The organism is Bradyrhizobium cedriense, assembly GCF_054602315.1.
Map to the genome: position 1 here is coordinate 626,548 of NZ_JBTSWB010000002.1, position 57,671 is coordinate 684,218.

Sequence of the window (57,671 nt, forward strand, 5' to 3'; positions counted from 1 at the left end):
GCCTTCATCGGCGGCTATGGTCTGGATCGCTACGATGGCGGCGACGGCGTCGACACCATCGACTACAGCAACATCTCGTTCAAGCTGACGATCGATCTCGACTCCGGGCTGGCCTACTATCCCGGCTACATCCCGGGCGCCGACCATCTCGCCGGGATCGAGAACGCGGTAGGCACGGCGTATGACGACACGCTGATCGGCTCGGCCGGAGCCAACACCCTGAATGGCGGCCTTGGCAATGACCTGCTGATCGGCGGCGCCGGTGACGACGTGCTGCTCGGCGGCTTCGGCGACGACGTGCTCCGTGGCGGTGCTGGTGACGACACCATCGACGGCGGCTTCGGTCAGGATCTGTTGGATCTGTCCGACGCCACCGGTGCGGTCACCATCAACCTGGTGTCCGGCACCGCGACCGGCGCAGGCATTGGCACCGACCACTTCAGCGGCATCGAGGGCTTCGTGCTCGGTGCCGGTGCGGACCATGTCACAGGCGGCAACGGCGCCGATATGTTCGATGGCGGAGCCGGTAACGATGTCATCGCCGGTGGTGCCGGCAATGACACGCTGCGTGGCGGCGAAGGCGACGATAGCGTCGACGGTGGCTCCGGCAACGACGTGATCGAGGGTGGCGTCGGCAAGGACACGTTGAAGGGCGGTTCGGGGGTCGACGTCGTCTCCGGCGGCGACGGCGACGACAACATCGATGGCGGCTCCGAGAACGACATGCTGAATGGCGGTGCCGGCAACGACACCATCAAGGGTGGCTCGGGTGCCGACATCCTCGCGGGCGATGCCGGCAACGACATCCTGTCCGGTGGCTCAGGCGCCGACGTGTTCACGTTCGCCGCCGGCTTCGGCAAGGACACCGTCACCGACTTCGCCACAACCGGTGGCTCGGCCGACGTGCTGCAATTCTCGAGCAGCCTGTTCGCCGACTTCGCCGAAGTGATGTCGCACACCACGCAGGTCGGAAAGGACGTCGTCGTGACGTTCGATGCCGACAACACTGTGACGCTGGCTAATCTGCAGATCGCCTCGCTGTCAGCAGACGACTTCCGCTTCGTCTGATCGATAGCGGACCGAACCCGACCACGGAACGCAAGAGCGTTCCGTGGTTCTTCGCAAAATGCGCCGGCATCGATACTGGCGAGACGATTGTCCGACAATGGGATGGAACGGCTGCTTCTACTTCCCCTGCGGGGACAGTCTGTAAAGACCACCCCCTGGCATCCGGATCAGTAGCCCATGGACACCGCCGCGGCTCTGGCCTCGGTCGAACCGTGGCGCTTAGTTTGAACATAAGGTTCACCAGGGGCGTGAACTCATGCTTCCTGACCGGCATGGCTGGTCCGAACAGTCTCGCCACCTCGGCAGACTTCTCGGCGGCAAATAGAAGAACCGCCGCTACCGATTGCTCGGCGTTGCGGCGGTTGATGATCGAGCGCCGTTGGCTGGCGGTTGCCCAAGCGCTCTTGCGCTTACCGCACGTACCAGTACCCCCACCAGCGCTGGGACACCGGCCGTGCCTGCGCCTTCATGGCTGCGACTTCCTCGACGGGGCGAAGCTGGGGACCATAGATCGCGGGCGGATAGACGTCATCCCACAGCACGACTCCGCCTTGGACCGCGGCCGCCCGATGGGACGGAGCAGGCGCGAACTCGGCGGCTGGCGCGATGGATGCCGTCAAGGTGAGGCCGAGAGCAGACAGGGCAATGGATGGAATAATGGCGCGGAAGTTCATTGGACTGAATCCCTCATGCAATGCGATGCGAATAATGCGATGTCCGCCGGACGGTTGCAAGGGCATCGGCCCGCTGATCGGACCGAAATAGCCGTACGGCCGGAGAGACCCGCTCCAAACGCTGCGGACGAGAAAGGCTCGAACCCGCATGATCGCAAATGCGTCTCTTAGACTCTGATACGCAGTTGCCGCCCAAGATGAGAAAAGGTGAGGGGACATCAGACGCGGCATTGACTCGCATGCACATGAGAAGGTCGAGGCGTGAACAATCTTTCGGCGCCGGAAGTCACCGGAGAATCATGATGTCGACACACTGCTCGGTCTTGATGTGTCCCCGGATTATCCGGGACGACTCTCCATGACTTCTGCACTTGTCTCTGCTTCCATCTTTGGCGCTGGCCTCATCCTGGGATACGTATTGCGCGCGTGGCGCGTGCAACGAAGGGTTGCAACCTCATCCGGCCGGACCTCGACTCCCACATCAACGTTCGGTCATGCCCGACGCGCCTTTTAGGTGCGATTCGGTTTGGCGGCGGGGCGCGGGGTTCTCACTAAATCGAATGGGGGCGCGATCGCATGAATGAGCCCAAGAAGGATGCGCCTCGGCGCTACATCGTGGATGGCGCGGGACAGCGCGTGCTTGTGGGTCTGTCCATCTCGGAGACCATCGAGTTCGAAGCGCTGGACAAGCCGGATACGCATCCGGGCGCCGACTTGCTCGGCGAGGCGGCTCGGGTCCGGCAGGCCAAGCACGGCGAACGCTGGGTGGAGCTCTACGTCAAGCACGAACGAGCCTGGAGCGACTGGATGGCCCGGACGCGGTTGGAGCAGCCGCCTCTGCTCAACTAGCGCGCCATCGGGGCGCAGCCGTCTCTCCCATCGGTGGCAAGTGGGTGCCCCCACGTCACACCGCGAGCATGCGGCTTCCCTGGATGCTCATCAGAGTGAGGTTGCCGGTCGCATAGGCGCCGGTATCGATGTTGACGCGGTTCGCCAGGAATTCGGCGCTTCGGACCGGCGTATGGCCGTGCACGACGTATTTGCCGAACTGTTCTTCGCTCCGCAGGAACTCTTCGCGAATCCACAGCAGATCGCGCTCCGTCTGCTCGGCCAACGGGACGCCCGGGCGAACACCGGCGTGGACGAAGAAGAAGTCCCCGCAACTGAAGCTCAGCCGCAGATTGTCGAGGAATTCCAGATGCTCGGTCGGCATCGCCCGAATCAAATCGCGCATGATCGATGCCGGCTCGTCGCGCTTGAGATCCGGCGGAGCAAGCCCGTAGGACGTCAATGTCTGGGTCCCGCCGAAGGCAATCCAGTCCTCGAAGAGAGAGGGGTCTTCGAATACCCTCACCAGAAAGGCCTCGTGGTTGCCCTTGAGGAAAACCGCATTTCCCCGCCGACTTCTCTCGACCAGGATGTCGAGGGTTGAGCGCGTATCCGGGCCGCGATCGATGTAATCGCCCATGAACACTTCGACGGCATAGCGCGGCCGGCTGTGGGCAACGTCGGCGTCGATCACCCGCAGCATGGGCTCGAGCAGATGCGCGCAGCCGTGAATATCCGAGATCGCATAGATGCGAACTCCATCGGGCAATTGCGGTTTGGGAATGGACGGACGTGGTCGTGCGAGAGGTTTCATGGCGCTCAATCGATCGGTGGTTGAGAAAATCCCCAAGTCGCCGGCACCGGAGAGCTTCCATCCAACGCGAACAACGCGAATTCGGTGGGGCCGCGCCTGGTTCTCCGACCGGATCACGCCAAAAGAAGGGCGCGGCATTTTTTGCCGACCTCGCTTCGCGGCGGATTGCAGGAACAAGATCGGCGCGCAGGAATTGCATCGCTGGCCCGAAGCAGGCGGCAAAGCTGCATGGCTCGGCACAGAATTTCGTATGCATCCGTAGATGGAGAATCCGATGAGATTCCCGCGGACGACCCGAGTGCCTTCGACGAAGCATCACAGCGCCTCATACTTGAGCGAACAGACGCTCCTGCAACGACCGGGCCTCGCATCGGATACGGAATCTGATTCAAAATGCGGCAGTCCGCCCGCTCGTATGTCAGCACTGTGACGACATTTTCGGCGCGCTGAATTTCACCGCGTATTTCAATATGCGCATCGTCCGTGCGCTGCAAAAGTTTTTGCGTGCAGCGCCACAATGTCGCTGCGATCAAACAACACTTTCAGTGCGGGGAAGTGACGAGTCTTCAGCATCACGATGAGCGTCAAGCACTCTCTCGATAAGCAGAGGTTCGAATGGCTGTTGCAACTTATGGTTCTGAGAACGCTCATGCGCTGTCATCTGCGCGTGGCGGCGCTCTTCAGAGGCCCTTTCAGATCGTCGTCATCGCCGCCGACTTCCTGTTGATCCTGTTGAGTTATGCAGCAGGAGGGGCGCTATATGGTGCGGCCGTCGCTTCGCCTGCCGACGGCGCATCGGTCGGGGCCGGGTTGTTCGTCGGTGTGGTGTTCGTCGGGATCGCCTATTTCCGGGACGTCTATTCGACGCACCGCCTGCTCAATCTCGTATGGCAGCTTCGAATGGCGGTGTTTATCTGGCTGACGTCGCTCACGATCCTTGCCGTTGCGGCCTTCCTGCTGAAATCGACGGACAACCTCTCGCGCGGCACCGTCATCGTCTTCGCCGTGATCGGCGGGCTTGGCTTGATCAGCCTCCGCTTCGCCTGGCAGGCCGTGTTCGGCACGAGCTTTGCGAGAAGCCGGTTGGTCGACCGCAAGGTGATCCTGCTCAGCCTGAAGCCGCTCGACTTCACCTCGAGCCGCTTCAAGGATCTGCGGAGGAACGGCTTCGACGTCATGCGCCATTTCGTGCTCGGAACCGACCGGGAGGATGGCCAATGGGAGCGACAGATTCGCGACGTCATCCGTCAGTCGCGCTCGGCTGATGTCGACGAATATCTGCTTGCCATCGACTGGAACGAATTGCCGATGTTGCGCAAGCTGGGGCCGTATTTGCGTGCCGTCCCGCAGCCCATTCGCCTGCTGCCGGACGACCCGGTTGCCGACTTGGTGACCCGTCCCTTTCTGCCGGTCAGCGGAACCGTGGCGGTCGAGATCCAGCGACCGCCGCTCACGATTCTCGAGCGGCTCCAGAAGCGCTGTCTCGACGTCGGCGTCGCGCTGTTTGCGCTCGTGCTGCTGACGCCGCTGCTGCTGACCGTTGCCGTGCTGATCAAGCTGGATTCCCCGGGAGCCGTCATATTCCGGCAGTCCCGCCGCGGCTTCAACGGCAAGCCGTTTGAGATCTGGAAGTTCCGAACCATGACCGTTTGCGAGAACGGAGAAACGATTGCCCAGGCGACCAAGAGGGATGCTCGCGTCACCAAGATCGGGCGCTTCCTGCGCATGACCAGCATCGACGAGTTGCCGCAGCTCTGGAACGTGCTGCGTGGGAACATGTCGCTGGTCGGACCGCGTCCGCACGCGCTCGCCCATGACAATTACTACGACGAGCTCATCAGCAAGTACGTCTACCGCCATCACATGAAGCCGGGCCTGACGGGCTGGGCCCAGGTCAATGGATTCAGGGGAGAGACGCCGACGATCGATCTGATGGAGAAGCGGGTCGAATACGACGTCTGGTACGTCAGCAATTGGAGCATCTGGCTCGACCTGAAGATCATGGCCCGCACGGCGTCCGCGGTGATGTTCCAGGAAGCCTATTAGCCGCTTTCCAAACTAATGGAGCCTCCGCAACCCGGGGGCCTCAGGTTCCATTGCGCGGCGACTTGCCGATCAGTCGCATGATCGCATCGCGCAGGGCGAGCAACGGCGGCACGAGGACGAAGAAGGCCCCCATTGCAACCGAGACGATGATGTGGCGAATCGAGACAGGTTCGTCCTGCTCGATCTCGCGCCGGTTTGGCTCGATAGGCGCCGGTGAGAGCGTCGTCGCCACAGGCCGCCGAAGCGGTTTGCGGGGGGGAACTACGATCAACACGAACAGAATGTTGAGCAGAACCCAAATGGTCAGAATCGTGAGGACGATCAGCATCCGAGCCTACCGGAAAGAACCGCGAGTATGATCCGAGACTGGGTCTCAGGGAACCGGGAAAGAAAGATGCCTAATGTTTCGGCATTTTGGGCCATCAAGCACTGGATTGTCACGTCTTGTCGGTAGATGGCTGTCAATAGGGCACTCTCCCAGCCGCCACCGTAGTCGTCAATCCTTGCTTTTGGCTAGAGCAATTACTGCAAGTTGTGGATTCCGGACGATTACGGAGATCGGGTGCCGAACGGAACCAAGCTCCACCGGGTTTCCGAGGCAGGGTTTTCCTGACAGGATTGGCTCGACCAACGGGCTGATAAGCAAGCGCGTGGCCTGTTCCGAGTCGATGCCAATCTGGCCGGAGCGTGATAAGGACTGATTGGGCCGAAGGGTTCTGCCCTCACCGAATGCCGGGCGTCCTCGCCGGGTTTGTGCCGGAGGAATGCTCCGCATAAGTGCAATTCGAGCTCTCCCGTCGAGGAGGTGACCACGATACCCGGCCACATCCTGCCGCCCGCACCAGCGTGAGGCGCGGCGCCGCGCCTCCGCCTAGACTAAAGCGTCATCCGGAAAGTGCGCGCAGGGGTTTTCGAAGATCATGCTTGAACAGCAACCTAAGGCGCGATGACGATTCATCCTGATCGCATCGCGCTTCTTCAGGCGTGCTCGACGTAGTAGCTGTTGTGGTGCTTGCCCTTGTAGGCCTCGATGCGCTTGAGCATTTTCGGGTTGGCGCGGTTGAGCACGGCGCCCAGCAGTTTCTTCTGCAGGACTTCCGACCCGGAAACCGACTCCTGAAGAGCACTTCGCGTCGTCTGGCCCCATTCGATGACGTAGACCATGGCGTCGATCAGGAAGCTGACGGCCTTCGAGTCCGCCACCGGCATCACCGGGGCGAGATCGATCACGATATATTCGTAATGCTCTCTCAGCGCCTTGAGCAACTCGGCCATCGCTTTCGAACCAATGACGTCGGCCGAATTCACCATGCGGGAAGCGACGACGGACGGGAGGAAATCCAGTCCGGTCTCCTTGCTCCGCTGCACGTGATAGCCGAGGCTCGTGGGGTCGTTGAGCGCTTCCACAAGTCCGCTCTTGGCGTTGGGCGCGAGCTCTCGCGTCAGTGAGCGCGTGTGCAGATCGCCGTCGATCAGAACCGTGCGGTGACCCGTGAGAGCGATCAACTGGGCGAAGTTCGCAGCCACGGTCGTCTTCCCTTCCTTGGGAAGGGAAGAGACGATGCCGATCACCTTGATCTCGCGGGTCAGGCGCGCAACGTCGATCGAAACCTTGATGTTGCGCAACGTCTCGGCAAACCGCGAGAATGGATGATCGACGACGTAGCGAGACAGATCGGACGGGCCGGTCTTGTTGGCGTGACGAATATCGGGCAGGACGCCGAGGCACTTCACGCCGAGTTCGTCCTCGACCTCGCTGGGCGTCCGCAGCACGTCGCTCAGCAGTTCACGCGCGAATGCGACGCCGAAGCCGAGACAGAGACCGCCCACCAGGCCCCCCACCAGCGCCAGCATCGTCCGCGGCGAACTCTTGCGATCCGGCTTGGTGGCGGTGCTGATGAGACGCGCCTCGCTGAGCGGGAAGCTCTGATTTTGCGTCGCGCTTTGCAGTTTCTCGAGGAAGTTGTTGTAGAGGTTGCGATAGGTGTCGGCCGCGCTTTCGAGATCGCGCAGCTTGACTTCGGCCTGGCCGGTGTGGCCGGCCTGCGCTACGAGTTCCTTGACGTTCTTCTCGAGCGAGGCCTCCCGGCTCTTTGCGATCTCGTAGTCGCTGCGATAGGCGTCTGCAATCCGACGCAGCTCATCGGCGATATTCTTGCGCAGTTCCTCCATCTTGTTGGCCAAATTGACTGCCGCAAGATGTTGCTTGCCATAGCGCCTGGACCAGTCCGCATATTGGGCCTGGAGGTCGAGATATTGAGCGCGCAGACGGGTAATCACGGAATTGTTGAGGGCGTCCGTCACTGTTGATTGCGCAACATCCTGATCGGAAATCGTATCGATCCGGTCAAGCCGGGCCTTGGCCTCGGCGGTCGCGGCCCGTGCTTGAACCAGCTGCGTGTTCAGGTCCGACAATTGCTGCTCGGACATCAGACCGCGGCTGGTTCCGACGATGTTGTTCTCGGCCTTGAAGGTCTGGACGGCGCGGTCGCTGGCCGATGCCTGCTCGCTCAGCTCGATGCTGCGCTGCTGAAGCCATTCGGTTGCCCGCTTGGTGGACTGATATTTGGCCTCCAGGGCGCCAACCAGGTAGGCGTTGGCGATCGCGTTGGCGATCTTGGCGGCCGTGTCGGGGCTTCGTGCGCGATAGCTCAGCGACAAGACATACGTCGTCAGTACGCGCTCGGTCCTCAGGTTCTTCTGAACCTGTTCGACCACGGCATGTTCGATGCGCTCCTGGCTCGGCGGTTCGCCGGAGCCGAACGGCGAGGTGATCTTGCCGAGGACGAGGGAGAGGAGGCCCGGCTTGGAGCCATTGAACTCCGGATCCTCCGTCAGCTTCAGGCGACGGACGACGGACAAAATCAGGTCGTCCGAGTTGATGATTTCGACCTGGCTGTCGACGTAGCCGGTGTCGATCAGCGCGCTGCCGGTGTTGCTGTCCTTGTCCAACACCTGTGCCTGACGCGTATCCATCATGATACGGGCATTTGCCGTATACATGGGGCTCGCCATGAGCAGGTAGACGATGACCAGCGCCATAGAGGCTCCGACGCAGGCAGCGATGATCGGCCACTGGCGGCGCAACACGTCGGCCACGCGCTCGAAGCTGAGGACCGCTCCGCCGAATTCGAGGCCGAAACGGTGGCCCGACGGGAAATGTTCTCGAGGCTGGTACATCTGCTAATTCGCTGCCTTTGACGGTCGTCGATCAATAAGGAATCGGGACGGGCTTGAATGGATTGGCCAGCTTGGTCTTCCATTCGCCGTCGAGAAGGGCGCCGCCGCGGCCCGGCTGCGGCGAGGTCTTGATTTGCGATTGGAGCTGGACGCCGGAGCTGTCCTCTCCTGCGGCGGAATAACCGGCCTGCACGTTGAGATCGCCGGTTCGCTGCACGAAATCCCTGATCTTGCGGGAGGCGTCCGGCCTGGTCGACGTGCAACGTGCTTCGGCAATGCGCAGCGCAGCGCCGATGGACGAGCGATCGGTTGAAGCCGACGCGGAGATGAGCGTCTGTACGGACGGCAGCACCGCCGGATTCGTCGCGACATAGCGTGCGAGCCAATACCGCAGCTTCTCCTTGTCATTGCGCAACCGCTCCAGAAGCGAGGAGGGCGACTTCACGAAGGTGTCGAGTTCGAGTTGCGAGGCGCGGTCCGAGGATTCGACGCACTGCGCGCGGCAAGCATCAATGCCCGACACCATCAGCGCAGAACCCATCAAGACGACCGATAACCAGCGAGGCCTTGCATGACGACGACGTGTTAGTCCGCAGCCCATCCGTGTCCCTTCGTCGCTGTTGCAATGGGAGAATACGCGAAACTTGGCAGACAACTATGTCAATTTTTGTGCGACGCAAAAGCCGTCGCATGTCGACCGGTGATTGCGCGTCACCTGTGCGTTCTTCGATCGGTTGTGGATGGAATCTACTATGCACGTGTGAGCGGCAGATCGTGCCTAGTAATTCTCCAAGTTGAAAACATATGAGGCATCTGCGCATTCACGCGTCGTAAAACCGACACAAGTCGTCAGCGCCATTCTTGTTCCGTGGCGCCTGTCATTAAGTTCGCGATGTCTGCACGTTGACGTGCCGATGTGATCTATCGCAGCTCGAATCGCAACAGCGCCGAATTTCGCGCACACTTTGCACGCAAATGCTCGCAATCATCCCGCGCGATTCAAGTATGCGCGCCTACCCAGTGAAAGATGGCGTGAACTTGGCGCTCGCATGTCGAATGATTTGCGAGCGTTGAATTTATCGCCGGTCATCATGCGCCGAATGCGAGTCCGCGAATCCGGAGATTGAAAGCAGGCGAGACCTCCTCCACACTGCTGCGGTGCAATAGCCATGGAACGTTGATGTGACGGAGCTGGTTCATCGTGAGAAGACGCACGTCCTGCCGCTCGACAGCATTCGGGGGATCGCCGCGACGTCGGTGGTGATCCACCACCTTCTGCTGATGCCGACCTTTCTGGCGGCATTCCCGCACAATGCATGGATCAACTGCTCCTTCTTCAGGAGCGCATGGCTGCTGGTCGATCTGTTCTTTGTTCTCAGCGGAATGGTCATGGCGCTCAGCTACGTCGAGATCGACTTCACGCGCTTCTCGCTGCGCGAGTTCATGATACGGCGCCTGGCGCGGGTCTACCCGCTGCATATCGTCATGCTGCTGGCAAACCTCGTCTTTCGCCTGCTGCGCATCGGCCTGGTCATGGCGGGCGTCGTGGCCGCCGCCCCCGCGGCCTTCGAGGTGAACAACGCCTATTCGTTCGGCCTCAACGTTCTGCTGCTGCATTCGGTGGGCTTCATCGACTACCTCAGCTGGAATGCGCCGAGCTGGAGCATCAGCGTCGAATTCTGCACCTATCTCGTGTTTGGCTTGATCGTGCTCTTTGCCCTGCGCATGCGCTCGCTGTCGTGGTTCTATGTCCTCTCCGGGCTGCTCGCGGTCGGAAGTCTGGTCTTCATCATCCTTGTGCTCGAAAAGAAGAGCCTTGAGCTTCAGACGGATTTCGGCCTTCTGCGCTGCTTCGTCGGTTTTTTCCTGGGCGTGTTGATGGTGAGGATCGTCGATCGCCTGCCCGCCAAGCCGGGCCCTGCCGTGCAGGGCGCGTTGCAATCTGTCGCCATGATCGCGAGCTTCGCCCTGGTGTCCCTGGCGGAGACCAATCCTGCGGTGACTTTTCTCGCGCCAGTGATGTTCGCGATCTTCCTCGGCAGCTTGCTGGCCTTTCCGGATGCGCTGCTGGTGCCGCGGATCCTGGTGGCCAAGCCGCTGGTTTGGCTCGGGCGCCGTTCGTACTCCATCTATATGGTGCACGCGCTCGTGGTGCTGCTGGCTGAATACTTCGTGCGGGGCGTGGGGGCGGGACGAATCGCCGCCCTGGACTCGATCTGGGCAGGCCTGCCGGCCACGCTGAATCTCGTCGTTTCACTGGCCGCCGTGCTGGCGGTTTCGCACCTCACCTATCTCTACGTCGAAATTCCAGGCGGCAAGCTCCTGCGAAATGCGTTCGGACGCTCCCCGGATTTTGCGCCATCCCCCGCCCGGTCGGCGCGGCTGAGCAACTGAGCCGGGCATGAACACTTTCGCGCTGCAACCTCGCCGGATTGCGCTGATCAGCCTCAACATCGAGGCGATCGCGCTCGCGGCCTATCTGGTCCGGGATGCCTTCGGTGGTTTGATGCGGTACTACACCAGCATCATGCATTTGGATGCGCTTTGGTTCGTGCCAGATGGCATTGCGCTTCTGTGCCTGGTCCAGTTCATCGTGCATTGTATCTTGCGCAACCGCAGCATCATGGCTGCAGTTGTTCTTGTGCAGATCATGCTGTCGCTGGTGCTCGGCTACTTCATGTTGGGAACGGTCAACGCGGCGATGTCGTCTTTTAAGATGATGCTCCCGGTGTTCGTCGGATTCTGTTTCTGCGACACCAGTCTGGGCTCTTACAAGAAGTTGCTGTCGGTCATCGCCGCGACGTTCTACCTCTCGCTGATCGGCGTGCTGCTGACGAAATTCTACCTGATGCCCTGGGTCGGATACAAATATGAGTCCTTCGGCGCCGTTCGTGAGGCGGGTCGACTATGGTGGGCCTATGGCGGTGACGATCAGCGTCTCACGGGCTTTGCTGCAGAAAGCACCATGGCGGCCTTCTTCATACTCGTGTCCTTCGCAATTACGTCGATCCGTAAGAGCACGATGTGGTGTCTTCTGTTCGGCTCTCTTGCAATCTACATCACCCGCCTGACGACCAGCAAGACGACCATGATCGTCCTCGTGATCTACTTGATTCTGCTGGTGCTCGTGCGGATGCTGCCGGAGAAGTCGCGCTTCCCCGCGATCCGGACCATTGCGCTGTGGTCGTTTGCCGCGATCCTTGTGCCGTTCTTCATGATCGTGATTGCTTCCGGTACCGCCGCGGTGCCGCACACGACCCTGTTCAGCATCGTCGACCGCATCAACAACAGCTGGCAATTGCCGTTCGTCTACTTGAATCAGCTCATGCCCATTGGCCTCGTGACCGGCTGCGGCGTCGGCTGCTTCAACTATCCGCAGAAGCTGTTCTCGCCGCTCGCGCACTTCTGGGTTCCCGTCGACAATTTCTACATCGGCACGTACCTGATGTTCGGTCTCCCGTTCGTCGCATTCATGGTGATGGTATTCCGGGCCACGTTCGGAGCGACCGACGTCTACAAGCTGACGCTGATCTTTGTCGTCAACCTGTTCACGATCACCGTTCTGAACTACGGTCCGGCGTCCGGCCTGCTGATCATCGCGTTGAGCTTCAGCGAGGTGTTCTCGCGGCGCGCGACGTCCGCGAGGGCAGGCGATGCCGTGCCAATCATCATGCGGCCACCGATGCCGTCATTAGAAGGCTTCCGCCCGGATTTACCGGCGGCGAGCGGAAGCAGGTGAGAACGAACGATGCATAAACGGCTCGCATTCATCGACACACTGCGCGGCATTGCCGTGTTGGCGGTCCTGGTCCAGCACGTCTTCGAGGTCATCGTCGAAAAGCACCCGACGGGTGCCTATTACTGGCCCATCCACGACGTATTCGGCTACTACATGAACTTTGGCCGGTTCGGCGTCGTGCTGTTCTTCTTCGTCAGCGGCTTCGTCATTCCGTTCAGCTTCCCGGACAGCGCCACGCCTGTGCGCGACTTTACGATCAGCCGGCTCTTCCGGCTCTATCCGGCCTATTGGACCTCGATCGTGGTCGGGCTCGTGTCGATGCAGCTGCTGGATTCGAAGAGTTATCCGCTGGGGCAGATCGCCGCGAACGTGACGATGTTGCAGACTTTCGTGAACGTCCCGAACCTCTGGGTGTTCTACTGGACGCTCGCGATCGAGCTGCTGTTCTACGTCGGATGCACCATTCTCTTTGCGATGGGGCTATTGAACCGGCGCTTCACAGCCGTGACCATCGTCGTTGCAACTGCGCTGATCGGAACCACCGCTGCGCTCTTCGTTGAGAGCAGGACAGTCTCCTCGATAATGGAGGTCGGGCTGAACCTGTCGGCGATGTTCCTGGGCAAGATCATCCGCGACACCGTCATCGGCGGGAAGTTGCGATGGACCCATGTGACCGTCTGCACGCTCATGTATGCGGTCTTCGCCGTCACCCTGTCCGATCGCCGGTTCGGCGGCGTGTATCACGAGAATTTCTTCTACAGCTATTCGATCGGATCGGCCTATGTCTGCGCGGCGCTGGTCTTCATCGGCTTTGCCCTGTACGGCGAACGAATGGCCTGGCGTCCGATGGCATTCGTCGGCGTGATCAGCTACTCAGTCTACCTGATGTCGCCGTTTGTGATCGTCTACGTCCATCGCCTCGTCTGGTTCGGCGACGGACCGCTCGGATGGTCGATCTTCCTGGTCGTCATCCTGGCCTTGTCGATCCTCTTCAGTTGGATGACATACGCTTTCATCGAGAAGCCGAGCATTTCCTTCGGGCAACGATTCCGTTCCGAGCGAAGAAAGCCGGTCGTCCTCGAGCCATCCCTCAGCACTCAGGGTGCCGCGGAGTGATCAAGGCACCTCACCAGCCGGGCGCCGCCTATGACGGATCGTTTCTTCCTTCGGTCCAGGGACTTCGTGCCATCGCGGCCCTGAGCGTGCTGATGGATCATTTCTACGACATGCCGAAGGCAGGGATGTACGACATCCCGAACCCCGGATTCCTGCCGCCGCTCTGGCCCTGGCTGCAATCGGTGATCAATGTCGGCGGCCACGGTGTCGAGCTGTTCTTCATGATCAGCGGCTTCCTGATCCCGGCGAGCCTAATACGCCACGGGTCGCTCTCGCGGTTCTTCTTCGACCGCATCCTGCGCATCATGCCGGTGTTCGTCGTCCTGCACCTTGCGCTGTTCGCGATCGGGCCGATCGTGGCTTACAAGTTCTTTCGTGACATCGATCTGACCACCTATCTCGCGATATTCGCAGCCAATCTGTTCTTCGTGCAGGATGCGCTCGGCTTGCCCATTGCCCAGCAGAATGCCTGGACGCTGACGTATGAGTGGGCGTTCTACATCTGGTTTGCACTGACATTCTCGATGTGGCGCGGCGGGGGCAAGCTGCTGGCGGCGCCCCTGATTCTGCTGGGCCTGGCTTGCCTGATGCACTGGCCGATCACTGCGTTCTTCTGTATCGGAATGCTGTTCAGCGCCACCGGGTTTCGTATCTCCATCCCCGGACGTCTCGGCTTGCTCGCGGGCCTCGCCTGCGGGGCGGCCCTGTATGCGAGCCTCGTGCTGTTTCACCCGTTCGTGGGGCTCATTCCCGGATTTCTGCTGTTCGGCATGGTGCTTGCCCCGGAATCAGGCCTCGGCAGGGCTCTGAGCACGCCGGCGCTGCAATACGTGGGCAAGATCAGCTACAGCCTCTATCTCGTGCATCCCTTCGTGCTCTTCCCCTTGCAGGTGGTTGGCCTGAAGCTCGTCGCCGCCGGCGTCGACCGCTGGCTGCTGTGGGCGGCTTTCATCGTGCTCGGGCTGGTGATGTCACTGGTTGCAAGCGCCATCAGCTATGAATTGATCGAGGTCCGGCTGAGGCGCTTGCTGGACGGCGCGTTCCGCAGCACGTTCTTTCGACCGCTGAAGGTCGGGCAATCGGCTTGAGAGAGCGCGTGTCGCGCTCACTTCACGGTGCGACCGGCGAGCCTGTGATAGGATCCAAGCAACCGTTCGGCGATGTGGTCCCAGTTCAGGGGGCCGGCCGCGGTCTGCCGCGCGCCGTCAGCCAACGTCGCGGCGAGTGACGTCGACGTCAGCACGCGTTCGAGCGCATCGGCGAGCGCAGTGGCATCGCCGGGAGGAACCAGGAGGCCATTGACGCCGTCCGTTACGACGTCGGGAATGCCACCGGTGGCGCTGGCGACGACGGGACGCGCATTCCCATAGGCGGATGCGAGCACCCCGCTTTGTGATGCATCCTTGTAAGGCAAGGCAACCACGGTGGCGGATTGAAACAGGCGTCCAGTCTCCGCAGGCGAAATGTAGGCATTGATGGTCTTGACCGTCGGCATTGCCTCCATCCGCGCGCCAAGCCGTGTCATCTCGGGGCCGCGGCCGGCGACGATCGCTTCATGTGCCACGCCGCGTCGGGCCAACATGTCGAGCGCGTCGACGAAGACGTCCAGGCCCTTGTAAGCCCACATCCGTCCAAAGAAGAGGATGCGCCCGGGTTCGGGCTCGGTGAACGAGCTTTTGTCCGGCGGAACCATGAGCACGCCGTGCATGCTGGAGACCGTCTCGCCCTTGAAGTCGGGCGAAGCGCGACGAAAATCGGCAATGCAGCTCTCGCCATGCGTCGTGACGATCGAGGCGGCCGCGCGCATGCGCCCACGCCAGGCATCTTCACGTGGCGAGGTGCCGGAGCCGCCCTCCGAGTGCGGGATAGCATCGTGAACGGTCAGCACCAGGGGAATGCCGAGCGGACGGAGCAACTGGATCAGCCTGGACGTGTAGATCTCGGGAACTTCGTGACAATGAATCACGTCCGGACGAAACGAAATTACATCCATGAAGGACGCGGGGATGCCGATCGCGCCGCCGCGGCGCAGGCTCAGATCGCGGATACGCGTCTCGAAGGGCGCCGCCACGGCGATATCGGCCAATTCCCATTGCTGGTTCGCGTCCTTCTTGTTGAGCACGAGGCGGACGTCGCAATGATGCGCCAATCCCGATGCGAGCCGGTAAGAGTACTCCGCAAAATGCGGTGCGTAGATGGCCACGCGGAGGCGCTTGGCCATGTCAGCTCTTTCCGCTCCAGAGGTCGATCGGGAATGCATTCATCAAGGCACGATGGTCAAAGTTGAGGCGTGCAGCTCCACCCATCTCGCGACCTTCGTCAATGCTCGTCGCAAACTCGACGGCGAACCGGCCGGTGCCCTCATAATAGTCACGATACTTGAACTCGGACTCTGCGCTGCTCAGTCGCACGTATCGAGCCGGTATTCCGAATGCCTCGGCGACGATGATGCCGTGGAGCGAGCTGGCCAGAACCAGTTCAGCTTCGAGCATGGCGTCAATTCGCCGGTTCCAGGATCCCAGCGGTGAGACCACTGTATCGGCGGTAGGGTCGACGAGATTCAAATCGTGCAGATTCGGAACGAACACCCACGGCTTCTTGGCAGTAGGGTGAAAGCGATTCGGAAACAGCTGAGGAAGCAGCAACGCCGGGTCTCCGAACACTTCGGGTACCGCGATGCCCCGGCGCTGCAGAATCTCACGTGTACGAGGGCCGCGCACCGCTCGCACGTCCAAGTTCTGCACGCGATGGTTGAGATCGCCCTGGCCGGGGCGCCCGTTTACGCCGCTTCCCCAGATCACATCGCCATTTCGCGCGTAATGGAGCACGGAGCCGATCGCGAACAAGCGCGTTTGCCGCGGCACCTCGTCGGCGAGCGTATAGCCGAAATGCCGCAAGAGATGGTCAACGACGATTATCGAAAGATGGTCGCCGAAATTTATCGTTCCGTCGTCGGGACGCCAGAAGAACAAGTCCACGTGCGGATAGGGCAGTTGATGAATAAAGTCGCAACCGACCTCGTTGATCAGCCGCCGTAGATTGCCTCGAAAATTCATGCTGCCTCGGATCGTAGCTGCTTTCTTGCCGTAGTGTCCTCGTAAACAAGGCGACTATTGGACCATTGCAACCAATGGCTCATCGAGGAACGTCGGCCTAACCCGGAATTGTGACAGGCTTCCAATTGCGCCACGAGATTGTCAAGCCGCGCTCGATCGTTTCGGGCGTTATTTGGTCCGCACTCGATTCCGCAGTCGGGCAGGCTCTCACGCTCGCAATCTACATGATCATGGCGCGGCTGCTATCGCCGCAGATTCTTGGCATCGTGGCAACAGGGGCGCTGGCGCTCGAATTCTGCCGGGCAGTCCTGATCGAGAGTATCGCGATTGCCGTCCAGGCGCGTCCCGAGCCGAAGGACGAGGATTACACTGCCTCGTTTTGGCTCATCGCGGGCCTCTCCTTGTTTGCAGCGCTCGCACTGTTCGCCTCGAGCGGCGCTATCGAACAATTCTCTGGTCTTTCGGATCTTGCGATCGTTCTCAAAGGATTTTGCATCGTGGTGGCCGTCCAAGGCCTGTCACGGACGCACGAAGCCTGGTTGACGCGCAATCAACTGTTTCGGTCCCTCGCCATCCGCTCGCTTTGCTCCATCTCGGTTGGCGGAGCCATTGGGATCGGGCTGGCGATCCAGGGTTACGGGGTCGTTGCGCTGGTCGGACAGCTCGTGTCGACTTCGTTGATCTCGCTGGTCAGCCTTTGGATCCTGACGCCCTGGCGCCCTCGGCTCCGGGTTAGCCGGCAGGCTGCTATCAATCTCCTGAGCTATGCGCGCTACGTGGCGCTGACGGGAATCACGAACTTCGCCAATGCCAATTCCGATCTGATTTTCGTCACTTGGTATACCGGCGCCGCCGGCGCGGGCTTCTACAGCCTCGCCAAGCGCCTGGTCAACGCCGTGAGTACCGTGATCGGAAATGCGTTGAACCGCGTGTTTTTCGCGACCATCGCTGGCCTCCAGCATGACCGGGAAGCGTCGCGTTCGACGCTGGTTGACTTCGTCAAGTACACTTCGCTGCTGACGGCCCCGATCTTCGCTGGCATAGCGGTTCTGGCGCCGGATCTGATCGTTGGCTTCTTCGGATCCAAGTGGGGTGAGGCCGCCCCTCTACTCGCGATCATGTCGATCACCGGATTCTTGACTACGATCGGCCTCTACAATCACTCCGTGATCCTGGCGTTCGGCAAACCGCACTGGCAGACTTGGCTGACGCTGATATACGCGATTTCGAACATAGCAATCTTCATCATTGCTGCGCCGTTTGGCCTGATCGCGATTGCTGTCGGCTACGTCGTTCGCGCCTTGTTGCTGTATCCACTATCCGCCGGAGCCTCGATGCGGATCCTGTCGCTCGGCACCAGGCCCTATGCCGCGGCGTTGACGCCCGCACTTGCGGGCTCCGCGGTGATGGCATGCGCGGTGGTTGGTGCCTCCGTTACCATGTCGGCCACGTCCCCATGGCTGCGTCTTGCCGCGCTCGTGGTGCTTGGTTCTTTGGTTTATCTTGTCTTCGTTGTTGCGGTCGCCCGGCCGGCCGTGGTGCGGATATGCCAGGAAGTCTTGGATCGTGTGCGGCGATCGTCGAGGACCTAGCCGCAAGAGGATCTGGCCTGCACACCTAGCTCGCGTTGGCCGTCTGTCTGCTCTCGGACAGATCGAGCGGCTCGGCATTCGGGATACGGGCTGATCTTGCATTGCCGGGTGCAAGCCGGTTGATCAACTTTCGAGCGGGATCCTCGACATAGTGATATGTCACGTCGGCAACGACTGTCAGAACGATGCAGCAGACCAGCGCAAACACTGGAAACATGTTTGGTTGAAGTCCGAAAAAGTGCCAGGCCGGCTTGAAAAGCAGGATCAGCAGCACTTCGTGTACCATGTAGATCGCATATGATGTGTTGCCGAGGCGGCCAAGCCAGTCAGAACCGGGAAACCGGGCGAAGGCGCTTTCTCCAGTGGCTGTGACGAGGATCGCGAGAGAGAACAGTATGATTGCAAGGTCGGGCTTGGCATAGACGTTGAGGACCAGAATCGAGACGACAAACAGCGCTATGCCGGCGAATGCGACCGGCTTCTTGCGATAGTCGCTCGAGAGCCTGAACAGGACAGTCAGGAGAATCCCGTTCAGGAAGCTCGGCAGGGCCCGCAATATCCCGAAATCGAAGGTTGCCCCGTACATCTGCGAGCGTTCCTGCCAGATCGGCAGGTGAGCGTGGGCGAGGATTCCATAAGAGAGCGCGACGACGATCGCGAGCATCAGCGGCGAGATCCTGCCGGCCAGCAGCATGAACAGTGGGAATAGCAAGTAACAGAACAGCTCGGCGCTGATGGACCAGGCCGGCGAGTTGAAGCTGAGGTGATCTGTGACACCCCACGCCTGCACGAGGAAGAGGTTTTGAATGAAATCCAGCCAGCTCGCGTGCGAGGTCGGACCGGATATGCCCACGAGAGCAAGGGCCGCGAATATCAATAATGTGAGCAGATGCAAGGGGTAGATTCGCGCGATCCGCCTGACGAGGAAGCGCACATAGGAGCGCGGGCCTGTCGAGGTTGACGGATAGGAATAGGAGATCACGAAGCCGGACAGGATGAAGAACATGTCCACGAACAGGCCGTAGGACCCGTTCCAGGCCGGCGAGATGCCGGGGTCGATCAGCTTCAGGTGGAAGATGAAGACCCCGAGCGCGGCGACGAAGCGATAGAAGTCGAGAACGACGAAACGTCTTGCTTCACTGGCTTTCATCGGGTCTCGGAGTCCTTGCGCGGTTCGTCTCTCTCTAGAGCCCAATTGTGACGCAAGTTCGCAACTGCGTTGGCCGATGCGGCGCAATCGCGGCAGTCCGAAAATTCATGGGGCCCATCCGATTGCGGATGGCAGTGGGCTCTCTGCTCATCGATGAGGCAGGCGCTCGAAAAACGAACAGTGGGGGCGGGACATGGTCTCGCCCCCCAGCAACCCTGCCGCCCTTCTGGGCGGTACTTCGCAGTGATCAGACGAACAGGAAGTCGTGGCTCGTCAGGCTGGAGACATAGACGTTCTTCAGCAGGATCGAGTCGGTGGCCGAGAACGTGATGAGGGCGTTCGTGCCGGACTGCGTGATTTGCAGATGGCTGTAGTCCTCCGCCAGCAGCTTCGAGATCTGGATCACGTCGTGCGTCGCGCTATTGCCGGCCTGGAAGTTGAGGATCTGGTCCTGGCCGTGGTCGTACGCGACGGTCGTCGAACTCGGCGCCGCCGAGAACACGTCGTTGCCGGCCCCGCCCTGGATCGTCACGCCGCTGGCGACGGCCGTGACGTTGTGGGTGCCGTCGGTCTTGGCCTGGTCGAGGAACTGCAGCGCGTTGGCGCTGTTGTAGCTTTCGTGCTGGGTCGTGCCGGACTGTCCGTTGAAGTTGAACAGGAAGACGTCCCTCGAGCCGTCGGCGTGGCTGGCGATCTCCTGGGTCTTGATGCCGGCGCTGTTATAGATGTCGGTCAGCTTGCTGCCGTCATTGTTGATGATCTGGGTAAAGTCCAGTGTGCCGTCGGCGTGGGTCCTTGTGATCTCGACGATATTGCCCGAAGCATCGAGGTGCTGGTGCTGCGTCGTGTAGGACTGGCCGGTGACGTTGTAGTTCCAGTTGTCCGACGTGCCGTCGGCGTTCTTGATGTAGGCAGCGGTCTTGATGCCGCCGGTATAGACTGTGGTGGAGTTGTAGCCGTCGCTCTTGGTCGTCACCTCGCTGGTGATAATGCCATTGGCGTCATACCAGCCTGAGGTCTTGGTGCCGTCGGCGCTCTGCACCAGGGTGAATGCCAGGCTGTCGTCAGCGTGAGTCCGCACGATGCTGGTAAGGAAACCCGTAGAATCGTAGGTGTCGTGCTCTGTCGTGTAGTTCTGACCGATGACGTTGAAGAGATGGACATCCCGCGAACCGTCGGCGTGGTAATCGGTTTCTGTCTTCTTGATGCCGGAGGCGTCGTAGTTGGTCACCACGTTGCTGCCGTCGCTGTTGACGACCTGGGTATAGTCTAGCGTGCCGTCGGCGTGCCAGCGGGTCACTTCCGTCGTCTTGCCGGTCGGATCGAGATGCTGGTATTGCGTGGTAAAGCTCTGGCCGGTGATGTTGTAGCTGTAATTGTCTTGGCTCCGGTCGGCATTGGTGATGTAGGCCGCAGTTTTCAGGCCGTTGGTATAGAGCGTTGTCGAGCTGTACCCGTCGGCCTTCGTGATCACCTCGCTGGTGAGGACGCCCTTTGCATCGTACCAGTCCGTTGTCTTCGTTCCGTCCTTGCTCTGCACCAGCTTGAAAGCCGGGCTGCCGTCTGCGTGTGTACGAGTCAGCGTAGTCAGGAAGCCGGTCGTGTCGTAGACGTCGTGTTCGTTCGTGTAGTTCTGGCCGGTGATGTTGAAGAGGAAGACGTCCTTGCTGCCATCGGAGTGATACTCGGTTTGCTTCGTCCGTACTCCCTTCGAGTCATAGTTGGTGATGACGCTGCTCCCGTCGTCGTTCACGACCTGGGTAAAGTCGAGCGTGCCATCCGCATGCTTGCGGGTGACGGCCGTGACTTTGCCGGACGGATCGATGTGCTGGATCAGCGTGGTGTAGCTCTGGCCGGTGATGCCATAGGCATAGTTGTCCAGACTACCGTCGGCGTTCTTGATATAGGCTTTCGTCTTGACGCCGTTGCTGTAGAGGGTTGTCGAGGCGAAGCCGTCGGCCTTTTGGACCACTTCGCTGGTCAGGCTGCCGGCGGCATTGTACCAGTTGGTCGTCTTGGTACCGTCAGCAGTCTGCATCAGCTCGAAGGCCATGCTGCCGTCGGCATGCAGGCGCGTGAGAGTCGTGAGGAATCCGGTCGAATCGTAGACGTCGTGCTGGGTCGCATAGTCCTGGCCCTTGAGGTTGTAGGTCCAGACATCCTTGCTGCGATCAGCATGGTAGGCGGTCTCGACCAGCTTCACTCCCGTGGCGCTGTACAACGTGATCACGCTGCTGCCGTCGCTCTTGTAGACTTGGGTTGAATCCAACGAGCCGTCGGCATGGCTGCGAATGACCGAGGTGATCTTCCCCGATGCATCAAGGTGCTGAACCTGGGTGGTAAAGCTCTTTCCGGTGACGTTGTAGGAATGGTTGTCCTGCGAACCATCAGCGTTCTTGATATAGGCGGCGGTCTTGACGCCGTTGGTGTAGAGCGTCGTGGAGTAGTAGCCGTCGGGCTTCTGCACGATCTCGCTCAGAAGAGTTCCGGCCGTATTGTAGGTGTCGGTGGTGCGGATGGCGTCGGTTCCGACGTGAACGAATTTCGTCTTCACGCCGGCAGTGTAGCTGATCAGATCCTGGGAACCATCGCTGTAGATGATGGTGGTCGAGGTCGGCTGACCGCTGGAATTGAGCCCGGTGTCGGACCTCGACAGCAGCTTTCCGCTCGCGTCGTAAGTTTTCGTGTTGGTCCAGGTTGCGGCCGTATTCGTCACCGAGAACGAGTATCCGCCCTCGATCTTGGACAGCGCGCTGCCGTAATGGGCGATGATGTAGTCCATGGTCGCCTTCGAGGCGACCTGCAGGACATGGGAGTCGGTCAGCGTGATGGTCTGCAGCGCCGTCGAGTCGCTCAGGTCCGAAAGTTGCGGCACGATCTCGGCAGCCGTTCCGGTGACACTGGTCCGGGTGTCCGGCGGAGTAGGCGTGGTCGGCGGTGCGTCGATCTCAATGATCACGGGGTGATCGCTGACCGGAATCGTGATCGTGCTGACGTCCGTGTAGCTGGCAATCGCGGTGGTTCCCGTCAGCGTGTCGTATACCTTCACGGTATGATGGACGGCGCCTAGGTTCACTGTGACCGTCTGGGCGCTATTGCTGATCTCGGTATCGGTGGCATCGTTCCAGAGCTTCGGCTCGGCCCACACGACGAGTTCGTAGGCGCCGTTGCTCTTGCCGAGCACCATGCTGTTGCCCGAGGCCGGCATGTTGCTCAGCGTATAGTTCAACGGGTCAGTCGGCGGCTGGCCGCCCTTTCCGTCATCGGCCAGAACAGTCGTCAAATTGTGTATCGCCGTCGCGGCGAGCTTTGGCGTTCCGTCGGAGTTGAACAGGCCGAAATTGGCTTCGGGATTGGTATTGCTCGCGGACGAGTCGCGGTCGAACAGCTCGTAGAGATACGTCGAGCTCACGCCGGCCTTGTAGGCATCGACCAGTGTGTTCAGGATCGATTTGGCCTGCACCGTCTCGCTGACGCCGAGATACTGGGTGTTGGCCTGCGTTGTGTAGCCGGTTTCCGTGATGACGACGGGTTTTCCCGGTGCCGCGGTCATCACGGCGCTCAGCGTCGCCGCAATGGAGCTGCTGGGATTGAGGCCGGTGCTGACATAGGCGTGGGCGTTGGCGTAGTCGACGGAGCCCGACATGTTGCCGAGCTGGCTGTAGCCCTGGGGATCGTTGTAGGCCAGCGACAGATTGTAGACCGGGATGCTGGCAAGCGCGGCGTTGGCATTGACGGCCTGATAGAGCGCGCTCTGGAATTGGGCCGCGGCGGTGAGGCTCGAGCTGCCATTGTAGCTGAAGGGCTGGTGGTTGGCCTCGTTGAGCCCCTCGATGGCGCTGATGCTGCCCGAATAGCTCGTCGCGAACTTCTGGAGCGAGGCGATGTAGTTCTGAAGTCCCACCGTACCGGACTGGGGCAGCGCAGACGACACCAGAAAGTCGAACTTGTAGCCGGCGGCGGCGAGGCCCTCGACGACCGGCTGCGCAGCGGGGCTCGTCCCCATCGCGTCGCGAAGTTTGGTGACGCCGAGATACTCCAGGTTGTCGACCATCAGCGCGAGATTGTTGTAGCCGGTCCATCCGAAGCCGGCATGCGTGTTGACGCCGATGGAGTTGATGAAGTCGCTGGCGGACAGGATTGTTTGGTCAGGCATTGCACACTCGAATTTCAGCGCGAACAAAATTGCTCGCAGGGATTTGCGTTCAACCTTCTCTGTCGAGTGTGAATTTCAGATAAAAATCGAAGCTACAAATCGCGAGTGAAATGCGGTTCCTTGTACAGGAACAGGTCGACTCGAGTCGCAGCAGAATGCTGATGCGATGCCTGTGCAGGATGGCGTGACGAAGGCACTTTCAAGATTTCTGCATTCAGCGCTGCTGAATAAATGCGCATGCCGTGCGCGAATTCGATCCGACACTTGGGCTTGAGAGCGTGCCCACACGGATCGCGAGGCGGTGGCTCCTCATTTGGGTGCCGAGACTTATCCTCATCATCGGATTGCACAGGGAGCCGGCAGCTGCCGCTTTCATGGGCGGGCAAGATATTAAGTTTAATCGTAATGGTTGTGTCCGTAATTTCCCGGATGCGCCCATCAGTTGGATCAAATGAGCGCGTCAGTTCCGCGCCGGAACTGTTCAGCTGCGTTGTGCAGAGGCCGACCGGCCACTCGCCGTCTGATGCGACGATCGTCGCGGGTGCGACGAATTAGCTTCGACGGGCCAGCATCAGGAAATCTCCGCGCCATCCGATAATCCCCGTCGCAATCGCGGCGACTACGATCTTGCCGGCGAACCATGCCGGATCGGTCGGCATGGCGCCGAGTGACGCGATCAGCACCGCCGCCACCAGCGCCTGCGCCACCAATGACCACCGCGGAAATGCCTCGAACCGCAGGGTCGGCCCGAGCGCGAGCAGGATGGTTGCGAGCGTGGCCAGCGAAGCGCAGCCGACCGCCTGTCGCGGCGACAGTCCGGCCCATGAAGCGGCCAGCGCGACGGTCGCGACGACCGTGAGCTGGCCGGCCGCCACGACCACGAGCCTGGTCGCGAGCTTCTCCAGGTGTGGAACCACGGCGATCGTCGCCTGAAGATGCGTGTGCAGGAAATAGAAGGCGGCGACCGCGGGGGCCGTCGCCAGGAAACCATCCACGCTCTCCCGCGGCACCAAGATACGGGCGGCGTCCGGAATGAAGCCGACCAGCCCACCGAGCAGCACCAGGGTCGTGCAGATCATGAACTCGAACATGCGTCGCGCCGATTGAACCGACTCCGTGACGCTCCCGTGCTCGAAGTCCTTGACCACTTCGGGATAGCTCACGGTGTGGATCGCCGCGTTGAGAACCCAGAACGGACGTTGCAGCAGGTCGAGCGCAATGGAAAATCCGGCGCCGGCTCCCGTCGCGCCGAGCCGGCCGATGATGATGACGCGGAGCAGGACCGGCACCGACAAATGGATGACGGATGCGCCGGCCGCGAGCATGCCGTAGCGGGCGAAAGTCTTCCAGTCGGCGAGCATCGTCGGCAACGACGCGCGCGCCAGCGGCGTGCGGTACGCGACGAGGCCGGCGACGAGCCCCAGCATGTGCCCGGACGCAATCCCCAGCAGCGCAGCTTCAGCCGTTCCTGAAATCACTCCCCCCGCGGCGGCCCCCGCAAGCAGCGCGGTGGCGCGCAGCGCCAGAAGAGAGGACGCGACGCCCAGCCGATCGGACAGGCGGACCGACAGAAAATAGAGATCCGTCAAACCCTGCAGCACGGATATGCCGAGGCCGAGCGCGATGATCCCTGCCGGGAGCGCGCTGACCACGGATGTGCCGCTTCCGACCACCACAAGCGCACCCGCACTCGCGAGGCCAGCTGCAAAGAGCGACCATCTCAGCCGAGCCGCCTCATCCTCTCCGGCTGCTGCCAGAAAACGCAGCCCGGCGAGTTGCAGCCACTCGAACATCAGGACGCAGAGCAGTTGGCTCGAGGCCAGCGCGAGGGAAAAGCTGGTGTAGTCGGCAGCGGGCAACAGATGGCTGATCGCGAAGATCAGGATGATCGCCGCGGCGCTCTGGTAGACGTAGCCCGCCATGGCGAAGAGGCGTGTCATCTCGGAATGAGGCGCTCCTTGCCGACGCCCCGTCCCTGCGGCGCTTCAGCCGTGGCGGCGCGCATGCGCGACATCCGTTGCTCGCGCAATTGCTCATACAGGTTCTTGTATGAAGACAGCACGTCGGCAAATATCCATTTGTTGGTATCAGCGATGAGGCGCCGGCTGATCTCGTCGATCTTGTGCGGGTCGGCCGCGATCGCGAGCATGCTCTTTGCTAGGGATTGCGGATCGGGTTCGGTCAGCCACCCGGTCACGCCGTGCTCGATGACCTCCGGCATGCCGCCAAAACGCGTTCCGAGCAGCGGCCTTCCGGCCGCCTTGGCATCGGCGACGACGAGCGGACCTGGGTCGTGCCAGATGGACGGCGCGACCACCACGTCGACCTGCTTGTAGAAATCGTCCGGCACCACGAATCCCATGAATTCGAGTCGTGCATCCGGCGCGAGCGCCTTGAGACGTCGTTGCTCCTCGTCGCTGACGCGACCTGCGATCAGCATCCGGATGCGATCACGGGGCAGGAGGGCAAGCGCCCGCATCAGGTTGTCGATGCCCTTTTCTTCCGTGAGGCGGCCGATGAACCCGAACGTCACCTCCGTCGTGCAGACCGGGCGAGGGTAGGGCTCACGCGGCGGTTCGGTCGAGGCATTGCGGATCACGGTACGGATCGGCGTCTCCGTGAACATGCCCATGTCGGTATGGATGGACAGGACGCGTTCACTGACGCCGACCACGGCGCTGAGCCAATGCGTGGCCCGCTTGCGATGGAAACTCAGGATCTTGCAGCTCGTGCAGGTGTGCTCGCAAGACCGTCCTTTGTCGAAGCGGGAGCAGCGCGGGCAGGTCAGGTAATAGTCGTGCAGAGTATGGAGCACGGGAACGCCGAGTTGGGCCGCAACGCGCCAGATCGCGGTGGTGAGCCCCGATAGATTGTTGGAGTGCAGGACGTCCGGCTTGAAGGCCCGGATGCGCTCCGCAATCAAGGGTGCTTGCATCTGCCAATCGTCGACGGCGTGCCAGATGCTGCGCAAGGCGACGTTCTTCTGCTCGGTGAACGGCAGATAGATGTTCTGCACCGGCGCGGAATAGATGTCGATGCCGTTGCAGCTTTCGTGCGCCTGTCCAGGGGAGGACGCGGCCCGGATCACTTCCACCTCGTCACCGCGCTGCGCCAGGCCCTCGGCAAAACGCCGCGCGAAGATCTCTGCGCCGCCGACGATCTTTGGTGCCTGAGGCGTCGGATAAAGCGTGGACGTCAAAAGAACTTTCATCGCATCAACCTCATGTCTGAAAAAAATCGCGCCTACCGCGCCGGCCTTATCTCCATGGCGGGAACGGCACTACCATTGGCTGCAATCAGGACTGGTGTGCTCGAGACTGGGATCCAGACCCCGGACGCGGGCTTTGCCGCCTGGTCGCACGGCATCGCAAAGTTCGCGCCTTGCGGATCGCCCTTGAGCCGGATCTCGTAACGTCGATCCGGTGCCTCCGACCAGACCGCAACTCTGCCGCCGGAAGCCGTCGATGCATTGATCGATACGACGCCGTTGGCGAGCTCTCGTCGTTCGGCGCTCAGGCTGGACCGAATGAATGCCCATGCGCCCTGAGCCGCGCAAGCGACCGGCTTTGGCGAATTGTCGAAACGATAGAGTCCGAAATTGTGCTCCAGGTCCGATGGGTCCTTTCCACTGTCCTTGAGCTCGTAGAACCACATTCCCTTGAGCCAGCGCGTCGCGGTCGACGCCCACAGGATCAGTTGCGCCGTATTGTCGGCCTGGGCCTGTTCGCTGACGCCGCATTTGTTGGTAGCGGCCGTGGTCCAGCCGGTCTCGGTGACATAGATCGGGAAGTCGGGGTTTCCGCTCGCCTGGCCGACCAGGCGGTGAAACGCCGTCAATCTTTCGATGATTTCGGCCGAGGTGCGTTTGCTCGGGCCCATGCAGAAATTGTAGAGATGGATCGAAGCGCCGTCCGCATCTTGAAGGATGCCGGTCCGCAGCATCTTCTCCGTCCATGCCCAGCCGAGATCGTCGCCGAGCGCGCCAACCAAAAAGGGCGCATTTGGCGCAACCCGCTTGACCGCCGGCCGCGTGACCTCGGCAAGCGCCCGATAGTTTTCCGGCGAGAACGCGGGATCCTTCCTCGCCGCCAGGTTCCATTCGTTCCAGAGTTCGAAGAGCGGCTGCTGCGCCACGACCGATTGCGCCGCCGCAGCGGCATAATTGGCGAACCGCTGCCGGGCCTCGTCGGTGGTTGGTGGCGAGGAATTCGGAACGAGATGATGGCCGAAGGCGAGGATCAGGAGAGGGCGCGCGACGCCGGACTTGACCTGCGCTTCGAGCCTGCCGAGTCGGGGCGTGAAGCCCATCCGGCGGCCACCCACCTCGAAATCGGACCAGGGAAAATCGTCGCGGAAGGCGTTGAAGCCGAGTTGCTTGATCTGGGCGACGTTCTCCGACGGTACGTATCCGCGCGCGCTCACCGGGCCGCCCAACCCCTGATGCGTGCCGACCCCGAGCAGGAATCGGGTATCGAGCGGTTGCGCCTGCTGTGCGCAGACGGAGACCGGCAGGAAGATGGATGCGATGAGGCTCGCGAGGCGGAGGCTGTCACGAACCAAGGTGCGTGGGAGCGGTGAAGCCATCAGAAATTCTTGGAGAGATCCGATTGCAGCCCTGCCTTCGCTTCGAGCGGTGTCCGGTCGTCCTGAAGGAGCTCGGCATAGACCTGCTGCAATTGCCCATGCGTCTTCTGAACGTCATAAAGCTGCTTGAATCGGTCGTAGCCGCGCTGTCCCAGCACCTTGAGATCGAGATCGAGCGCGCGCCGGAAGCCGTCGATGAGCGGCTCCACGGCGACCGGCTCGCAAAGCACGCCCGTGACGCCGTCGACGACGATCTCGGGCAATGCGCCGCTGCGGAACGCCAGGATGGGTTTGGCCGCACGCATCGCTTCCAGCGCAACGAGACCGAAGGCTTCCCATCGTGACGGGATCACGACGAGATCGGCGGCCTCGAGCTGCGTTTCGATGGTCGGGCGATCCAGCCAGCCCAGCAGGGCCACGTTGGACGGGACGGCCGGGCCTTCATACTTGTTGACGACGGAGGCGCCGATCATGCGCACGTCCAGCACATGCTCGAGCGAACGCGCCGCTTCGATCAGGAGATCGAAGCCCTTCTGCCGATCCAGGCGCCCGATGAACAGGACCTTGACCTTGTTGGAAGTCCAGTCTGCCGCAATCGGCTGCGGCGTGCGGCTCTTCGATATGCCGTTGTGCACGACGGTCAGGCGCTCGGCCGGAATTCCGGCGCGGACCGCTTCGTTGAACTCGTCACTCGAGATGCAGATGATTCGGTCCGACGTGCGCGCAAGCAGCTTTTCCGCCGCTTTCGTCAGGAGATGGCTGAGCCTGCCGGTCTCGCGCGAAAACGCCCAGCCGTGCGGACAATAGACGACGCGCGGTCCGTCAGGGCGGGCCGCCAGCGCGGGGCGAAGCACGAGGCCTGCAAACGAGGAGTGAAGGTGGACCACGTCCGGCCGGAAGGCATCCAGCGCCTGCATGCTCGCGCGCAGCATCTGAAACAGGCCGGAGACGCCACGGCCCGATCGTTCGAAGGTCGTGATCTGGCTGTCATCGATCGCGGCGAGGTCGCGGCGATGATCGGAGGGTACGACATAGTGCACGTTCTCGGCGCCGAAGCTTGCCTGTTGCTGCGGATGCAGCTCGTTCAGATAGCTGGCAATCCCGCCTCGGATCGTCTCCGCGATGTGCAGCACTTTCATCGTTTGCTTTCCATTGAACCGCGTGGGAGAGCCGGACATCGGGGACCCTTGTTCTGATCTCGCTTGTGCGAACACAGTTCCTCGAATACGTAGCGATATTGGGGCAGCGATGTGGTGATGTTGCGCCAACTTCTTTGCACCGACGAATCATAGCAAACTTCGGAATGCTTCATGGAACCAGAAATGAAGCAGTGAGTTGCAAACCGATTGTGCAAAAACCATTGCGCGCCATGGGCGAGTTGCGCGGAATTTCAAGCGGCGCTGGCGACGCTTGCCGGCCCGGCGAGGTGATCGAGCAGCGCTTTCGCTGATTTCTTCCACGAATAGAACGCAATGCGATCTTGCTGCTTCATGCGCTCCTGATCGGAGATTGTGCCGGCTGCCAGTCTTTCAAGCATGAGCTGCTTCAGCGCGTCGGCATCGCTGGCGCGAAAATACGCAGCAGCGTCACCGCACGTCTCCACGACGGCATCGGCCGTCGAGGCGATGACCGGACAACCGAAGATCATGGCTTCGAGTGGCGGCACGCCGAATCCCTCATAGAGCGAGGGAAACACGAATGCCGATGCATGCGCATAGAGAGCTGCAATCTCGCTGTCCGTCAGGCGCCCCGCCAGCAGCAGGCCCGCAGCGCCTTGGCCCGAATTGTCCTGGAAGACCTTGCTGTTGTCGCCGCCGACGATGACCAGGGGAACGTCGGGCCGATCGAGCAGCTGGACCGCGCGGATCGCGACGGCAAGATTCTTGTTCTTGGTCCGCGAGCCCACGTAGAGAAAGAATTTCTGCGGCTGAACGCCGAGCCGCGCAATGATGCCGGGATCAGGCCTCGTCTTCGCGAAATGTTCTGCGCTGTTGGGGAAGACCGGGATGTCCGTTGCCGGCAGATTCAGCACCTCTGCAAGCTCCCTGCGCGAAAAAGCCGAGACGGTCGCGATGCTTGCATGCCGGGCCAGCAGCCGTCCCATCGTGCGGTGAACCGCCAGATAGCGCCAGTTGAAGAAGTCGGGCCTGCGAAAGACCTGAGCGTCGTGGATCACGACAATATGGTCGCGATGGAACACCGGCCCGGAATTGGCCAGGCTGATCAAGCGGCCTCCTGTAGCGGCGCGGGCCAGATCGATCTGATCCCAGGCATGTCCGCGCCGGCGGCCGACGGTACGAATCTTGATTCGTTCGAGGTGAAGGTCCTCACTTGCATCCATCGGCGTCAGCAACTGCCAGTCTGCGCTCCGCAGCGAGGCGGGAGTCTGCTCCGAGGCCAGCTGCGCGTCGATCGCCTTCACGATTTCGGCGGCATAGCGCTGAACGCCGGTGAGCTTTTGCGACAGAAAGCGGCCGTTGATGAAGAATTTCAATTGGCTACCACTACTTCTGATCGGAGTTCGACCCCGGACTGCGGGACGCAGGCGGTGGACGAGGCGCAAGGGAGCAACTGTTAGGTACAGAAATATGACGAACCTTCGCGGGAGCCGGGTCTCCGTCTGCATGGCTCGCCTCGCCTTGCTGCGTGTGAGGTCGCGGTGTAGACGTCCCGCATGAGCGATGACACTCACACCATCCACAGCAGCTCCCTCAGCGCCACCGTCAAGGCGCATGGTGCCGAGCTGTGCTCCCTGAAGGATGGCACAGGTCTCGAATTCGTCTGGCAGGCGGGGCCGGAATGGCCCCGGCACGCGCCGCTGTTGTTTCCGATCGTCGGGCGGCTCGCCAACGACGAATTGCGGCACCGGGGCAAGACGTATCGGATGACCCAGCATGGCTTTGCCCGCGACAGCCGCTTTGTGTGGGCTGAACGCGGCGGGAGTCGCTGCACGCTGGTGCTCGATGACGATGAGACGACCCGCGCGCTCTATCCCTTCGCGTTCCGGCTCACGGCGGCCTATGCGATCGACGAGTCCGGCCTCGATCTGACGCTCACCATCGCCAACACCGGCAAGGAGACATTGCCGGCTTCGATCGGCGGCCATCCCGCCTTCAACTGGCCGCTCCAGCCCGGCGCGGCAAAGGAGAGCTATGCGCTGACTTTCGCCAGCGCAGAATCGTCGCCGGTCCGCCGTCTCGATGGTGGTCTGTTGCGGCCGGCAGCGGAGCCGAGCCCGGTCCAAGGCGCCTTGCTACCCCTGGCCGAATCCCTGTTCACCGACGACGCCATCATCTTCGACCGGATCGAGAGCAATTCGGTCCGCTATGCCGCCGGGCAGGGCGCATCGGCCGGACCGTGGTTGAAAATGTCCTGGCGCGGCTTTCGCGAACTCGGCGTCTGGTCGAAGCCGGCAGGCGCGCCGTTCCTCTGCATCGAGCCGTGGCGCGGCCATGCCAGTCCCGCCGGCTTCGACGGCGAGTTCACCGACAAGCCGGGCCTGATGCACATTGCGCCGGACGCGCAAGAGCAGCTGTCGTTCCGGATCGAGGTCGGATCGTCCTGAGAGCAATATCTTCAGAGCTCGCGCGTTAGATCAGATTCTGAGCGAGCGAAGAGGCAGGCCAGACAAGACCGCCTATGAAGGAAACGGGAGATCGGCGTTGCCGGTTGCGCGATCATGCGCGGGGTCGGTCATGAGCCGGGCCGGTGGCGTTCGCGCGAACCTTGCCCGGCGCGATGATGCGCGGGATGAGAAGTGTGGGCCAATTCATGCTTAATGCGGCAAGGCCATGACCAATATTGTTTGGGCAGCACAACACGCCTAGTATCGCGGCAGGCAAATTTCGGGGGCTCGAACAGGTCGTGAATGGTCGTTCACAGGACCGCGCGTTGCGCGACGATCTGGGTTTTCAGGCCGGGCCGCAGGCGCACAGGATATCCAACATCGTGGCCGATTCCGCCCGTCAGGAGTTACGTCCTATCGGCCGCGAGCGGCTAATCGTCGTCGAGGACGATCCGGTGACGCGGACCATGCTGGTCGGTTACTTCAACGAGAACAGTTTCGACGTGGTCGGCGCCGGCTCCTGCGCGGAGTGCCGCCAGGCGCTTCGCGCGCGCACCGATCTCGTCTTCCTGGACGTGCAGCTGCCCGACGGCGACGGCTTCGAGCTCGCCAAGGAGATCCAGGCGACCAGCAACGCCGGCATCATCTTCGTGACCCGCCGCGACACCGACGTCGATCGCATCCTCGGCCTCGAGATCGCCGGCGACCATTACGTCACCAAGCCGATCAACTTACGCGACTTGCTCGCGCGCGCGCGCAGCGTGCTGCGGCGGCGTTCGATCGACCGCAAGGCGGCGCGCAACCACAACTCGATCGCGTTCGGCGACTGGATCATCGACCTGACCCGGCGCGAATTGCTCGGCAGCGACGGCAGGCCGGTGGCGCTGACCCGCGCCGAATTCGATCTGCTGGCCGCATTGGTCGGGGCCGACGGCAGGCCGCTGAGCCGCGACTATCTGATCGAGGTGGTCAGCAACCGTCAGGCTGAAGTCGACATCCGCACGGTCGATGCGCTGGTGGCGCGGCTGCGCCGCAAGCTGATCGGCAGCGGCACGCCGGTGATCGCAACCGTCACCGGCGTCGGCTACAAGCTCGCGCTCAGCGAGCGGCCGTAGGGCGTTTTCGAGCGAAGTAGACACCGGTTCGTGTCAAGAAAACGCGTCAAGACGAGAATCTGGAGCCGCGTTCCGATTCCATCGGAACGGGAAAGGCTCCAGGTGAGAGGCCGGCCCACCGTCAACGCGATGCGACGCGCTTCCATCTGGCTTCGATGCGCGCCTTGATTTGGCTGATCCGGGCTTCGTGCGCGACCCAATAGGCGCGGCTGGCGGCCGCGGTACCCTGGCGATAGCGTGCATAGACCGTTCTGGGCTGCACCGGCATCTTCGGGCGGCTCGCCGGTTTTGCCGGAGTCACAGCAGCGACCGGATGCGCCGGATCCGGAGCAGCCGCGGCTTCGGCCCCTGTCGACATCGCGTTCATCGCGACGAGACGGTTGCGGGCTCGGTTGCAATAGACCTGCGACCGCGCGGTCATCTCTTCCTCGCCATGACCTGCCCGGTATTTCATCAGGGCCCGGCAGAGATCCCCGCCCGCCAGACGCCAGGCCCGGCTGAGATAAAGCACGCCGTAATGGATATTGACGTCCGGTTCTGCGAGTTCTGCGTCGCTTCCCCGGAAGCCCAGCATCGCGGCCGTCTCGGGCCGCACCTGCATCAGGCCGATCTCGCCGGCGCTGCCGATGACCCCCGGATTATAGCCGCTTTCGACGAAGACGACGGCTTCGGCGATATCGGCCGATAGATTGGTGTTTGCGGTTTCTCTCTCGATGATTTTCCGGATCATGGCCCGGGATGTCGGTGTCTCGCCGGCGCCGAGCTCCGTCCTGGCGTTGGCGATTGTCGAGGTCGTGCGCGGCCCGTCGGTATCGCCGTCGCTCGCATGCGCGCAGATCGGGGCTGACAAAAGCAGGACGACCGCCACGTGTCTCCCCGCCGCGCCGAGATAGAAGCATGCCCGATCCCACAGCATGGATTTCTCATAGAGCCCGGGAGTTAACAAACCGGCATCTGGCGCGCCGTCACTGCCGTGCGCGGGCGCTCTGATCGGTGGAGGCCGCCGGCGAAGGCTCGGCCAACCCGTCATCGACCGCATAAAGCGTGCAGGCGGGCGACCATTTCAGGCACGCCGCCAGCGAGTCGCGCCGGGCATCGTCGGCCGTCGCGCGGCCAGAGCGCCAGCCATAGCCGCCGTTCGGCGCCACCGCAAAAGCCTTGTGCGGCAGCATGCTCGCGAGATAGCGCGCGAACTCGGCGCGCGCGGCCGCGTCGAGCTGACGTGGCGGCGGCAGCGGATCGGGCGGGCCCAGCATGTCGCGCTCGACGAGGCCGCGCTCCCGCAGGAACGCGTCGAGATAGGGCGTCCATTGCGGGCGGCCCGCGACCGAATAGAGATGATGGCCGTCGTCGCCGTAAGGCGGCGCCGCGATGAACGTCGCATTGCCGCCACTGGCGCGAAAGCCGTCATGGAGGCGGCGCGCGAGGTCGGGACCGAAGTAGGAATCGTTGGTGGCGTAGACCCACAGCATCGGCACGCGCGATGTCTTGCCGAAGGTGGCGAAGGCCTTCACCAGCCCATCGGGATTGCAGACGTCGTCGTCGTTCCGCGAGCCGCGGCCGCCGGCAAAGCTGATCGCGGCGACGAGGCCGGGCGGGGCCTGCGCACTCAGCGCGACCGTTGCGAGCCCGCCGGCGGAATGGCCAGCCGCGATCATGCCGGACGTCGTCACGTCGGCCCGGCGCGCCATCGCATTGATCGCGGCACGCAGATCGGCAACCGCGACCGAGCTCGCCGGCAGGTACGCCGCCTTCGCGCAGCCGCCGACGCCGTCGACACGACCGCCGGGCGAGGTGCCGTAGCCGCGCCGCATCACGATCAAGGCGGCAAAGCCGCGCCGGGCGTATTCGAGTGCGATGCCGTAATATTTGTGCGCCGACATCGTCGTGCGGTCATCGAACTTGCGCGGCGAGCCGTGGCTCAGCAGCGCCAGCGGATACCGCTTTGTCCCCGCAGGGCGCACCAGGAACGCCTCCAGCCCCTGAGGTCCCGCCTCCGCCATCGGGATGCGCAGGTCCTGGGTGTAGAACTCGGCGGCCCGCGCCGGCGGGCCAGCCAAGGTGAGGCCGAAGACCAGGCTAGCGATCAGCGGAAGCAGCTTGCGCGATGGAATCATGGGACGATTGAAAAGGCACCGTTGGCGGAGAGCATAGCACGGTTTCGTAGCCCGGATGATGGAGCGACATCCGGGGCAGATGGCCCCGCATTTATCGCTTTGCTCATGCGGGCTACGGCATTCATTCCGGGTTAATGCCCAGGGAACGCCATCCCCATCACCCGTGTTGTGCCTTGGCGGACGCCCGGCCGATGCTATGGTATCCGGCGATTTCTGCACGACAGGACGAGGAAATTTCAGTGGCTGATGTTCATCCCGCGGCGGGCAAGCAGGCCTCGCCGGACGCGCTCACCAATATTCCGCGGCTGGTGACGGCCTATTTCGCCGGCAAGCCGGATGCATCGGATCCGGCGCAGCGCGTCGCGTTCGGCACCTCGGGCCATCGCGGCACCTCGTTCAAGAACACGTTCAACGAAGGCCACATCCTCGCGACCACGCAGGCCATTTGTGATTACCGAAGAGAAAAGGGGCTGACGGGCCCGCTCTTCATCGGCATCGACACCCACGCGCTGGCCGAGCCGGCGCTCGTCAGCGCCATCGAAGTGTTCGCCGCCAACGGCGTCGAGATCATGATCGACAAGGACGGCGGCTACACGCCGACGCCTGTCATCTCGCACGCCATCCTCACCTACAACAAGGGCCGCGCCAGCGGCCTCGCCGACGGCATCGTCATCACCCCCTCGCACAATCCGCCGGAGGATGGTGGCTACAAATACAATCCGCCGCATGGGGGCCCGGCGGATACGGACGTGACCGGCGTCGTCGAGAAGCGCGCCAACGCCTATCTGGCCGACGGCCTGAAGGACGTGAAGCGCATCGACTATGCCAAGGCGCGCAAGTCCGCGAATGTCCACGCCTACGACTTCATCACGCCCTACGTCGCCGATCTCGGCAATGTCGTCGATCTCGACCTCGTCAAATCCGCCGGTGTCACCATCGGCATCGATCCGCTCGGCGGTGCCGCCGTGCATTACTGGCATCCGATCATCGAGCGCTATGGCCTCAAGGCCACCGTCGTGAACGAGGCGATCGATCCCACCTTCCGCTTCATGACCGTGGACTGGGACGGCAAGATCCGCATGGATTGCTCCTCGCCCTACGCGATGGCGAGCCTGATCGCGATGCGCGACCGTTTCGACGTCGCGTTTGCCAACGACACCGACGCCGATCGCCACGGCATCGTGACGCGCACCGGCGGCCTGATGAATCCGAACCATTATCTGGCGACCGCGATCTCCTACCTGTTCGCGCACCGTCCGAATTGGGGCAATGATGCCGCGATCGGCAAGACCGTGGTGTCGAGCTCGATCATCGATCGCGTCGCGAAAAAGCTCGGCCGCAAGCTGGTCGAGACGCCGGTCGGCTTCAAATGGTTCGTCGACGGCCTCCTCACCGGCGGCTTCGGCTTCGGCGGCGAGGAGAGCGCAGGCGCCTCGTTCCTGCGCCGCGACGGCGGGGTGTGGACCACCGACAAGGACGGCATCATCCTCGGCCTGCTGGCAGCCGAGATCACGGCGAAGACCGGCCGCGATCCCAGCCAGCTCTTCGGCGACCTCACCGCCGAGTTCGGCATGCCCCATTACGCGCGCATCGACGTCGCCGCGACAGGTCCGCAGAAGAACATTCTGAAGTCCGTCACGCCCGAGCAGCTCGGCCTGAAGGATCTCGCCGGCGATCCGGTTCGCGCCACGCTGAGCAAGGCGCCCGGCAACGGCCAATCCTTCGGAGGCATCAAGGTCGAGACCGATTTCGGCTGGTTCGCTGCAAGGCCCTCGGGCACCGAGGATGTCTACAAGATCTACGCGGAAAGCTTCCGCAGCACCGAGCACCTGAAGAAGATTCAGGAAGAAGCGCAGGCTGGGCTGGCGAAGGTGTTCGGGGCGTAGGCGCCCCGAACCCCAGAACGATGACGTCTCTATCATTGGAAAAGGTCGTCGTGGCCGGGCTTGGTCCCGGGCATCCACGGTGACGTGCCGAGCGGCAACGCGTGGATGGCCGCCCATGTCAGGGCATTTCATTCGGCGCGTTGGTCTGTATACATTGTGTCCTTCAGAGGTACTATAATAGCTGATAATTTGCCTTGAATGATCTTTCTTCTCCGCTAATGTATACATAAAGTATTCATAAGCCGTGGGAGCGAGACACATGACAAAGCCCTTCCCCATGAATGCCTGGTACGCCGCCGCCTGGGACGCCGAGGTGAAGCCGGCGCTGCTGCCGCGGACGATCTGCGGCAAGCATGTCGTGATGTACCGCAAGGCCGATGGCTCGGTGGCTGCGCTGGAGGATGCCTGCTGGCACCGCCTGGTGCCGCTGTCCAAGGGCCGCCTCGAAGGCGACACCGTCGTCTGCGGCTATCACGGTCTGAAATACAATGCGCAAGGCCGCTGCACCTTCATGCCCTCGCAGGAGACCATCAATCCGTCGGCCTGTGTGCGCGCCTATCCCGTGGTCGAGCGCCATCGCTATATCTGGCTCTGGATGGGCGACCCCGCGCTCGCCGATCCCGCGCTCGTTCCGGACATGCACTGGAACCACGATCCGGCCTGGGCCGGCGACGGCAAGACCATCCACGTCAATTGCGACTATCGCCTCGTGCTCGACAATCTCATGGACCTCACCCACGAGACCTTCGTGCACGGCTCCTCGATCGGCAATGACGCCGTTGCGGAGGCGCCGTTCGACGTCACCCATGGCGAGAAGACGGTGACGGTGACGCGCTGGATGCGCGGCATCGAGCCGCCGCCGTTCTGGGCCAAGCAGCTCGGCAAGCCCGGCCTCGTCGACCGCTGGCAGATCATCCGTTTCGAGGCGCCGTGCACCATCGCGATCGACGTCGGCGTGGCGCCGGCCGGCACCGGAGCGCCGGAGGGCGACCGCTCGCAGGGCGTCAACGGCTTCGTGCTCAATACCATCACGCCGGAGACAGAGAAGACCTGCCATTATTTCTGGGCCTTCGTCCGCAACTACCGCCTCGGCGAGCAGCGCATCACCACCGAGATCCGCGAGGGCGTCTCCGGCATCTTCCGCGAGGACGAGCTGATCCTCGAGGCGCAGCAGCGCGCGATGGACGAGAACCCGGATCGCATCTTCTACAACCTCAACATCGACGCCGGCGCGATGTGGTCGCGCAAGCTGATCGACAAGATGATTGCCAAGGAGAACGCGCCGCCACGCCTCCAGGCCGCGGAGTAGGCCATGGCCGAGCGTGACGTCGACCGCTCCGTCTCGCAGACAGTGAAGGCGCAGCTCGCGCTGCGGGACCAGATCCTGTCGGGCGCGTTGCGCCCCGGCGAGCGCATCTCCGAGCTTCAGGCGGTGGAGACCACCGGCGCCTCGCGCACGCCGGTGCGCATGGCGCTGGTGCGGCTGGAGGAAGAGGGCCTCTTGGAGGCGATTCCCTCCGGCGGCTTCATGGTGAAGGCGTTTTCGGAGCGCGACATCTCCGATTCCATCGAGCTGCGCGGCACGCTCGAAGGCCTTGCTGCGCGCTTCGCCGCCGAGCGCGGGGTCTCGGCCCGCGAGCTGGAGCCGCTGAAGGAATGCCTCGCGGCGATCGACGAATTGCTGCGGCAGGTGCCGATCTCGGTCGATGCCTTCTCGTCCTATGTCACGCTGAATGCGCGCTTCCACGCGGTGCTCACCGAACTGTCGCGCAGCCCACCGCTGATCCGGCAGATCGACCGCGCCTCGGCGCTGCCGTTTGCGTCCCCGAGCGGCTTCGTGATGGCGCAGTCGGCGCTGCCGGAGGCGCAGCAGATCCTGATCATCGGGCAGGAGCACCATCGCGTCGTGATCGACGCCATCGAGAACCGCGAAGGCGCGCGCGCCGAGGCCATCATGCGTGAGCACGCGCGTCTCGCTGTGCGAAACCTGCGCCTCGCGCTACGCAACCGGACCCATCTCGACCTCTTGCCGGCGCTCGCGCTGATCAAGACCGCAACCGACTAGGGGAGTGCCATGCGCTTCATCGAAACCTGGATTCCGGCGACGCTGGTGTCGACGCGCGACCTTGCCCCCGGCATCCGCGAATTCATGATCCTGCCGGACCAGTTCAACGGCGCGGCCTATCCGGTCGGAAGCCACATCAATGTCAGCGTGACCATCGACGGCCAGCCGGAGACGCGGTCCTATTCGCTGGTCGGCGAAGCCTCGTCGCGTGGCCTGCGCATCGCGGTGCGCCGCGCCGACGATTCCCGCGGCGGCTCCCGCTACATGTGGTCCCTGCAGCCGGGCGCGCGGCTCGACATCACGCAGCCCGCCTCGCTGCTCGCGGTGGACTGGAGCCGCGAAGACTATTGCCTGATCGCCGGCGGCATCGGCATCACCCCGATCGTCGGGGCGGCGCAGGCGCTGGCCCGCCGCGGGGCGAATGTCAGACTGCACTACGCGGTGCACTCGCGCAGTGATGCTGCCTATCTCGATGATCTCGCCGCGGTGCTCGGCGATCGCCTCGTCGTTCATGCCAGCGACGAAGGCAACAGGCTCGATCTCGACGGCCTGTTTGCTTCACTTCCCCAGGGCACGCTCGCGCTGTTCTGTGGCCCGATGCGCATGCTTGACGCGGCGCGCCACGCCTGGATCGGCGCCGGTCATCCGCTTCCCGATCTCCGCTATGAGACCTTCGGCTCCAGCGGCACGCTGCCGACAGAAACGTTTCGCGTCCGATTGAAGGACTCGGCCATCGAACTCGAAATCCCGCGCGAGCGCTCGATGCTGGACGTGCTCAACGCCAGCGGCCACGAGGTGATGTACGACTGCAAACGCGGTGAATGCGGATTGTGCGCCATCGACGTGGTCGACGTCGACGGCGAAATCGACCATCGCGACGTCTTCTTCAGCGATCACCAGAAGCAAAGCAACCAGAAGATCTGCGCCTGTGTCTCCCGCGCCCGCGGCACCATCACCGTGGACACGCTGCTGCGCGCGGATGCGATTTGAGCCCGGGGCGAGATTCCCTTTGAGGAGCAATGGAAGGCGCCGCGGTCTCCACCTCTCCCGCTTGCGGGAGAGGTCGCGCCGAAGGCGTGGGTGAGGGTTCTCTTCTGGAGGAGTCTCTCTGCGGAGACACCCTCTCCCCAGCCCTCCCCCGCAAGCGGGGGAGGGAGCGCACTGCCTTCTTGGCAGCAGGAATCGCAATCCATCGCGCCTACGCCGCAAAATTCACCCGAAGCCTCTTCCTATCCAGCAACGCCAGCACGCCATCTGCCGACACCGGCCGGCTGATGAGATAGCCCTGCGCCTCGTCGCAACCGAACTGGCGCAGATATTCGAGCTGGTCGGCGGTCTCGACGCCTTCTGCGACGACGCCGATCTGCAAGTCGCGGGCGAGTGAGATCACCGACTTCACGATCGCGGCGCAGTCCGGTTGCTGCAGCATGTCGCGGATGAAGGACTGGTCGATCTTGATACGGCTGAACGGCACTTTGCGCAGGTAGGTCAAGGATGAGAAGCCGGTGCCGAAATCGTCCAGGGCCACGGTGACGCCGAGCTCCAGCAGCGCATTCAGGACCGTCGCGGCCGAACCGTATTTCGACAGCAGCATCGATTCCGTGATCTCGATCTCGAGCCGGTGCGGGGCGATCTTGGCCTCGGCGAGCGCCTGCACGATAATCTGGAGGATGCCTGTGTTGTGAAACTGCGCTGCCGAGAAATTCACGGCCACCCGAATCTCCTGTGGCCACTCGGCGACCGTCGCGCAGGCACGGCGGACGACCCATTCGCCGATCTCGTGGATCAGCCCGGTCTCCTCGGCGATCGGGATGAACTCGCTGGGCGGCACCAGTCCGCGCGTCGGATGCTGCCAGCGCAAGAGCGCCTCGAAGCCGGTGATGCGGCTGTCGCCGAGATCGAGGAACGGCTGGAACACCAGGAACAGCTCGTCCCTTGCGATCGCGCCCTCGAGGTCCGATTGCAGCGCCTTGCGGTCGCGGGACAGCCTGTCATCGGCTTGTTCGAAGAAGCAGACGGTGCCGGGTCCCGCCTTCTTGGCGCGGTAGAGTGCGGCATCGACATTCTTCATGAGATCGAACGGCGTGTTGCCGTCGCGCGGCGCCAGCACGATGCCGACGCTGGTCGCGCCGACGATCCGGCGACCCTCGAACTGGAACGGCTCGGTGAAGGCCGCGACGAAGCGTTCGGCGATCTCGAGCGCGTCTTCCGGCCGCGCCACATTGTTCATCACCAGCGCGAACTCGTCGCCGCCGATGCGCGCGACATGCTCGGCTGCGCGTGTGCAGCGTTGCAGGCGGCCTGCGACCTGGACCAGGAATTCGTCGCCGGCGGGATGACCGAACTGATCGTTGACCTCCTTGAAGCGATCGAGGTCGAGCAGCAGTACCGCGAATTCCTCACCCGACAACGCCAGCCGCTTGAGCGCCGCATCGAGCGTTTCGTTGAAGGCGACGCGGTTGGGCAGATGGGTGAGGGGATCCAGCCTTACCGTGCGCTCGGCCTCGATCTGCCGCATCACGCGCCGCGCGAACGAGAACGAATTGACGAATACGCCGCGCAGCAGGACGCCGCCATAGACCACGACGAGAAAGGCGATCAGAAGGAAAGCCAGGTCGCCGTTCCTGCCGAGGCAGATGGCGATCCCGACGAAGATGGGGGTCGTGAAAGCGATGGCCGCGATCGGGATCGTGGCGAAGGCCAGCGCGCCGCCGGCCAGCATGCCCGAGCACAGGCAGGTGATGACGAGCTGTCCGCCGGTCGAAGCGTCAGCGAAGAAGGCGACCGGGACAATGCCCCAGGCCACGCCGAGCAGGAAAGCATTGCGTACCAGCCGATGCATGGCGCGGCGCGAGACGAATAGCGGCTTGGTGATGCGGCGCGCAGCGCGGGATTGCAGGCCGAATCCGATCGCGACGGTGCCGACAGCGACCGCCCAGATCAGGGCAGCCGTCCTGTCGGGCGACTGCCACAGTGCGATGGCGAGCACGATGGCGTTGCATGCATTGGCGAGCATGATGCCGACCGAATAGCCGAGCACGAGCGACATCTGTTCGGCGCGGATATGCCCGGCCATGGCCTCGTCAGTTGCGGGACCGCCAAAGGCCGACAGATCGCCGGCGAACAGCCGTGCGACATAGTTGGTCGTTTGAGTCCGCATTCCAGAGCCTGCTCGGGCCGTTTGTCCGGCGCGCGCGAGGATTCGCCGCAAACCTTTGACGAACTATGAACTATCTACGCCGGCAGGCGTCGCTCAGAGCACTTCTGCGTGTTCGTGAGGGAGTATCGATAACAAATCGATACATATGCAGGGTGGCGGGGGTAGGCAATTGTATCCGAAGCGATCGCCGCAGGTCCATCATGCCCGGGCTTGTCCCGGGCATCCACGTTCTTCGTGCCGCAGGAAAGCTCGTGGATGGCCGGGACAAGCCCGGCCATGACGCTGCGAAGGTTCAACGCCCTCAGTCCACTATCACCGTCCCAGTTGCTTCGGATCGTAATAGAAGCGCTCCTCGACCAGTCTATCGCCACGCCAGGTCTGCCACGCGATCTCGTCCAGCGTCCGCGTGACGCCTTCGGCGTTGGTGAAGCTGAAGATCCAGCGGGTCGCGACGTGGTCGCCTTCGATCAGGCTCGGCCCGACGCGGACGGCCTTGACCTCGCTGGAGGCCGCCAGCACGCCACGCTCCTTGGCGACGAGCTTGTCGCGCCCTAGCGTCGGGGCGGTGTTGTTCTCGTAGGTCACGGCATCGGGCGTGCAGAATTGCTCGATCGCGCCAATGAAGTCTCCGGCTTCCAGCCGCTGCGCAAAGGCTTCAACGACATCACGGCTCGGCACAGCTTGCCTCCCAAAAAAAACCGACTTGTGGTCGGTAAATACCGACCGGTGGTCGAAAAGTCAACTGGTTGCCGGCGCTCAACTGGATTAAAGCAAGAGTGAGTTGATCGATCCGAGCCAGGAAATCGGAACGCCTCCTCGACCGGGAGAGGCGAAACTCAGACGGGCTGATGGCGAAACAGGCGGAGAGACGGGCGGCGACCACGGAAGCGATCCTGACGGCGGCGCGCCGCCTGTTCGGGACGCAAGGCTTCGCCGCCACCACCATGGACGAGATCGCGGAAGGTGCTTCCGTCGCCAAGGGCGCGGTCTATCATCACTTCAAGACCAAGGAGGCGGTGTTCGAAGCGGTGTTCGACCACGTCTCGCGCGACCTCGTCGCCGAGATCGACCGCACGGCACGGGCCGAGAAGGATGTTCTCGCTGCGATGGTCGCCGGCACCCAGCATTACTTTGCGGCGACCGCGAAGGGCCCGACCGGCCGGATCATCTTGCGCGACGGTCCCGCCGTGCTCGGCTGGGAACGCTGGCGCGAGATCGATGCCAGGCATTTCGGCGGCAAGCTGCCGCGCGCGATTGCGGCGGCGATGGAGGCTGGCCTGATTGCGCGGCAGCCGGTCGAGCCGCTGGCGCGGCTGCTGCTCGGCGCGGTGACGGAGGCCGCGGTCGCCTGCGCCGGGCGCTCGGATATCGCAAGGGCCGGCGCGGAATATGCCCGTGCGTTCAAGTCGCTGGTCGAGGCGCTGCGCGTGCGCGAATGATTGTGCTAAGTGAACGACGGAAACGCCCACACCAACAAAAAGAACAGTAGTGCATGAACGCAAATTCTTCCCTCACGCCGTCCGATCCCGAATTCGACTTCATCATCGTCGGCGCCGGCTCCGCCGGCTGCGTGCTCGCCAACAGGCTCTCGGCGAACGGCAAGCACAGCGTGCTGTTGCTCGAAGCCGGCCCGAAGGATTCCAACATCTGGATCCACGTCCCGCTGGGCTACGGCAAGCTGTTCAAGGAGAAGACGGTCAACTGGATGTATCAGACCGAGCCGGAGCCCGAGCTGAAGGGACGCCAGGTGTTCCAGCCGCGCGGCAAGACGCTGGGCGGATCGAGCTCGATCAACGGCCTGCTCTATGTCCGCGGCCAGCACGAGGACTACGACCGCTGGCGCCAGCTCGGCAACACCGGCTGGGGCTATGACGACGTGCTGCCTTACTTCAAGAAAGCCGAGAACCAGTCGCGCGGCGCCGATCAGTATCATGGCACGGGCGGTCCGCTGCCGGTGTCCGACATGATCGTGACCGATCCGCTGTCGAAAGCCTTCATCGATGCCGCAGTCGAGACCGGTCTGCCCTACAACCCCGACTTCAATGGTGCCACGCAGGAAGGCGTCGGCCTGTTCCAGACCACGACGCGCAAGGGCCGCCGTGCCTCGACGGCCGTGGCTTATCTCGGCCCCGCCAGGACGCGCGGCAATCTCAGGATCGAGACCTCCGCACACGCTCAGCGCGTCCTTTTCGAAGGCCGCCGCGCGGTCGGCGTCGAGTATCGGCAAGGCGCGGACTTGCGCCGCGCGCGAGCACGCAAGGAAATCGTGCTGTCGAGCGGAGCCTATAATTCGCCGCAGCTCCTTCAGCTCTCGGGCGTCGGTCCCGCCGATCTTCTGCGCAAGCACGGCATCGACGTCGTGCTGGACGCCGCCGGCGTCGGTCACGATCTCCAGGACCACATGCAGGTCCGCATCGTGATGCGCTGTTCGCAGAAGATCACGCTGAACGACACGATCAATCATCCGCTTCGCCGGACCATGGCCGGCGCACGCTATGCGCTGTTCCGCAAGGGCTGGTTGACGATTGCGGCCGGCACCGCGGGCGCGTTCTTCAAGACCAGCCAGCGGCTGGCGTCGCCTGACATCCAGGTGCACTTCCTGCCATTCTCGACCGACAAGATGGGCGAGAAGCTGCACGATTTCTCCGGCTTCACCGCTTCGGTCTGCCAGCTCAGGCCCGAAAGCCGAGGGACCTTGCGCATCAAGAGCGCCGACCCGACCGAGCCGCCGGAGATCCGCATCAACTACATGTCGACCGAGACCGACCGCACCACCAACGTCGAGGGCCTCAAGATCCTGCGCAAGATCCTGAACGCGCCGGCGCTGAAACCGTTCGTGGTCAGCGAGTACGACCCGGGCGGGAAGGTATCCACGGATGCCGAGATACTGGATTATTGCCGGGAGCGCGGCAGCACCATCTACCATCCGACCTCGACCTGTCGTATGGGCAACGACGCGCTCGCGGTGGTCGATCAGCGGCTGAAGGTGAGGGGGCTCGAAGGCCTTCGCGTCGTCGATGGTTCGATCATGCCGGACCTCGTGTCCGGGAACACCAACGCGCCGATCATCATGATCGCCGAAAAGGCTTCCGACATGATATTGGAGGATGCGCGCTGAGCACGCGTCCCGGATGGAGAACGACTTGGCTACACGACTCAAGATCGGCACCCGCAAGAGCGCGATGGCGCTGGCGCAGACGGAAGAGATCGCCCGCCGCCTGACCGCCGCGATGCCGGACCTCGACGTCGAGATCGTCAAGTTCGACACCACGGGCGATATCGACCAGACCAGCAAGCTCTTGCCGCACGGCGGCAAGGGCGGCGCCTTCGTGGCGCAGATCCGCGCCGCTGTGCTGTCGGGCGAGCTGCAGGCGGCAATGCATTCACTCAAGGACATGCCGGGCAACGAGGACACACCCGGCCTCGTCATCGGCGCGACGCTGTCGCGCGATCCGCCGAGCGACGCGCTGGTGCTGCGCGATGGCGTGACCCTGGAGGCGCTGCGTCAGTCCCGCGGCAAGGGTTTCAAGATCGGCACGAACGCGGTACGCCGGGCCGCCTATGCGCGGCGGCTGTTCCCCGATGTCGAGATCATCCACTTCCGCGGCGCTGCCGACACGCGCGTGCGCAAGCTCGACAACGGCGAAAAGCAGCGCCTGCCGGATGGCGGCGCGGTAGGGCCGGCCGATGCGCTGATCATGGCCCGCTCGGGCCTCGACCGCGTCGGTCTTGCGCACCGCATCGCATATGAGTTTACCGCGGCGGAGATGCTGCCGGCGGCGGGGCAGGGCATCGTCGCCGTCGAATGCGCGGCGCAGGACTGGCAGACGCGGCAGATCCTGTCATCGATCGACGATCCCGCCGCGCACGCCTCGGCCGATGCCGAGCGCGAGGTGCTTTGGGTGCTCAACGGTCACTGCAATTCGCCCGTCGCGGGCTTCTCGACCATCGCAGGCGATCGGATGTCACTCGCCGCCTCCGTGCTCGACCTCTCCGGCAACACCATCATCGAAGCCTCGCGCTCAGGCCCCGCCAACCGCCCGCGTGAGCTCGGGCGTGCCGTGGGATTGGATTTGCTGGCGAAGGGAGCGGCCGAGATCATCGAGCGCAGCCGGCCGCGCTGATTGGCCTGCCTGTGAAACTACGACCGGCGATGATGTCATCGTGCGCCTGTTTTGCCCGACGTGTCAAACGCGCGGGACGAGCCATGCCAGCCTAAAGTTTTCAATGACTTGTCTACTGTGCATGGGGTTGTTTTCGCAGTTTTTGTTTTGCCGCTCCCGAAGAGACGAAATAAATCAGCCCCGTACGCGCTTGATCATCTGCTCGACATGGGCGATCGGCGTTTCCGGCTGGATGCCGTGGCCGAGATTGAAAATCAGCCGCCCTTGCGCAAAATTCGCCAGCACGTTGTCGACCGCGCGGTCGAGCGCGACGCCGCCTGTGATCAGCACCAGCGGATCGAGATTGCCCTGCACGGCGACCTTGCTTTGCACGCGCTCGCGGATGAAGGACGGCTCCGCGGTCCAGTCGATGCTGACGGCGTTGACGCCGGTTGCCTCGACATAGCCGGGCAGCAGCGCGCCGGCGCCGCGGGGGAAGCCGATGATCTTCGCGTCCGGCACCTTGGCCCTCACGCCCTCCACGATGCGCCGCGTCGGCTGGGTCGACCAGCGCGCGAACTCGGCCGGCGGCAATACGCCAGCCCAGGTATCGAAGATCTGTAACGCGTCGGCGCCGGCCGCGAGCTGCGCCAGCAGATATTCGATCGAGCTGTCGACCAGCACATCGATGATCTTCGCAAAGGCCTCCGGATGCCGGTAGGCCATCATCCGCGCCGGCGCCTGGTCCGGCGTGCCGTGGCCCGCGACCATGTAGGTCGCAACCGTCCAGGGCGCACCGCAGAAGCCGATCAGGGCCACCTTGGGATCGAGCGTGCCGCGCACGATCTTCAGCGCCTCGAACACCGGCTTGAGCTTGCCGAAGTCGGCCTGCGCGGCCAGCGTCGCGACCTTGGCCGGATCGTCCAGCGGCTCGAGCCGTGGGCCTTCGCCGACCTCGAACCGCACCGAGCGACCGAGCGCATAGGGGATCACCAGAATGTCGGAGAAGATGATCGCGGCATCGAAGTCGAATCTGCGGATCGGCTGCAGCGTCACCTCGGCGGCAAGCTCCGGGTTGAAGCAGAGATCGAGGAAGCCGCCAGCCTTGGCGCGTACCTCGCGATACTCCGGAAGGTAGCGCCCGGCCTGGCGCATCATCCACAAAGGCGGGATAGTCTGGCGCCGGCCGGAGAGCACGTCGATGAAAGGTTTCGTCGGAGACTGGGGCACGAATGATCCTGCAGACGGTTATGGCTCCTGATACACCGCCAGCCCGCGGCGGAACAGGGGAACCAGCGCGACAGGGCTGCGTTGACAGCCCATGGAGGAAATCATGGCTGAGACATTCAACCCCGCGCCGCACGATAAGCACGCCGTCGACCCGCACGAGGCGCTCGCTGCCGACCGCAACACCAAGCTCGACGCGGGGCTGCAGGACACGTTCCCGGCCTCGGATCCCGTCAGTGCCGCGCAGCCGACGCCCTCGAAGGCCGATGCGGATGCCGACCAGCCCTCGCTCTGGGAGAAGGTTAAGGCCATCTTCAGCTAGCGGGTCCGGGCGCCGGATTCCGATAGGTTCGCTAGCGTCTTGTTAGCGATGAGATGATCCGGTCCTCCGTAGGACTACTGGAAATCCGGACGCGTGCCGCGTATTGCGGCGGTGCCTTCAGGGTTCGATAACAGAAGCGGCAGAGGTTCCGGCAATCGGAGACCACTGCCGCATGAACGCCGTTTCCCCACGAGCTGGATGGAGCCGCCTGCCGCTGCGCGCGGCCGCCTTCGTCGTGCTCACGTGCGTGGCCATCTTGGGCGTCAGCGGCTGGCGCGAATGGAGCGCCCGCGACTCGATGCTCAGGAGCGCCGAAACGGAGTTGGCAAACGTTGCGCGTTCGCTGACCCAACATGCCGAGGACAGCCTCGATCTCCTGGATTCCGGCATTGTCGGGGTCGTCGGCCGGCTGGAGATCGACGGCACTGGTCCCGAGACGATCGGGAAGCTCGGTAGAATCCTGGAAGCGCGTAAGCAGGCGATACCGCGGATCCACGGCCTCGCCGTCCTCGACGATCAGGGCAACTGGCTGACCTCGCCCGGCACGATCGGCTCCACGCTCAGCGATGATGCGTTCTTCCGCCAGCATCAGCTTTCCGCGAAACGAGAGCCTTATGTCGGCCGCCCCGTGAAGAGTCTGCTCGACGGCGAGTGGGTGGTCACTCTGTCGCGCCGGTTCAACAAGCAGGACGGCAGCTTCGGCGGCGTGGTGCTCGCGACCATCAGCTCCAGATATCTCTCGCACTTCTACGAGCAATTCGAGCTCGGCCGCAACAGCTCCGTTGCACTGACGCATGGCGACGGCATCATCATCGCACGCAATCCAGGCAACGAGAAGTTCGTCGGGCGCAGTGTTGCGGACACCGCGCTCTTCCGCGATGCCAGCCTGCAACGGCCGAGCGGAGCCTTTCATTTCGAATCGCCGTTGGATGGCGCCGAGCGCGTCAGCTTCTTCTGGCGCAGCGGACGGTATCCGCTCGTCCTGGTGGCCACGCTGGACAAGAAGGCGTTGCTCGCGCCCTGGCGCGCCGCCGCCATCTCCCGCATGCTCTACGTGCTCGCGCTGGTTATGCTGATCGCGGTCATCGGCGGCGTACTGGTGCGGCAGTTGCACCGTGGGCAATGCATGGCCGTCGCGCTCGCCGAAACCGAGGCCCATTTCCGCCTGCTTGCCGAAGGCTCCAGCGACATGGTGACGCGCATCGGACAAGACGAACGGCTGCGCTATGTCTCACCGTCGTCGGTCCGCGTCGTCGGCTGGCGCCCCAATCAGTTGGTCGGCACGCCGGCTCTTGCGGGTATCAATCCGGAGGATCTGCCGGGGGTCCAGGCGATCGTCGATGCGATCAAGCGCGGCGAGAAGGAGGAGGCGCGTCTCACCTACCGCAACTCGCACCGGCTGAACGGCGAAATCTGGCTCGAATCGACCATGCGGGTCACGCGCAAGGACAATGGCCGTGTCGATGGTGTGGTCGCGATTTCCCGCGACATCACCGAGCAGAAGAAGCTGGAAACCAGGCTCGAAACGCTCGCGACCGAGGACAGCCTCACCGGCCTTGCCAATCGTCGCCACTTCGACGAGCGGCTCAAGGAGGAGTGGGCGCGCGCCTATCGCGACCGATCCAGCCTCGCTTTGCTGATGATCGACGTCGACCACTTCAAGGCCTACAACGACGAATACGGCCATCCCGCGGGCGATGCCTGCCTGCGCCTGATCGCAAAGATCATCGCCGCCGAGGCGCATCGCGTCGGCGATCTGGCGGCGCGCTATGGCGGCGAGGAATTCGCCATGCTGCTGCCGAACATCGACGCCGCCGGCTGCGCCGCGGTCGGCGAGCGGATCCGCAGCGCCATTCACGAGGCAGGCCTCGTTCATCGCGCCAATCCTGCTTCTGGATTCGTCACCGCCTCGGTCGGCGGTGCGACCTGCCGGCCGGCGCTGGAGCGCACGGCGGGAGTGGTATCGCTGGTCGAAGCCGCCGACCGCGCGCTCTACGCCGCCAAGGATGCAGGCCGCGACCGCCTGATGATGTCCGGCGAGCTCATGAGCTTGCTCCCCAAGGCGTCCGGCCAGTAGAAACCCCTCTCAATAATGCGGCGGAGGCTCGTTGGCAGGCCCGGGCGCATTTGCCTCGGCCTCCTGGAGTCGCTCGTTGAGCTGCGTGATCTGCCGCGTCAGCGTGTCGATCTGCTTCCACTGCGCGGTGATCGTCTGGTTCAACGTCTCGATCGTGTCGTCCTGGTAGGCGAGGCGCGTCTCCAGCGTGTCGATGCGATCGCTCAGCGCCTTGATCTCATTCGTCACGGCCGTGCTCCATTTCCTGTTTGAGCAAGCCTCGTTCGCGCAAACCATGGCCGAGCGCCACGCGCTCGTCGAACACGAAGCATTCGCCGCGCCAGCGGCTCTCCGCCTCCGGCACCTCCTCCAGATATTTGAGGATGCCGCCCTTGAGGTGATAGACCTCGGCAAAGCCGCGTGCGAGCAGGTGTGCGCTCGCCTTCTCGCAGCGGATGCCGCCGGTGCAGAACATCGCGATCCTGCGGTGCTTGGCCGGATCGAGCTCGACTGCGGCGAATTCCTTGAATTGGCCAAAGCTCTTGATGCCGGGATCGATCGCGCCCTCGAATGTCCCCATGGCCACTTCGAAGGCGTTACGGGTGTCGAGCAGCAACGTGTCGGGCGCCGCAATCAGCGCGTTCCACTCGGCGGCATCGACATAGGTGCCGACCTTGCGGGTCGGATCGGCAGCCGCGTCACCGAGCGTGACGATCTCCTTCTTCAGCCGCACCTTGAGCCGCCCGAACGGCATCGCCTCGGCGGCCGAGAACTTCAATTCGAGATTGTTGAGCCGGCCGCCGAACAGGTCGCCGTGCGCGAGCCCATGGACGAACGCATCGATCGCCTCCGGCGCACCGGCGACCGTGCCGTTGATGCCCTCCTGCGCCAGCAGCACGCTGCCCTTCAGCTCGAGGTCGGCGCAGAAGGCGCGTAGCGGCTCGCGCAGCTCGCGGTAATCCGGGAGGGCGACGAATTGATAGAAGGCCGCGACCTTGGCGGCTGAACTCGGACCAGACATGGCGGCCCGTTTAGCAGGCGGCAGCCATCCGGAAAACCCGCATGGCGGGCAGCGCAGAAAGGTCCATACGCGCAGCGGATGGCAGCCATTTTCCTGGTATGCCAGCATTGCCCCGCCGGGCCGGAATGTGTCATGTAGACGCGGTTTTCGAGATGGTGCGCCACCCGCGCCGACGGCCAAGAGAGCAAGACATTCGATGAGAAACTTTCATTTTCCCGGCAGGTCCACGGTCCACGCCACCAACGCGATGGTGGCGACCTCGCATCCGCAAGCCTCGCTCGCGGCGATCGAGGTGCTGCGCGAGGGCGGCACGGCGGTGGACGCGGCCGTTGCCGCCTCTGCCCTGCTCGGCGTGATCGAGCCGCAGTCGACCGGCATCGGCGGGGACTGTTTTGCGCTGATCCAGCCGCGCGGCGAGGGCAAGATCATCGCCTATAACGGCTCCGGCCGCGCGCCCAAGGCGGCGAACGCCGACTGGTATCTCGAGCGCAAGATCAACTCCGTGCCGCTGACCTCGGCGCATGCGGTCTCGATTCCCGGCGTGATCGACGCCTTCGCGACGGTTCTGCGCGACCACGGCAAGTTCGGTTTCGATCGCCTGCTTCAGCCCGCGATCAAGGCCGCCGAGGAAGGCTATGTCGTCGCGCCCCGCATCGCCTTCGACTGGAAGAACCAGTTCGAGAAGCTGAAGAATGGCACCAATACCGTGCGCTACCTGTTGCCGGGCGGCAAGCCGCCGGTGGTCGGCGACGTCATTCGCCAGGCCGAGCTTGGCAAGACCCTGCGCGCGATCGCCAAGGACGGCCGCGACGCCTTCTACAAGGGCGCGATCGCGGAAGACATGGTCGAGACCCTGCGTTCGATCGGCGGCCTGCACACGCTCGACGATTTCGCTGCGCATACCACGGAGGTGACGACGCCGATCGGCACCATGTACAAGGGCCACGACGTCTGGCAGTGCCCGCCGAACGGGCCCGGCCTCACCATGCTGCTGATGCTGAACATCCTGTCGCGGTTCGACCTGACGAAATACGCGCCCCTCAGCACCGAGCGCTTCCATCTCGAAGCGGAAGCAGCGCGCATCGCCTACATGCATCGCGAGTTGCACGTCGCCGATCCCAAGCACATGCAGATCGAAGTCGCCAAGATCCTCGCCAAGGAGTTCTGCGACGAGCATATCGCCAAGATCCGCATGGACGGCATGCTCGACCTGCCGAACGTCGCGCCGCCGATGAACCCGTCGACCATCTACATCACCGTCGTGGACAAGGACCGCAACGTCTGCTCGTTCATCAACTCGATCGCGCACTCCTTCGGTTCGGCCATCGTCTCCAACAAGACCGGCGTCCTGTTCCAGAACCGCGCCGGTGGCTTCCGCATCCAGCCGGGTCACCCGAACTGCATCGAAGGCGGCAAGCGTCCGCTGCACACGATCATGCCGAGCCTGCTCACCAAGGAGGGCCGCTCCGTGATGCCGTTCGCGGTGATGGGCGGCCAGTATCAGCCGGTCGGCCAGACCCGCGTGCTGACTAACATCCTGGACTACGGCTGCGACGTGCAGGAGGCGATCGACATGCCCCGCGGCCTGCACTACGAGGGCCAGTACCAGCTCGAGGACAGCGTGCCGGCCGCGATCGTCGAGGGCTTGAAGAAGCTTGGTCACAAGACCACCAGCGTGGTCGGCCCGCTCGGCGGCGCCCAGGCGATCTGGATCGACTGGGACAAGGGCACGCTCACCGGCGGCTCCGATCCGCGCAAGGATGGCTGCGCGCTCGGCTATTGAGCTGAGGTTCCGCCCACACGATCAGGAAAAGTTGACGAAGGGCGGCGCGGCATTTGCTGCGCCGCCCTTTTGCGTTCGGAACTGCACTCATTGCCCCAAGTTAAGGGGCGATGAGCGGCGCAGGCGTGCGCCTTGCAGATTGCGGCGGAGGCCGGCCCATGTCCGACAAATCAAGTTCCACGACATCCCGATTCGATCGGCGCGCCTTCTTGGCCGGCGCCGCTGGCGGTGCACTGGTTCCGATGACGGCGCGTGTGGCTGCACAGGATGCGAATGCGCCTCTGGCGCAGGATCCGTCGCTTCCGGTCGAGGTCACGCTGAGGGTGAACGGCAAGGACAAGCGCCTGCACATCGACCCGCGCACCACGGTGCTCGACGCACTGCGTGAACATCTCAAGCTCACCGGCAGCAAGAAGGGTTGTGACCACGGCCAGTGCGGCGCCTGCACGGTTCTGATCGACGATCGCCGCGTCCTGTCGTGCCTGACGCTCGCGCTCGCGGCCGAAGGGCAGGAGATCACGACGATCGAGGGTCTTGCGACCGACGACCGCCTGCATCCGATGCAGCAAGCCTTCATCGACAACGACGCCTTCCAGTGCGGCTATTGCACGCCCGGCCAGATCATGTCCGCGGTTGCCTGCGTCAAGGAAGGACATGCGAACAGCGAGGTCGACATCCGCGAATATATGAGCGGCAACATCTGCCGCTGCGCTGCCTATCCCAACATCGTCGCCGCCGTGAAGCAGGCCGCGCCCGAAATCATGAAAGGCTAGGCGCATGCGACCGTTTTCGTACCGGAGAGCATCGGACCCCGATATGGCCGTGCAGGCGCTCGGCGCCGCAGCGGCCACCAACGATCCGCTGACGAAGGCGACAGCGCAACCGCTCGCCGGCGGCACCACGCTGATCGACCTGATGAAGCTCGACGTGATGCGGCCCGCCGCGATCGTCGACATCAATCCGCTCGCGCGCGACTGGTCGGCGATCGAGCCGAAGGCAGACGGCTTGCGGCTCGGCGCGCTCGCAAGGATGTCCGACGTGGCCGCGCATGCTGAAATCCAGCGCAGCTACCCGGTAATCTCTGATTCGCTGAAGCTCGCTGCCAGCGCCCAGCTGCGCAACATGGCGACGCTCGGAGGCAACGTGATGCAGCGGACGCGTTGCAACTACTTCCGCGATGTCTCCTACGAGAATTGCAATAAGCGCAATCCCGGCTCCGGCTGCGCCGCCATGGACGGCGTCAACCGCATGCATGCCGTGCTCGGCGTCTCCGACCAGTGCATCGCCACCTATCCCGGCGATTTCGCCCAGGCCCTGATTGCCCTCGATGCGGTGGTCGAGATCACCGGCAAGGCCGGTACGCGCAGCATGCCGTTCGCCCAGCTTCACAAGGCGCCGGGCAACACGCCGGACATCGAGACCACGCTTGCCCCCGGCGAGCTGATCTCGGCCTTCTCGATCCGGGGCCGGTGGCCGCGCTCGGTATACCTCAAGGCGCGCGACCGGCAGTCCTATGAGTTCGCGCTGTCGTCTGCTGCAATCGCACTCGACGTACAGGACGGCACGGTCAGGGACGCGCGCGTCGCCCTCGGCGGCGTCGCCACCGTGCCTTGGCGGGCGCGCGAGGCAGAGGCGCTATTGAAGGGACAGAAGTTTGACGAAGCCATGGGACTGCGTGTGGCCGACGCCGCCTTTGCGGCCGCCCGCGGCCGACGGCACAACGGCTTCAAGATCGCGCTCGGCAAGCGCGTGGTGGCTCGCGCGCTCCAGCAAGCCGTAACGATGGAGATCTGACCATGACTGCTGCAGCTCCCGGGCCCAAAGCGAATATGGGTCAACCCGTGCCGCGCTACGATGCGGCCGCAAAGGTCACGGGACGGGCGACGTATGCCTCCGACATGCCGCTGGACAATCCGGCTTATGCATTCCTGGTCACCAGTGCGATTGCCAAGGGCCGAATCGACCGTATCGAACTCGACGACGCCAACCGCGTCCGCGGCGTGGTCGATATCGTCACGCACGAGAACGCCCCGAAGCTGAAGGAGTCGAAGCTCTTCAGCAATGGCGGTTATGCCGGCACTACGATCCAGCCGCTGAGATCGAACGAGATCGCGCATGACGGCCAGATCATCGCTGTGGTCATCGCGGAAACCTATGAGGCTGCACGCGAGGCCGCCAACCGCGTCAAGGTCAGCTACACCGTGGCGGCGCCGAGCGCGAGCTTCGACTCACCGGGAACGACCTCGGCAGCCGCGAAAGGACAGAACGCGCAGTTCAAGGAGGACCCGAAGGTCGGCGATTTCGCCAAGGCATTCGACGCCGCCGAGGTCAAGCTCACTGCCTCGTACGAGACTCCGACGCAGCACCACAATCCGATGGAGCTGTTCACGACCAGCTGCGCCTGGATGGGCGATGATCTCGTCATCTACGAGGGCAGTCAGTATGTTCATGGTCTGAAGCACGGTGTGGCCGAGCAGCTCGGCATCGACGCCGACAAGGTGCGCGTGGTCAATCCCTATGTCGGCGGCGGTTTTGGTTCGCGCGGCTCGATGACGCCGCGGACCGCCATCATTGCCGGCATTGCCAAACGCCTGAACCGCCCGATCAAGCTGGTACCGACCCGCGATCAGGGCTTCACCATTACCACCCACCGCGCCGAGACGCGGCACGAGATCAGGCTCGGCGCCAGCCGCGATGGCAAGCTGTTGGCTTTGAAGCACGAGGGCGCCGAGGTTTCCTCGCGCGCCGATGCTTATTGCGTCGGCGGCACCAAGACGACGTCGCGGCTCTATGCCTGTCCCAACGTCGACAGCATGGTTTCCATCGTACGTGCCGACCGCAACACGCCCGGCTTCATGCGCTCGCCGCCGGAGGTGCCGTATCTGTTCGCCCTGGAGAGCGCGCTGGACGAACTCGCGGTGAAGCTGAACATGGATCCCGTCGAGCTTCGCCGCATCAATGACGCCACCAACGAGCCGATCGACGGCAAGCCCTACACGTCCCGCTCGCTGATGGCCTGTTTCGACGAGGCCGCCAAGGTCTTTGGCTGGGCGCAGCGCTCGCCGGCGCCGAAATCGATGTCGGATGGAGACTGGCTGGTCGGCTACGGCTGCGCCGCCACGTGCTATCCGACGCAGATGGCGCCGTCCGCCGCGCGCGTGCGCCTCCAGCGCGACGGCCGCACCCGCGTCGAGATCGCCGGCCACGAGATCGGCACCGGTGCTTATACGGTCATCGCCCAGACTGCGGCCGAGCGGCTCGGCGTGCCGCTCGAGAAGGTCGCGGTCTTCATGGGAGACAGCGACCTGCCGCCCGCACCGGTTGCCGGCGGCTCCAACTCGACCGCCAGCACCTGCTCGGCAGTGATGATGGTGTGCGATCAGATTCGACAGCGCCTGTTCAAGGCGGTGATGCCGAGCGACAGCCTCGCAGACAAGGCCAAGGAGACCGTCGGCATCAGCCCGGCACCGTCGACCCAGGCCGCGAAGGGCGATCGCTCCCTCGATCTCGAAAAGGCCTTCGATGCGCTCGGCGTCGGCGTCGTCGAGGAATATGGCGAGTGGAAGCCGGAAGGCGCACCGCTGGACTCATTCAGGGCCATGCACAGCGGGCAACCACGGTTCGTCGGCGGGCATCAAATGAAGGACCAGATCGCCTACGCCTTCGGCGCCGAGTTCGTCGAGATTCGCGTCAACCGCTTCACGCACGAAATCCGCTGCCCCCGCCTGGTCGGCGCGTTCGCGGCAGGCCGGATCATGAACCCGCGAACCGCGCGCAGCCAGTTGATCGGCGGCCTGATATGGGGCATGTCCTCGGCGCTGCTCGAAGCCACCGAGATCGACGAGCGCAATGCGCGCTACGTCAACGACAATCTTGCCGACTACCTCGTGCCCGTGAATGCCGACGTGCCGGGCGTGGAGGTGATCATGCTCTCCGAGCAGGACGACCACATCAACCCGGTGGGCGCCAAGGGCCTGGGTGAGCTTGCCAATGTCGGCACCAATGCCGCGGTCTGCAATGCAATCTATCACGCAACCGGCCAGCGCGTCCGCAAGCTGCCGGTACGGCTCGAAAATATCGAGATCTGAGGGGTGGAAACGGCGACGGCGTTGGGTTAGACACCTCCCGCCTCGAACGGAAGGTGTTTTATGCGGCGTTTCCAACGCGTGCTTCTCGCCCTGATGTCGGCACTCGCGATCACTGTGATCGCCAGCGTGTCGCATTTCGTTTCCACCACGGCCTCGGCCCAGACCGCAGGAAAGACCATGACCACAGCTTCTGGCTTGCAGATCATCGACTCCACCGTCGGCACCGGTGCCTCGCCGCAGCCTGGTCAGATCTGTGTGATGCACTATACCGGCTGGCTCTACGAAAACGGCCAGAAGGGCAAGAAATTCGACTCCTCCGTCGATCGCAAGGAGCCATTCGAGTTCCCGATCGGCAAGGGCCGCGTCATTGCCGGCTGGGACGAAGGTGTTGCCTCGATGAAGGTTGGCGGCAAGCGTACGCTGATCATTCCGCCGCAGCTCGGCTACGGCGCGCGCGGCGCTGGCGGCGTGATCCCGCCGAACGCGACCCTGATGTTCGACGTGGAATTGCTCGCAGTGAAGTGACGCGTAGCTTCCGGGGCGGCGCGTAGCACCGAACCCGGAATCTCGAGATTCCGGGTCTGGTCCTCCGGACCATCCCGGAATGACGATGCAAATGGACAAAAAAAGACCGGCCTTGCGGCCGGTCTTTCATTTTCGGTTCTAGGCGCGCTAATCCACCGCGCGCTTGCCAGCTGCCGCAGCGCGATCCATGGCATCCTTTGCGGCATCCTTGGCGTCGCCCATGGCCTGCTGGCCCTTGCCCTTTACTTCCTGGACCACGCCTTCGCCCTTCATGCGATCGGACCCGGTGGCTTCGCCGATGCCCTGCTTGGCCTTGCCGATCGCCTCGTTCGTGGTGCCCTTGATCTTGTCAGTGGTGCTGCCCATGAAATTCTCCTCTCGGTTTGCTCGCAATGACAACGCTGAGCGGCTACGAGGGTTCCATTTTTGGTATGGCTTGCGGCTGCGGCTTTGGGTTAGTTTGCCGCGCACGAACCAACAGAAAGCAAGTATCCATGACCGGCCATGATCACTCGCACTCGCATCATGCACACGATCACGACGATCGCTGGAAACATGACGGCGTGCGCGTCATTCCAGGCAACCAGCTCGACACGAACGTGCCATCGACGGCCGGCATGGATCGCGCGGCCGCC

48 protein-coding genes (2 of these 48 only partly in view) are annotated in these 57,671 nt (G+C 63.1%); 25 read left to right on the forward strand and 23 right to left on the reverse strand.

Annotated elements, in window-relative coordinates:
• A protein-coding gene (locus ACYCVF_RS09200; RefSeq protein WP_459606540.1) for an ExeM/NucH family extracellular endonuclease crosses the window boundary here: on the forward strand, window positions 1-1,068 show its final stretch. Its footprint begins 7,428 nt before the window's first position; 1,068 of the gene's 8,496 nt are visible here — the last part of the coding sequence; the start codon falls outside the window, past its left edge; it ends in the stop codon at window positions 1,066-1,068.
• Window positions 1,069-1,478: 410 nt separating this feature from the next.
• Here the strand turns inward: ACYCVF_RS09200 and ACYCVF_RS09205 are convergent, their stop codons facing one another.
• On the reverse strand, window positions 1,479-1,742 hold the full coding sequence (locus tag ACYCVF_RS09205; protein WP_459602781.1) for a hypothetical protein: 264 nt from the start codon (window positions 1,740-1,742) through the stop codon (window positions 1,479-1,481).
• 576 nt (window positions 1,743-2,318) lie between these two features.
• Here ACYCVF_RS09205 and ACYCVF_RS09210 point away from each other — a divergent pair.
• Complete coding sequence (locus ACYCVF_RS09210; protein WP_459602779.1) at window positions 2,319-2,591, forward strand: hypothetical protein; 273 nt, start codon at window positions 2,319-2,321, stop codon at window positions 2,589-2,591.
• A 55-nt stretch (window positions 2,592-2,646) separates the two neighbouring features.
• Here ACYCVF_RS09210 and ACYCVF_RS09215 read toward each other — a convergent pair whose 3' ends face one another.
• Window positions 2,647-3,384, reverse strand: a complete 738-nt coding sequence (locus tag ACYCVF_RS09215) for a metallophosphoesterase family protein (RefSeq protein WP_459603388.1) — start codon at window positions 3,382-3,384, stop codon at window positions 2,647-2,649.
• A gap of 465 nt (window positions 3,385-3,849) precedes the next feature.
• Complete coding sequence (locus ACYCVF_RS09220) at window positions 3,850-3,972, reverse strand: hypothetical protein (protein WP_459602777.1); 123 nt, start codon at window positions 3,970-3,972, stop codon at window positions 3,850-3,852.
• Between the two features lie 27 nt (window positions 3,973-3,999).
• Here ACYCVF_RS09220 and ACYCVF_RS09225 point away from each other — a divergent pair, with 27 nt between their 5' ends.
• On the forward strand, window positions 4,000-5,430 hold the full coding sequence (locus tag ACYCVF_RS09225) for an undecaprenyl-phosphate glucose phosphotransferase (RefSeq protein WP_459602775.1): 1,431 nt from the start codon (window positions 4,000-4,002) through the stop codon (window positions 5,428-5,430).
• Between the two features lie 40 nt (window positions 5,431-5,470).
• Here ACYCVF_RS09225 and ACYCVF_RS09230 read toward each other — a convergent pair whose 3' ends face one another.
• From ACYCVF_RS09230 to ACYCVF_RS09240, 3 genes are all read right to left on the reverse strand, one after another.
• Window positions 5,471-5,758: a hypothetical protein gene (locus tag ACYCVF_RS09230; RefSeq protein WP_459602773.1), complete on the reverse strand. Its 288-nt coding sequence runs from the start codon at window positions 5,756-5,758 to the stop codon at window positions 5,471-5,473.
• Window positions 5,759-6,408: 650 nt separating this feature from the next.
• Window positions 6,409-8,610 (reverse strand): Wzz/FepE/Etk N-terminal domain-containing protein, encoded by a 2,202-nt coding sequence (locus tag ACYCVF_RS09235; protein WP_459606541.1) that lies wholly within the window; start codon window positions 8,608-8,610, stop codon window positions 6,409-6,411.
• A 31-nt stretch (window positions 8,611-8,641) separates the two neighbouring features.
• Window positions 8,642-9,151: a hypothetical protein gene (locus ACYCVF_RS09240; RefSeq protein WP_459601830.1), complete on the reverse strand. Its 510-nt coding sequence runs from the start codon at window positions 9,149-9,151 to the stop codon at window positions 8,642-8,644.
• A 641-nt stretch (window positions 9,152-9,792) separates the two neighbouring features.
• On the opposite strand from ACYCVF_RS09240, the gene ACYCVF_RS09245 reads away from it, so the two are divergent.
• From ACYCVF_RS09245 to ACYCVF_RS09260, 4 genes are read left to right on the forward strand one after another with little or no spacing between them, the layout of a single operon-like run.
• Entirely contained in the window at window positions 9,793-11,004 is a 1,212-nt protein-coding gene (locus ACYCVF_RS09245; RefSeq protein ID WP_459606542.1) for an acyltransferase family protein, read from the forward strand.
• Window positions 11,005-11,011: 7 nt separating this feature from the next.
• Complete coding sequence (locus ACYCVF_RS09250) at window positions 11,012-12,349, forward strand: hypothetical protein (protein WP_459601834.1); 1,338 nt, start codon at window positions 11,012-11,014, stop codon at window positions 12,347-12,349.
• A gap of 9 nt (window positions 12,350-12,358) precedes the next feature.
• Window positions 12,359-13,465 carry an acyltransferase family protein gene (locus ACYCVF_RS09255; protein WP_459601836.1) on the forward strand — a complete coding sequence of 369 codons (1,107 nt, stop codon included), beginning with the start codon at window positions 12,359-12,361 and terminating at the stop codon, window positions 13,463-13,465.
• Complete coding sequence (locus tag ACYCVF_RS09260; RefSeq protein ID WP_459601838.1) at window positions 13,462-14,553, forward strand: acyltransferase family protein; 1,092 nt, start codon at window positions 13,462-13,464, stop codon at window positions 14,551-14,553. Before ACYCVF_RS09255 ends, ACYCVF_RS09260 begins: the two co-directional genes overlap by 4 nt.
• Window positions 14,554-14,570: 17 nt before the next feature.
• Here ACYCVF_RS09260 and ACYCVF_RS09265 read toward each other — a convergent pair whose 3' ends face one another.
• Both ACYCVF_RS09265 and ACYCVF_RS09270 read right to left on the reverse strand, forming a co-directional pair.
• Complete coding sequence (locus tag ACYCVF_RS09265; protein ID WP_459601840.1) at window positions 14,571-15,686, reverse strand: glycosyltransferase family 4 protein; 1,116 nt, start codon at window positions 15,684-15,686, stop codon at window positions 14,571-14,573.
• Window position 15,687: 1 nt separating this feature from the next.
• Window positions 15,688-16,521 (reverse strand): polysaccharide pyruvyl transferase family protein, encoded by an 834-nt coding sequence (locus ACYCVF_RS09270; RefSeq protein ID WP_459601842.1) that lies wholly within the window; start codon window positions 16,519-16,521, stop codon window positions 15,688-15,690.
• A gap of 110 nt (window positions 16,522-16,631) precedes the next feature.
• Here ACYCVF_RS09270 and ACYCVF_RS09275 point away from each other — a divergent pair, with 110 nt between their 5' ends.
• Window positions 16,632-18,113 (forward strand): lipopolysaccharide biosynthesis protein, encoded by a 1,482-nt coding sequence (locus ACYCVF_RS09275; RefSeq protein ID WP_459606543.1) that lies wholly within the window; start codon window positions 16,632-16,634, stop codon window positions 18,111-18,113.
• Window positions 18,114-18,138: 25 nt separating this feature from the next.
• On the opposite strand, the gene ACYCVF_RS09280 is transcribed toward ACYCVF_RS09275, so the two are convergent.
• The 7 genes from ACYCVF_RS09280 to ACYCVF_RS09310 form a co-directional block, all read right to left on the reverse strand.
• Complete coding sequence (locus ACYCVF_RS09280) at window positions 18,139-19,263, reverse strand: acyltransferase family protein (RefSeq protein ID WP_459601846.1); 1,125 nt, start codon at window positions 19,261-19,263, stop codon at window positions 18,139-18,141.
• A 247-nt stretch (window positions 19,264-19,510) separates the two neighbouring features.
• Window positions 19,511-23,419 (reverse strand): RHS repeat protein, encoded by a 3,909-nt coding sequence (locus ACYCVF_RS09285; protein ID WP_459601848.1) that lies wholly within the window; start codon window positions 23,417-23,419, stop codon window positions 19,511-19,513.
• Window positions 23,420-23,970: 551 nt separating this feature from the next.
• Window positions 23,971-25,359, reverse strand: coding sequence for a hypothetical protein (locus ACYCVF_RS09290; RefSeq protein ID WP_459601850.1), 1,389 nt, complete (start codon window positions 25,357-25,359; stop codon window positions 23,971-23,973).
• Window positions 25,356-26,630, reverse strand: coding sequence for a glycosyltransferase family 4 protein (locus ACYCVF_RS09295; protein ID WP_459601852.1), 1,275 nt, complete (start codon window positions 26,628-26,630; stop codon window positions 25,356-25,358). The genes ACYCVF_RS09290 and ACYCVF_RS09295 overlap by 4 nt, the downstream gene beginning before the upstream one ends.
• Before the next feature lie 32 nt (window positions 26,631-26,662).
• Window positions 26,663-28,003 (reverse strand): hypothetical protein, encoded by a 1,341-nt coding sequence (locus ACYCVF_RS09300; RefSeq protein ID WP_459601854.1) that lies wholly within the window; start codon window positions 28,001-28,003, stop codon window positions 26,663-26,665.
• Entirely contained in the window at window positions 28,003-29,142 is a 1,140-nt protein-coding gene (locus tag ACYCVF_RS09305; protein WP_459601856.1) for a glycosyltransferase, read from the reverse strand. The genes ACYCVF_RS09300 and ACYCVF_RS09305 overlap by 1 nt, the downstream gene beginning before the upstream one ends.
• A 251-nt stretch (window positions 29,143-29,393) precedes the next feature.
• A complete protein-coding gene (locus tag ACYCVF_RS09310) occupies window positions 29,394-30,737 on the reverse strand; it encodes a glycosyltransferase family 4 protein (protein WP_459601858.1) in 1,344 nt (447 codons plus the stop codon).
• Between ACYCVF_RS09310 and ACYCVF_RS09315 the strand changes: the two genes are divergently transcribed.
• On the forward strand, window positions 30,678-31,568 hold the full coding sequence (locus ACYCVF_RS09315; RefSeq protein ID WP_459601860.1) for an aldose 1-epimerase family protein: 891 nt from the start codon (window positions 30,678-30,680) through the stop codon (window positions 31,566-31,568). The two genes, ACYCVF_RS09310 and ACYCVF_RS09315, sit on opposite strands and share 60 nt — an antisense overlap.
• 299 nt (window positions 31,569-31,867) lie before the next feature.
• Window positions 31,868-32,683 (forward strand): response regulator, encoded by an 816-nt coding sequence (locus ACYCVF_RS09320; protein ID WP_459601862.1) that lies wholly within the window; start codon window positions 31,868-31,870, stop codon window positions 32,681-32,683.
• 121 nt (window positions 32,684-32,804) lie between these two features.
• Here the strand turns inward: ACYCVF_RS09320 and ACYCVF_RS09325 are convergent, their stop codons facing one another.
• Window positions 32,805-33,551 (reverse strand): transglycosylase SLT domain-containing protein, encoded by a 747-nt coding sequence (locus ACYCVF_RS09325; protein ID WP_459606544.1) that lies wholly within the window; start codon window positions 33,549-33,551, stop codon window positions 32,805-32,807.
• A 97-nt stretch (window positions 33,552-33,648) separates the two neighbouring features.
• Window positions 33,649-34,800: an alpha/beta hydrolase family protein gene (locus ACYCVF_RS09330; RefSeq protein ID WP_459601866.1), complete on the reverse strand. Its 1,152-nt coding sequence runs from the start codon at window positions 34,798-34,800 to the stop codon at window positions 33,649-33,651.
• Between the two features lie 239 nt (window positions 34,801-35,039).
• Between ACYCVF_RS09330 and pgm the strand changes: the two genes are divergently transcribed.
• The 4 genes from pgm to ACYCVF_RS09350 all read left to right on the forward strand — a co-directional run bounded on the left by pgm (window position 35,040) and on the right by ACYCVF_RS09350 (window position 39,741).
• Window positions 35,040-36,686, forward strand: a complete 1,647-nt coding sequence (pgm, locus tag ACYCVF_RS09335; protein WP_459601868.1) for a phosphoglucomutase (alpha-D-glucose-1,6-bisphosphate-dependent) — start codon at window positions 35,040-35,042, stop codon at window positions 36,684-36,686.
• 259 nt (window positions 36,687-36,945) lie between these two features.
• Window positions 36,946-37,995 (forward strand): aromatic ring-hydroxylating dioxygenase subunit alpha, encoded by a 1,050-nt coding sequence (locus ACYCVF_RS09340; protein WP_459601870.1) that lies wholly within the window; start codon window positions 36,946-36,948, stop codon window positions 37,993-37,995.
• 3 nt (window positions 37,996-37,998) lie between these two features.
• Complete coding sequence (locus ACYCVF_RS09345; protein ID WP_459601872.1) at window positions 37,999-38,751, forward strand: GntR family transcriptional regulator; 753 nt, start codon at window positions 37,999-38,001, stop codon at window positions 38,749-38,751.
• A gap of 9 nt (window positions 38,752-38,760) precedes the next feature.
• Window positions 38,761-39,741: a PDR/VanB family oxidoreductase gene (locus ACYCVF_RS09350; protein ID WP_459601874.1), complete on the forward strand. Its 981-nt coding sequence runs from the start codon at window positions 38,761-38,763 to the stop codon at window positions 39,739-39,741.
• A 208-nt stretch (window positions 39,742-39,949) separates the two neighbouring features.
• On the opposite strand, the gene ACYCVF_RS09355 is transcribed toward ACYCVF_RS09350, so the two are convergent.
• Complete coding sequence (locus tag ACYCVF_RS09355) at window positions 39,950-41,911, reverse strand: putative bifunctional diguanylate cyclase/phosphodiesterase (RefSeq protein WP_459601876.1); 1,962 nt, start codon at window positions 41,909-41,911, stop codon at window positions 39,950-39,952.
• 312 nt (window positions 41,912-42,223) lie between these two features.
• The gene (locus ACYCVF_RS09360; RefSeq protein WP_459601878.1) at window positions 42,224-42,589 is read right to left on the reverse strand and encodes a nuclear transport factor 2 family protein; all 366 of its coding nucleotides are present in this window, start codon (window positions 42,587-42,589) and stop codon (window positions 42,224-42,226) included.
• 170 nt (window positions 42,590-42,759) lie between these two features.
• On the opposite strand from ACYCVF_RS09360, the gene ACYCVF_RS09365 reads away from it, so the two are divergent.
• Genes ACYCVF_RS09365 through hemC form a run of 3 tightly spaced genes read left to right on the forward strand, consistent with a single transcriptional unit; the run spans window position 42,760 to window position 46,035 of the window.
• The gene (locus ACYCVF_RS09365; RefSeq protein ID WP_459601880.1) at window positions 42,760-43,350 is read left to right on the forward strand and encodes a TetR/AcrR family transcriptional regulator; all 591 of its coding nucleotides are present in this window, start codon (window positions 42,760-42,762) and stop codon (window positions 43,348-43,350) included.
• 53 nt (window positions 43,351-43,403) lie between these two features.
• Window positions 43,404-45,029 carry a GMC family oxidoreductase gene (locus ACYCVF_RS09370; protein ID WP_459601882.1) on the forward strand — a complete coding sequence of 542 codons (1,626 nt, stop codon included), beginning with the start codon at window positions 43,404-43,406 and terminating at the stop codon, window positions 45,027-45,029.
• 25 nt (window positions 45,030-45,054) lie between these two features.
• Window positions 45,055-46,035 carry a hydroxymethylbilane synthase gene (hemC, locus tag ACYCVF_RS09375; RefSeq protein ID WP_459601884.1) on the forward strand — a complete coding sequence of 327 codons (981 nt, stop codon included), beginning with the start codon at window positions 45,055-45,057 and terminating at the stop codon, window positions 46,033-46,035.
• Between the two features lie 174 nt (window positions 46,036-46,209).
• Here hemC and hemE read toward each other — a convergent pair whose 3' ends face one another.
• A complete protein-coding gene (hemE, locus tag ACYCVF_RS09380; protein ID WP_459601886.1) occupies window positions 46,210-47,244 on the reverse strand; it encodes a uroporphyrinogen decarboxylase in 1,035 nt (344 codons plus the stop codon).
• A 103-nt stretch (window positions 47,245-47,347) separates the two neighbouring features.
• Here hemE and ACYCVF_RS09385 point away from each other — a divergent pair, with 103 nt between their 5' ends.
• Window positions 47,348-47,563, forward strand: a complete 216-nt coding sequence (locus ACYCVF_RS09385; RefSeq protein WP_459601888.1) for a hypothetical protein — start codon at window positions 47,348-47,350, stop codon at window positions 47,561-47,563.
• Window positions 47,564-47,735: 172 nt separating this feature from the next.
• Window positions 47,736-49,640, forward strand: coding sequence for a diguanylate cyclase domain-containing protein (locus ACYCVF_RS09390; protein ID WP_459601890.1), 1,905 nt, complete (start codon window positions 47,736-47,738; stop codon window positions 49,638-49,640).
• A 9-nt stretch (window positions 49,641-49,649) separates the two neighbouring features.
• On the opposite strand, the gene ACYCVF_RS09395 is transcribed toward ACYCVF_RS09390, so the two are convergent.
• On the reverse strand, window positions 49,650-49,868 hold the full coding sequence (locus ACYCVF_RS09395) for a SlyX family protein (RefSeq protein WP_459601892.1): 219 nt from the start codon (window positions 49,866-49,868) through the stop codon (window positions 49,650-49,652).
• On the reverse strand, window positions 49,858-50,640 hold the full coding sequence (gene trhO, locus ACYCVF_RS09400) for an oxygen-dependent tRNA uridine(34) hydroxylase TrhO (RefSeq protein WP_459601894.1): 783 nt from the start codon (window positions 50,638-50,640) through the stop codon (window positions 49,858-49,860). Before trhO ends, ACYCVF_RS09395 begins: the two co-directional genes overlap by 11 nt.
• 196 nt (window positions 50,641-50,836) lie before the next feature.
• Here trhO and ggt point away from each other — a divergent pair, with 196 nt between their 5' ends.
• The 5 genes from ggt (at window position 50,837) to ACYCVF_RS09425 (ending at window position 57,036) form a co-directional block, all read left to right on the forward strand.
• Window positions 50,837-52,423 (forward strand): gamma-glutamyltransferase, encoded by a 1,587-nt coding sequence (gene ggt, locus ACYCVF_RS09405; protein ID WP_459601896.1) that lies wholly within the window; start codon window positions 50,837-50,839, stop codon window positions 52,421-52,423.
• Window positions 52,424-52,581: 158 nt separating this feature from the next.
• The gene (locus tag ACYCVF_RS09410) at window positions 52,582-53,196 is read left to right on the forward strand and encodes a (2Fe-2S)-binding protein (RefSeq protein WP_459601898.1); all 615 of its coding nucleotides are present in this window, start codon (window positions 52,582-52,584) and stop codon (window positions 53,194-53,196) included.
• Between the two features lie 4 nt (window positions 53,197-53,200).
• Window positions 53,201-54,217 carry an FAD binding domain-containing protein gene (locus ACYCVF_RS09415; protein WP_459606545.1) on the forward strand — a complete coding sequence of 339 codons (1,017 nt, stop codon included), beginning with the start codon at window positions 53,201-53,203 and terminating at the stop codon, window positions 54,215-54,217.
• A 2-nt stretch (window positions 54,218-54,219) separates the two neighbouring features.
• On the forward strand, window positions 54,220-56,511 hold the full coding sequence (locus tag ACYCVF_RS09420) for a xanthine dehydrogenase family protein molybdopterin-binding subunit (RefSeq protein WP_459601902.1): 2,292 nt from the start codon (window positions 54,220-54,222) through the stop codon (window positions 56,509-56,511).
• A 60-nt stretch (window positions 56,512-56,571) separates the two neighbouring features.
• The gene (locus ACYCVF_RS09425) at window positions 56,572-57,036 is read left to right on the forward strand and encodes an FKBP-type peptidyl-prolyl cis-trans isomerase (protein ID WP_459601904.1); all 465 of its coding nucleotides are present in this window, start codon (window positions 56,572-56,574) and stop codon (window positions 57,034-57,036) included.
• Window positions 57,037-57,183: 147 nt separating this feature from the next.
• On the opposite strand, the gene ACYCVF_RS09430 is transcribed toward ACYCVF_RS09425, so the two are convergent.
• Window positions 57,184-57,402 carry a CsbD family protein gene (locus ACYCVF_RS09430; protein WP_459601906.1) on the reverse strand — a complete coding sequence of 73 codons (219 nt, stop codon included), beginning with the start codon at window positions 57,400-57,402 and terminating at the stop codon, window positions 57,184-57,186.
• 128 nt (window positions 57,403-57,530) lie between these two features.
• On the opposite strand from ACYCVF_RS09430, the gene ACYCVF_RS09435 reads away from it, so the two are divergent.
• A protein-coding gene (locus ACYCVF_RS09435; protein ID WP_459601908.1) for a cupin domain-containing protein crosses the window boundary here: on the forward strand, window positions 57,531-57,671 show its 5' end (the start). 372 nt of this gene lie beyond the right edge of the window; only the first 141 of its 513 coding nucleotides appear in the window; the start codon lies at window positions 57,531-57,533; its stop codon lies off the right edge, out of view.

Bases quoted from the DNA above. Each gene is read 5' to 3' on its own strand.
- ACYCVF_RS09205 (WP_459602781.1), bottom strand. From the start codon at position 1,742: ATGAACTTCCGCGCCATTATTCCATCCATTGCCCTGTCTGCTCTCGGC.
- ACYCVF_RS09210 (WP_459602779.1), top strand. From the start codon at position 2,319: ATGAATGAGCCCAAGAAGGATGCGCCTCGGCGCTACATCGTGGATGGC.
- ACYCVF_RS09215 (WP_459603388.1), bottom strand. From the start codon at position 3,384: ATGAAACCTCTCGCACGACCACGTCCGTCCATTCCCAAACCGCAATTG.
- ACYCVF_RS09225 (WP_459602775.1), top strand. From the start codon at position 4,000: ATGGCTGTTGCAACTTATGGTTCTGAGAACGCTCATGCGCTGTCATCT.
- ACYCVF_RS09230 (WP_459602773.1), bottom strand. From the start codon at position 5,758: ATGCTGATCGTCCTCACGATTCTGACCATTTGGGTTCTGCTCAACATT.
- ACYCVF_RS09235 (WP_459606541.1), bottom strand. From the start codon at position 8,610: ATGTACCAGCCTCGAGAACATTTCCCGTCGGGCCACCGTTTCGGCCTC.
- ACYCVF_RS09240 (WP_459601830.1), bottom strand. From the start codon at position 9,151: ATGGGTTCTGCGCTGATGGTGTCGGGCATTGATGCTTGCCGCGCGCAG.
- ACYCVF_RS09250 (WP_459601834.1), top strand. From the start codon at position 11,012: ATGAACACTTTCGCGCTGCAACCTCGCCGGATTGCGCTGATCAGCCTC.
- ACYCVF_RS09255 (WP_459601836.1), top strand. From the start codon at position 12,359: ATGCATAAACGGCTCGCATTCATCGACACACTGCGCGGCATTGCCGTG.
- ACYCVF_RS09265 (WP_459601840.1), bottom strand. From the start codon at position 15,686: ATGGCCAAGCGCCTCCGCGTGGCCATCTACGCACCGCATTTTGCGGAG.
- ACYCVF_RS09270 (WP_459601842.1), bottom strand. From the start codon at position 16,521: ATGAATTTTCGAGGCAATCTACGGCGGCTGATCAACGAGGTCGGTTGC.
- ACYCVF_RS09280 (WP_459601846.1), bottom strand. From the start codon at position 19,263: ATGAAAGCCAGTGAAGCAAGACGTTTCGTCGTTCTCGACTTCTATCGC.
- ACYCVF_RS09285 (WP_459601848.1), bottom strand. From the start codon at position 23,419: ATGCCTGACCAAACAATCCTGTCCGCCAGCGACTTCATCAACTCCATC.
- ACYCVF_RS09290 (WP_459601850.1), bottom strand. From the start codon at position 25,359: ATGACACGCCTCTTCGCCATGGCGGGCTACGTCTACCAGAGCGCCGCG.
- ACYCVF_RS09295 (WP_459601852.1), bottom strand. From the start codon at position 26,630: ATGAAAGTTCTTTTGACGTCCACGCTTTATCCGACGCCTCAGGCACCA.
- ACYCVF_RS09300 (WP_459601854.1), bottom strand. From the start codon at position 28,003: ATGGCTTCACCGCTCCCACGCACCTTGGTTCGTGACAGCCTCCGCCTC.
- ACYCVF_RS09305 (WP_459601856.1), bottom strand. From the start codon at position 29,142: ATGAAAGTGCTGCACATCGCGGAGACGATCCGAGGCGGGATTGCCAGC.
- ACYCVF_RS09315 (WP_459601860.1), top strand. From the start codon at position 30,678: ATGAGCGATGACACTCACACCATCCACAGCAGCTCCCTCAGCGCCACC.
- ACYCVF_RS09310 (WP_459601858.1), bottom strand. From the start codon at position 30,737: ATGCGCCTTGACGGTGGCGCTGAGGGAGCTGCTGTGGATGGTGTGAGT.
- ACYCVF_RS09330 (WP_459601866.1), bottom strand. From the start codon at position 34,800: ATGATTCCATCGCGCAAGCTGCTTCCGCTGATCGCTAGCCTGGTCTTC.
- ACYCVF_RS09340 (WP_459601870.1), top strand. From the start codon at position 36,946: ATGACAAAGCCCTTCCCCATGAATGCCTGGTACGCCGCCGCCTGGGAC.
- ACYCVF_RS09345 (WP_459601872.1), top strand. From the start codon at position 37,999: ATGGCCGAGCGTGACGTCGACCGCTCCGTCTCGCAGACAGTGAAGGCG.
- ACYCVF_RS09350 (WP_459601874.1), top strand. From the start codon at position 38,761: ATGCGCTTCATCGAAACCTGGATTCCGGCGACGCTGGTGTCGACGCGC.
- ACYCVF_RS09355 (WP_459601876.1), bottom strand. From the start codon at position 41,911: ATGCGGACTCAAACGACCAACTATGTCGCACGGCTGTTCGCCGGCGAT.
- ACYCVF_RS09365 (WP_459601880.1), top strand. From the start codon at position 42,760: ATGGCGAAACAGGCGGAGAGACGGGCGGCGACCACGGAAGCGATCCTG.
- ACYCVF_RS09370 (WP_459601882.1), top strand. From the start codon at position 43,404: ATGAACGCAAATTCTTCCCTCACGCCGTCCGATCCCGAATTCGACTTC.
- ACYCVF_RS09385 (WP_459601888.1), top strand. From the start codon at position 47,348: ATGGCTGAGACATTCAACCCCGCGCCGCACGATAAGCACGCCGTCGAC.
- ACYCVF_RS09390 (WP_459601890.1), top strand. From the start codon at position 47,736: ATGAACGCCGTTTCCCCACGAGCTGGATGGAGCCGCCTGCCGCTGCGC.
- trhO (WP_459601894.1), bottom strand. From the start codon at position 50,640: ATGTCTGGTCCGAGTTCAGCCGCCAAGGTCGCGGCCTTCTATCAATTC.
- ggt (WP_459601896.1), top strand. From the start codon at position 50,837: ATGAGAAACTTTCATTTTCCCGGCAGGTCCACGGTCCACGCCACCAAC.
- ACYCVF_RS09410 (WP_459601898.1), top strand. From the start codon at position 52,582: ATGTCCGACAAATCAAGTTCCACGACATCCCGATTCGATCGGCGCGCC.
- ACYCVF_RS09415 (WP_459606545.1), top strand. From the start codon at position 53,201: ATGCGACCGTTTTCGTACCGGAGAGCATCGGACCCCGATATGGCCGTG.
- ACYCVF_RS09420 (WP_459601902.1), top strand. From the start codon at position 54,220: ATGACTGCTGCAGCTCCCGGGCCCAAAGCGAATATGGGTCAACCCGTG.
- ACYCVF_RS09425 (WP_459601904.1), top strand. From the start codon at position 56,572: ATGCGGCGTTTCCAACGCGTGCTTCTCGCCCTGATGTCGGCACTCGCG.
- ACYCVF_RS09430 (WP_459601906.1), bottom strand. From the start codon at position 57,402: ATGGGCAGCACCACTGACAAGATCAAGGGCACCACGAACGAGGCGATC.